Genomic DNA, 40467 nt, shown 5'->3' on the forward strand with positions numbered 1-40467 from the left:
GGCCCGGGCCGCGGTTCGGGCGCGGGCTCGCTGGTCGCGTACGCGTTGGGCGTGACCGATCTCGATCCGCTGCGCTACAACCTGCTGTTCGAACGTTTCCTGAATCCGGAGCGGGTGTCGATGCCCGACTTCGACATCGACTTCTGCCAGCACGGGCGCGACCGCGTAATCCAGTACGTGAAGGAGAAGTACGGCGCGGACGCGGTGTCGCAGATCGCCACGTTCGGCACGATGGCCGCGAAGGCCGCGGTGCGCGACATCGGCCGCGTGCTCGATCTCGGCTACAACTTTACCGATGGCGTGGCGAAGCTGATCCCTTTCAAGCCCGGCAAGCACGTGACGATTGCCGATGCGATGAAGGAAGAGCCGCTCTTGCAGGAGCGCTTCGATAACGAAGACGAAGTGCATCAGCTGCTCGAACTCGCACAGCGCGTGGAAGGCCTGACGCGCAACGTCGGCATGCACGCGGGCGGGGTGCTGATCGCACCGGGCAAGCTGACGGATTTCTGTCCGCTCTACACGCAAGGCGACGACGGCGGCGTGGTGAGCCAGTACGACAAGGACGACGTGGAAGCGGTCGGCCTCGTGAAGTTCGACTTCTTGGGCTTGACGACGCTGACGATCCTCGATTGGGCCGAGCGCTACATCCGCCGGCTCGACCCGTCCAAGGCCGATTGGTCGCTCGCGCAGGTGCCGCTCGACGATCCCGCGTCGTTCTCGATTCTGAAGAAGGCGAATACGGTTGCCGTGTTCCAGCTGGAAAGCCGCGGCATGCAAGGCATGCTCAAGGACGCGCAGCCCGACCGCTTCGAGGACATCATCGCGCTCGTGGCGCTCTATCGCCCGGGTCCGATGGATCTGATCCCGAGCTTTTGCGCGCGTAAGCACGGACGCGAGGTGGTGGAATACCCCGATCCGCGCGTCGAGCCTGTTCTGAAAGAGACCTACGGCATCATGGTCTATCAGGAGCAGGTGATGCAGATGGCGCAGATCATCGGCGGCTACTCGCTCGGCGGTGCGGACTTACTGCGCCGCGCGATGGGCAAGAAAAAGCCCGAGGAAATGGCCAAGCATCGCGAGATCTTCGCCGAAGGTGCGGCCAAGAACGGCCTGACGCGCGAGAAGTCGGACGAGATCTTCGACTTGATGGAGAAGTTCGCGGGCTACGGCTTCAACAAATCGCACGCGGCGGCCTATGCGCTGCTTGCGTACTACACGGCTTGGCTCAAGGCGCACCATCCTGCCGAATTCATGGCGGCCAACATGAGCTTGGCCATGGACGACACCGACAAGGTCAAGATCCTTTACGAGGATTGCAAGACGAACGGCATGGCCGTGCTGCCGCCCGACATCAACCGTTCCGCCTATCGCTTCGAGCCGGTGGCGGAGGCCGACGGCAAGCGCTCGCGCACGATTCGATACGGCCTCGGTGCGGTGAAGGGCAGCGGTCAGAACGCGATCGAGGAGATCTTGCGCGCGCGCGAGGAGGGGCCCTTTGCGGACCTCTTCGATTTCTGCGCGCGCATCGACCGGCGCGTGGTCAATCGGCGGACGGTCGAGGCGCTGATTCGCGCCGGCGCCTTCGATTCGATTCACGCGAACCGCGCGCAATTGATCGCTTCGGTGCCGCTCGCGATGGAAGCGGCCGACCAGGCGAGCGCGAACGCGATGCAAGCGGGCCTATTCGACATGGGCGATGCGCCCTCGCGCGGGCACGAACTCGTCGACGAGCCGGCCTGGAGCGACAAGCGCAAGCTGCAGGAAGAGAAGACCGCGCTCGGCTTCTATTTGTCGGGGCATTTGTTCGATGCCTACAAGGATGAGGTGCGACGCTTCGCGCGGATGAAGCTCGCCGATCTCAAGGAAGGGCGAGATAAGCTCGTCGCGGGCATCATCGCGTCGCTGCGAACGCAGATGACTCAGCGCGGCAAGATGCTGATCGCGCTCGTCGACGACGGTACGGGGCAGTGCGAGGTCACGGTCTTCAACGAGCAGTACGAAGCGAACAAGGCGCTGTTCAAGGAAGACGAGTTGCTCGTCGTGCAAGGGATGGCGCGCAACGATGCATTCACCGGCGGCATCCGGTTCACAGTGGATTCGGTGATGGATCTCGAGCGGGCGCGTAGCCGGTATGCGCAGGCGGTCAAGGTAAAAATGAACGGCAATGCCGACGCGGATGCGCTCAAGCGGGTGCTCGAGGCGCATTTCGCGCCGCGGGAAGCGGCCGCGGAGCCTGCGGCTCAGAACGGGTCGAATCCGAGGTCGGGCCGTGGCGAGGGCGGCAGGCCTCGGCCCGCTCCATCCCCGAGTGGGCTTGCGGTGCAGATTCACTACGCCAATGCGCGCGCGCAAGGCGAAATTCGCCTTGGCGATGGGTGGCGCGTTCGGCCGACGGATGAGCTGATCGCGGACTTGCGCGGAGCGTTCGCGGCTAGCGCGGTCGAGATCGTCTACTGACATGCTGCGCATACTGGTGGTTCGTCTCGATTTCCTCGGCGACATGGTCTGCACGACCGCATTCCTGCACGCGCTCAAGCAACGATGGCCCGAAGCCGAAATTCACGTGCTCGCGAATAAGTACAACCGGGCTGTGCTGGCGCGCAACCCGGACGTCACCACGGTCCACACGTACGTCTACAGCAAGCAATGCGAACGTAACGAGCGTCCGGGCAGGCTCATTGCCCTAATCGACCGGCTGCGGCTCATTGGCCGATTGCGCCGCCTTGCGTTCGATCTCGTGGTCGTGCCCAATGGCGGCGTGCACAAGAACAGCATTCAATTCGCCCGGCAACTGCGCGCGAAAGCATGCCGCTGGCACGACGCCCAAACGGAATTCGACGACCGCAAGCCCGAGCATGTCGCGGGCCGGCCGTTGCGTCACGAAGCGCTCTCCGGTTTTGCGTTGATGCCGGAGCTCGGGCCCGTCGAGCCGCGGGCATTGCGCCTTCGGTTGTTCCCCGACGCGGCGCTCAGGGCTAAATGGCAATCCGAACTCGGGCCGCAGCGTCACCCCCGAGTGGGATTGTTCGTATCGAACAAGGCTGAAGCACGGCGGTGGGACTCGCGCAAATGGCGGGCGCTCGCCGAGGCGCTCGAAGCGTGCGCCGACGTCTTGGTCATCCGCGATCCCAGCGATGCGGGTCTTTTCGAATCATCGATGCCCGGGAATGCGCGAGTGCTTGCACCGCCTACGGTGCCCGATCTCATCGCGGCGACGAGCGCACTCGATCTGGTGGTATCCGCGGACAGCGCGCCGGTCCACTTCGCTTCGGCGCTCGGTATTCCTGTCGTCGCGATGTTCGAGGACCGCCCGGAGAAGTACTTGCGTTGGTATCCGCTTGGCGTGCCGCACGTGCTCCTGCGTGCGGGCCCGACCGTCGACGATATCGGCGTCGAACAAGTGGCGCACGCCACGCGCTCGCTGCTCGACGAACGCGTCGCAGCCTCCTCGGCTTAGGTAAGGGACATGACGCAAAACGTTTCGCCGGCTGCCGTCAAGGCGCGTCTCGTCTTGTCGCGCCCCCCGCGCACGATACTTGTCGTGTGTACCCGCCGCATCGGCGACGTACTGCTCACGACACCGATCGTCCGATCGCTGAAGCTCCGCTGGCCGGACGCGCAGATCGACATGCTCGTGTTTCGGGGCACGGAGGGCGTGCTCGAGCACAACCCGGATCTGCGCCGTGTGATCGGGATTGCGCAACGCGCGCCGCTGCGAGAGCGCTTGCGCTTCATCGCAGGCATTTGGCGTCGCTACGACCTCGCATGCGCGGCGGTAAGCTCGGATCGGCCACGATTTTACTCGTGGTTCGCGGGGAAGAAGCGGATCGGGCTCGTCGATCCCGACCGAATCACGTTGCTCAAGCGCTTCCTGCTTGACGCCATGGCGTTGAACCACCACGAGCGCGTGCACACGGTGGAAAGCAGCGTCGAGCTCGTCAGAGCGCTAGGAATCGAGCCGGTCGCGGAAGTCGTTCCGCCGGGCATCGGCGACGATCCGACGCGCCGGGCCGCGTTCGATGCGCGCTTCGAAGCGGCTCGGGGGCAGCCGCTGGTCGTCCTGCATCCCGCGCCGATGTTCGTCTACAAACGCTGGCGCGTCGACGGTTGGGCCGAGTTGATTCGCTGGTTGCACTCGCTCGGTTTCGCGGTCGCGTTGAGTGGCGGTCCCGCGCAGGCGGAGCGTGAATACGCACAGCGAGTCGCGGCGGCGGCGGGGGAACCCGTGCTCGACTTCGTCGGCCAGCTGTCGCTAGGGGAGAGCGCCGAAATGTACCGGCGGGCGAAGCTCTTTATCGGCCCGGACACCGGTGCGACGCATATCGCGGCCGCCACGGGCACGCCGACGATCGCGCTGTTCGGCCCTTCCGATACGGTCCGGTGGGGGCCCTGGCCGAAAGGCTGGCCCGCCGGTTCGAACCCTTGGCCGCTCGTCGGCTCGGGACGTCGCGGCAACGTCTACTTACTGCAAGGTGAAGGCGCGTGCGTGCCGTGCAAACAAGAAGGCTGCGAGCGGCATGTGGAAAGCACGAGCCAGTGTCTCGAGACTTTGCCCACGAGCCGCGTGGTCGCTGCCGCGGCCGACATGCTTGGTCTGCCGGTGTCGGCGCTGCCGGCCCGGCACACGAATGACGTTGCGGCGGTCATCGATACTTCGGCGCTTGTGCGTCGCCCCGGCGGCTAGCATTCGCTCGAAGAAGGTTGGACGTTGCAGGCCGGCAGCGCGTGGGCGCGCTTACGCGCCGCGCACCGCTTTGCGCGCCGTGCTGCCGCGATAGCCGCACCCCAATATGATCCCGCTCAGCAGCACGAACATGTGGCCTTCCGCAAAGTCGATCAAGAGGGAGTTGGCCAGGCTGCCGAGGGCGAATGCGCCGAGCCAGGCGAGCACCAAGTGACGCATACGGGGCTCGAGTCTCGCGCCGTACCGGCCTATTTGCACGAGCAAATTGAGAAACAGCAAGATGCCGGGTATGCCCAGCTGCACGGCCATCAAAAGGTACTCGTTGTGCGGGTTCAACGTCATGACCCCTTCGGCGCCGGTTTCGCCTCGGGTCAGCTTTTCGAACTCCGCGCCCAGGCCGCCCGCGCCGTAGCCCGTGAACGGGCGCGCCAGGAACAGCTCGAGGCTCTTGCGGTACCACTCCAGACGCAGCCCGGCGGACGTGGCCGAGTCGTGATGGCGATACGCTTGTATTTCGCCGGCGACTTGTTCGATTCGACTGCCGTGCATCGAGCAGGCGACGACGATCAGCGCGCTCGTCGCCGCGAGCGTGGCGAACGCGTAGAGCAGGGCGTGCGGGCGCAGCTTGCCGCGGCTGCTCCATGCGACGCGCGCGGCGACGACGAACGCCAAAAGGATGACGATGATCTGCCCCGTGCGGCCTTGCAGCATGATCAGCACGTTCGCGAGCGAAAGCAGCGCGATGAGCGTGAAGACCACGCGCTTGCGATGGCTCGCCGCTGTTAGGGCGAAATCGGCCGCCTGATAAAACAGCAGCGCCCCAAACAAGCCGTTCGCGATGCGGTTCCGGAACACCAGGGCCTGCGCCGTTGGGTCCGATGCGACATACGAAGGGCCGATCGACGTGAGATGCAAGTAGTTGGTCGTCGAGAGCAACAAAATGATCGATAGCGTGACGAACAGGCTCCACCTGACGATATCGTCCCATTCCGAGTCTTCGAAAGCGACGATCGCGAACGGCAAGATCAGCAACTTGAGGTACTTGCCCATCCAAGCCCACGCCTCGTGCGTCCCAGCCGTGCTATAGGCTGTACTCGCGGCAAGCGCCGCAAGCAGGAGCAGGGCGGCCAGCGCCGCGCCATGACGCCACATGGTGGGGAGCCGGCGCCAGAATTCGGGTGCGCTCAGCAAGGCCAGCGCGAACAGGCTGCAAGCAATATTCGTCAGTGCGGTGGATACCGGCACGCAGCAAAGCGCGGCGACCGCGAAAGCGCGGGCAACCGTGAGTCGGGTGGATGGGCGTGACGCTACCGGCGCCATCGAAAGCTGTTGCAATTCAAGACCTCGTGGAAAACCAACTCATCGCGCGGGGCTCGGACGGGCCTCGCGCGCGGGCGAAAAAACAGCGGGACCGCTCGGCCCCCTTAGCTGAACGAGAACGCGCGCTTCAGGCGCGAGCGCAGCAGCGCGCGTTTCAGCCGGCCCTCGGCGGGAGGTGAAGCGAGTTCGACGCGCCCGTTTGCCGGTTCGCCGCGACGCAGATAGTAACGATCGAACGTCGATTGCGTCATACCCCATTTGTTCAGGAATTGCTTGCGACCGTCGTTCTTGACGATTTTGCCCGTGGATTTTTGCTGAAAATGGTAGACGAGGCTATCGCCCACGCCGAGAAACACGCGGCAACCGGCATCCCACAGCTTCATCGAGAAATCGTTGTCGCTGCTCATTCCGGGGGAAAGCTCGCTGCTGTAGCCGCCTACCTTGTGCCACCAGTCCCGATGCACGAGTGTGGGCGGCCACGTCGCGCCAAGCCAGTCGCTCCTCGCGAGCCGCGGCGCACAAGCGAGCAATTCGTCCTCTCGAAAGGCATCGGCATCGCGGCCCGCGTCGTGCACCACCACACAGGGGTTGCCCGTATCGACCGGCTCGATCATCGTGCCCGAGAGCAAGAATAGATCCGAAGGCATCCCTTCGATGCGCTTGGCAAGCGCTTCATCCCAGCCCGGACAGACGTACATGTCGTCGTTCATGTAGACGACGTAGTCGCGGCTCGCCCGCGCGGCCGCGAGGTTGACGGCATGGCAAATGCCGATGTTGGCGGGCGATGCCGTGTGCTCGATGCCTTGCTCTCGAACCCATTCGAGCGAACCGTCGGCGCCGTCGTTGATATGGACGATGATCTGGTGCGCGTATCGCGAATGGCGCATCAGGCTGCCGACGACGAGCTTGAGATAAGGCAGGTTGTTCCAGGTGGGAATAATGATCGAAAACATCGAATGGAGCGTGCTCGCTTCGGAAGGAGGACTGGCGCGCACGTGCGCCGGAGCGCGACGAACGAACGCGGCGATATTACCATTCGCTCGCCGGGGTCAGGATTTTTGACCGTTGCCCGCCGCCATGGCGAGCTTCAGGAATCGGTAGTAGACCGTTTCCGCATTGAACACGGCAATCATGAATCCGGTGCGTCCGTCCAAGATCCCGCCCCTCAGAAGATACGTTCGAATAAACGCCCAAAGGCCGCGCATGACCGCTTGCGCGAAGCTGCCGCGCTTGCCTGAGGCGAGGCGCGCGCGCGCGCCCGCGCTCGAGTACGCGTCCATCTTGCGCAAGACGGTTTCGAAGTCGTCGTACGAGTAATGGAGCAGGCGGCCCGTCAATTTCTCGACGCGCGCATCGAAAACTAACCTTTCATGCACCAAGTCGTCCGAGAATCGCGCGGCGCCGCGCTTGAACAGACGCGGAATCCAGTCGGGGTACCAACCGCTGTGGCGCACCCACCGTCCGCAAAAGCTGGAAACGCGATCCAGTGCGTAGACGTCCGCGCGCGGGGCCTCGATCGAAGCGCGAATAGACGCCGCGAGTTCCTGGCTGACGACTTCATCCGTGTCGATCGATAGAATCCAATCCGTCTCGAGCGCGGCGACGGCTCGATTTTTTTGCAGGCCGAAACCAGGCCAATCGGGCGCTACGATGACACGCGCTCCATGCGTCCTGGCGATGGGCACCGTGTCGTCCGTGCTGCCCCCGTCGACAACGACGATATCGTCGGCAAAGCTCAGCGCGTCGAGACATTGAGCGATTCGCTCTTGCGCATTCAAGGCGATGATCGCCACCCCGAGCGAAGGGCGTTGGGCGGCAGCGGAAGCAGTGGGCGAGGAAGTCACGGGGGGACGCGGAGCTCGTGAGTCGGCGAATGCGCCAGTATACCGATCGCGGACAGCGCGCCGACTGTTCCAGCCGGCCCAGCAGCTATAATGTGTCGCTTTTGGTCGTCATGCCGCGCGGTATGGGCTTCGGCGTTTTGAAGCGCCGGCGGAACGCATACGAGCGTTGCCGTCAGGGCAAGGCGCGCGAGCAACCTAGGGATCGCCTTGGAAAACCGAGCCACTTTGAGAAAACCGGTCGGCGGCGGGCAAACGTCGACGCCGGCCGTCATGCGCCGTTTGTGGCCTTATCTGAAACCCGTCGTCTGGGTGCTGGTGCTCGCCGTCGTGTCGATGGGCCTGTCCGCCGCCACCGATGCAGGCATTCCGGCGCTCTTGAAGCCGCTGCTCGATCACGGTTTCGGCACGAACGCGAGCACGCACGCGAAATGGTTCGTCCCGCTCGCGGTGATCGGTCTTGCGATCGTGCGCGGCGTTTCGCAATACGCGTCGCAATACCTGCTCTCGTACGTGTCTAATCGCATCTTGCTGCAGCTGCGGCTCGATATGTTCGAGCGCATGATCCATACGAGCGCGACATTCTTTCAACGGGAAACGGCGAGCACGGTCATCAACGCGATCGTGTTCGAAGTCAATCAGATCCTGGGTGTGCTGACGAGCGTGATGGTGACGCTCGTGCGCGATTCCCTGTCGGTGTTCTTCCTGCTCGGCTACTTGTTCTATTTGAATTGGCGCCTGACGCTGATCGTCGCGGTCATTTTGCCCGGCATCGGTTGGCTCGTGAGCAAGATCAATCGCCGGCTGCGCCGGCTCGGCCGCGAGCAGCAGAATCTGACGAACGAACTGTCGTACATCGTCGAGGAAACCGTTGCCGGCTACAAGGTCGTCAAGATCCATAACGGCGAAGCGTATGAAATGAATCGGTTCGCCGCGATGAGCCAGCGCTTGCGCGGCTATGCCATGCGCATGACGGTCGCGGGCGGTCTTGCGCAGCCGCTCACGCAAATTCTCGCTTCGTTCGCGCTCGCCATCGTCATCACGATCGCCGTCGTGCAATCGGCGCACAATCAAACGACGGTCGGCGGTTTCGTGGCGTTCGTCACGTCGATGCTGCTCGTGATCTCGCCGCTCAAGCATCTGATCGACGTGAACCAGCCGCTGCAACGCGGCGTGACGGCGGCCGAGTTCATTCTCGGGCTCATCGACGAGCCGCTCGAGCCGGCGGGCGGCACCCGTCGCTTGGAACACGCGCGCGGCGAAATCCATTTCGGCGAGGTGAGCTTCACCTACGGCGCGACCGATCGTCCTACGCTCGACCGCGTGTCTTTCACGGCCAATCCCGGCGAAATGATCGCGTTGGCGGGCCCTTCCGGCAGCGGCAAAACCACGCTCGTCAATCTGCTGCCGCGCTTCTTCGCGCCGACGGGCGGGCGCATCACGGTCGACGGCGTGCCGATCGAGGAATACGACCTGCACGATTTGCGCAGTCAAATTGCCATGGTCAGCCAGGATGTGGTGCTGTTCAACGACACGATCGCCGCGAACGTCGCCTACGGCGGCACGCCCGATCGAGCACGCGTGCAGGCGGCGCTCGAAGCCGCGAACCTGTGGGACACCGTGCAGGCGATGCCTGAAGGCATGGATACGCTCGTCGGCGGTAACGGCATGCGTCTGTCGGGCGGGCAGCGACAGCGGCTGGCCATTGCACGGGCTATTTATAAGGATGCGCCGATCCTTATCCTCGACGAAGCAACCTCCGCGCTCGATTCCGAATCGGAGCGTCACGTGCAGGCCGCGCTCGAGACGCTGATGAAAGGCCGCACGACGCTCGTCATCGCGCACCGGCTCTCCACGATCGAACGCGCCGACCGCATCCTCGTGATGGAAGCGGGCCGCATCGTCGAGCAAGGCAGCCACGAGGCGCTGCTGCAGCAAAACGGGCTCTACGCCCATCTTCATCGGATTCAATACCAGCAACAGGCAGCTTGAGTGTGCCGGTGACTGGCCCGGTGAAAACTGCCCCAGGCTGTTCTGGCGCACCCGCTGTGCAATCGCGATGATGGTGAGCGTTTCTTCCACCACGCGGCATGGATGCCGCTCGCGATCGCACGAGGCGAGTCATGTACGAAAAGCTGTCGCAGGATCTTCAGAACGTCGAGCTATTGCTGACACGTACGTTGCGTCATGCGGCGGGCACGCTCGCAGCGATTGATCGCCGCCCCGCCGCAGTCGTTCCACCGCCCGCTGCGTCCCTGCCGCTTCCCGAGCACGGCGCGGGCTTCGAAGGCGCTCTGAGCGAATTCGAATCGCGTTGGGCGCCGGGCTTCTCCGGCAGTGCGGGCCCGCGCTATCTGGGCTTCGTGACGGGCGGCGCGACGCCCGCGTCGATCGGCGGCGACTGGCTCACGAGCGTCTACGATCAGAATCCGACGTCCGGCATCGATAGCGCCGCACCCGATCTCGAGCGGGAAACCGTCGATCGCTTGCGGCAGTTGTTTGGCCTTTCAGCGGCGCACCAAGGGGTGTTCGTCAGCGGCGCGACCATGTCCAATTTCGTGGGGCTCGCGATCGCTCGCGAGTCGTTCGGCGAGCAGCGCGGCATCAGCGTGGCGGAGGAGGGGCTTCCGGCGCTGGGCGCCATCCACGTGCTGTCGGGGTCGCCGCATTCGAGTATCTACAAGGCATTGTCGATGCTCGGCATCGGCCGCAAGGCCGTGCGCAAAGTGGCTGTGCTCGAAGGACGCGAGGCGGTCGACGTCGCCGCGCTCGAAGCGGCGCTCGATGAGTTGCAAGGGCAGAACGTCGTCGTCGTGGCGAACGCCGGCACGGTGAACTCGGTCGACTTCGACGACTTGCAGGCTATCGCGGCGTTGAAGTCCCGTTATGCGTTTTGGCTGCACGTCGACGGTGCGTTCGGCGCGTTTGCCGCGCTTTCGCCCGACCATGCGCACCTCGTGGCAGGTCTGGACGCAGCGGATTCGATCTGTGTCGATCTGCACAAATGGCTCAACGTGCCCTACGATTCGGCCGTTCAATTCACGCGCCGGCGCGATTTGCAGGTCCGTGTCTTCCAGAATTCCGCGGCGTATCTGGGCCTTCCGGGCGAGAATCCCGATTTCGTGCATCTGACGCCGGAAAACTCCCGGAGGTTGCGCGCGCTGTCCGCCTGGTTCTCGCTCGCGGCCTACGGACGTGCGGGGCATGCCGAAATCGTCCGGCGCAATGTCCGGATGGCCGGGCGGCTCGGCGAGCGGCTCGCCGGCCACCCGCGCTTCAGGCTGCTGGCGCCGACGCGACTGAACGTCGTCTGCTTCACGCTGGCGGGCGAAGCCACCGAGGCGCGCGTGCAAGCGTACGTGCTGGCCGTGCGCGATCGCGGCGAACTGTTCATTTCTCCGACGGTGTACGCCGGAACGTGGGGCTTGCGCGCGGCGTTCTCGAATTGGCGCACGGACGAGGATGACCTCGAGCGCGCGTTCGCCTCGCTCGTGGCCGCGCTGGACTGAGTCCACCGCGGCGGCGTTTCGTCCGCCGGGCGATGGGTTGGCGCTTACACGCCCCCTGTAACCAGCGGTAGAACGCTCAGATCGGGATGCGTACCGTCGACGATGGTGCGCCCCACATGCATGCCCTCGTCGAGCGCTTCCTCCTCGGTCGCAAAACCGACGTCGCCATCGGCATGGAACGGGACGGCATGGCCCGGCAGCTTAGGATCGGCGCCCGGGTGGCAGACATAGCCGATATAGGTGTAGTCCTCGCGCGTGGGCGGCGGCGTTTCGCCGTCATGGGATCTCACGAGCGGGGCCACGTGCACTTCATAGCCTTCATAGTGGGTCATTTGCCAACGGGCGTCTTCTTCGGACACGTTATTCTCCTTGCGAGCGTCAATGCCGGTGCCTCAGCCGGTCCCAAAGGCGCGTGTTGTCCATCCTCTGAAGCCATCGGGCTTTCTGATGTTCGCGGCGATAGTGCGAGGCGACGATGATCGCCACCGCGGCAAGCAAGATCACGCCGACGACGGCGTCTCCGATCGATTGGGCCATGACGCTCTCCTTGCAAACGGTCCGTGCTAAAAAAATTCTAGGAGATTTCGTCCGGAAACACGTGAAATGCGCGGGTTTTTCGATCGGTGCGACCAAAGCGGCAGACGATGTGACCCGTATTATGAAACCGCGGCGGCGCGATGCGGGGCGAATTTGCAAGATGCATTACAGCGGGCATTACACCTTTTACGCGCTGACACAACTCGTTGTCGAACGCGGCGGTAGACTCGCGCATCTAACGGGCAACAGGAGAAGGATCATGAGGAAGTCGTTCGTTGTCCTAAGCTATGCGCTGGCGGCCGCGGCATTGGCCGGTTCATTGACCGGCTGCGTCGTCGCCCCGGCAGCGCCGGCCTATGGCTACTACGCACCCGGCTATGACTATGGGTACTACTCGCCCGGTTATTACCCCGCTTATCCGGAGTCCTCTATCGGGATCGGAATAGGATTCGGCGGTGGCGGAGGCTGGCACGGCGGGCACGGCTGGCATGGGGACCATGACTGGCACGGAGGCGGCGGCTGGCACGGCCGCCATTGATGCCGGGGCCTTACATCAGCACAATGTCGTACTGCTCTTGGCTCAAATTCGATTCGACTTGCAGCGATACGGGCTTGCCGATGAAGTCGATCAACATGGCCAAATGTTGCGACTCTTCGTCGAGAAACAAATCGATGACTTGCTGTGAAGCCACGACCCGGAACTCGCGCGGGTTGAATTGCCGCGATTCGCGCAGAATCTCGCGCAACACGTCGTAGCAGACCGTCCGTGACGTTTTGACTTGGCCTTTCCCCTCGCAAACAGGGCAGGGTTCGCACAGCACGTGCGCGAGCGATTCGCGCGTGCGCTTGCGTGTCATCTCGACGAGTCCCAGCTGTGAAAACCCGTTGACCGTCGAGCGCGTGCGATCGCGCGCGAGCGCCTTTTTGAGTTCGCCAAGCACGGCGTCGCGATGCTCGGCGTTCTCCATATCGATGAAATCGATGATGATGATGCCGCCGAGATTGCGCAAACGCAGCTGACGCGCGATGGTGTGCGCGGCCTCGAGGTTCGTCTTGAAGATCGTGTCGTCGAAGTTGCGAGCGCCGACATAGCCGCCGGTATTGACGTCGATCGTCGTCATCGCTTCCGTCTGATCGATCATCAGATAGCCGCCCGATTTCAGATCGACGCGGCGCGACAACGCGCGCTGAATTTCCGCTTCGATGTTGTACAGATCGAACAGCGGCCGCTCTCCCGTGTAGTGATGCAGTTTCGAGCTGACGGCGGGCGTGAATTCGGCGGCGAATTCGGTGAGCATTTGAAACGTTTCGCGCGAATCGACCTGGATACGCGATGTCTCGTCGGTGACGAAATCGCGCAGAACGCGCTGCGACAAGTTCAAATCTTGATAAAGCAAACTCGTAGGCGGCATGCGCTGCGCCTGCGCGACGACCGTCGCCCAAGTCTTGCGCAGGTAGGCGACGTCGCTCGCGAGTTCTTCGCTCGTCGCGTCTTCGGCGATCGTGCGCACGATGTAGCCGCCTTTCTCATCGGCCGGCAGCACGGCCGTGAGGCGAGCGCGAATCGCTTCGCGCTCGGCTTCGCTCTCGATCTTCTGCGAAATCCCGATGTGCGGCTCTTGCGGCAGGTACACGAGCGTCCGGCCCGCGATGCTGATCTGCGTCGAAAGCCGCGCGCCCTTGGTGCCGATCGGGTCTTTGATGACCTGCACGGTCAGCGTCTGCCCCTCGAACACGATCTTTTCGATGGGTTGCTGCGTCCCGGCGTGCTCGCCCGCCAAGCGCGGGTGCCAAATATCGGCAACGTGCAGGAATGCTGCGCGCTCGAGGCCGATATCGATGAACGCCGACTGCATGCCAGGCAGCACACGCACGACCTTGCCCAGATAGACGTTGCCCACGCGCCCGCGCGAGAGCGTGCGCTCGACGTGCAGTTCTTGCACGGCGCCTTGCTGGATCAGCGCGACCCGCGTTTCCTGCGGGGTGACATTGATCAGGATTTCTTCGTTCATGGTCGGCTTTCGAATCGCTTCAGAAGTCGACGCGCGCCTGGCGCAGCAGCGCGGCCGTCTCAAATAGGGGCAGACCCATGATACCCGAATAGGATCCGTCGATCCGTTCGATGAACTCGGCGGCGCGCCCTTGGATGCCGTAGGCGCCCGCTTTGCCGAGCGGTTCGCCGGTCATCGCGTAACGCGTCAGCGCCGTGAGCGGCGCTTGCGCGAAGCGCACGCTCGAGCGCGACAAGGCCGGAGGCAGCATCGTGCCGTCGGCATCGACCACGGCGAGCGCCGTCAGCACTTCGTGCTCGCGTCCGGCCAGGCGGGCGAGCATTTGAACGGCGTGCTCGACGTCGTTCGGTTTGCCGAGGATGGCGTCGTCGATCGTCACGGTGGTATCGGCGACCAAAATCGGCGCCGAGCGATAGCCGGCGGCCACGAGTCTCGCGCGGGCGGCCTCGGCCTTCGCCACGCAAACGCGCTGCACGTAGGCATGCGCGGACTCGTCGGCTAGCTCGGCTTCCAAGGCTTCGGCGTCTTCGTCGGGCCGCGGCAGCAGCAGCTCGAAGCGCACCCCAAGCTGCGACAAGAGTTCCTGCCGGCGCGGGCTCTGCGAAGCGAGATAGACGTAAGGGTGAAGCGAAAGGCGGGTACTCGGCTGCGGCATGTGTCGTTCTCGTTAGGCGTAGGCGCCCGCTCACGAGGATGGACGCCGCATCAGACGCGGTGATAGGGGTGATTCTGCGTGATGCTCCACGCGCGGTAAAGCTGTTCCGCGAGCAGGACGCGAACCATGCCGTGCGGAAGCGTCAAGCTCGACACCCGCAGCAAGATCTCCGCGCGCGTTTTGATGTCCGGATCGAGGCCGTCGGCGCCGCCGATCACGAAGGCTACGTCGCGCCCGTCGCGCTGCCAATCGGGCAAAGCGGTGGCGAGCTGCATCGTCGTCCAATCGCGGCCGCGCTCGTCGAGCGCGACGACGCGCGCCGTCTTCGGCAACGCGGCTTCGATGCGTTGGCGTTCGGCGGCCATCACGCTTTGCGCGGAGCGGCCTCCGGTTCTCGGCTCGGGCTTGATCTCGCGCAGCTCGATCCGCAGCTCGGGCGGCATGCGTTTGGCGTACTCGTCGAAGCCGGCCGCGATCCAGTCGGGCATCTTATGGCCTACGGCCAAAATATGCAGTTTCATCGTCAGGCTCGGAGGCTAGGCGACGCGCACGACGCTCGCGGGCTTCATGCCGTCGTCACTTGGCGCTGCTCTTGCGCGCGGGACTCTTGCGGGCCGGGCTCTTACGCGCGGGCTTGGCCGCGGGCGCCGCTGGCTCGATCTCGTCTTCGTCCTCGTCCTCGTCCTCGGGTTCGCTCGGGCGCGCGCCCGAGAACGGGCTCGTGCTCGCCAGCTTCACGCGCACGGGCTTGTCGCCCCAGATTTCCTCGAGGTTGTAGTACTGGCGCAGCGCCGGCTGCAGGATATGGACGATCGCGTCTCCGCAATCGACGAGCACCCATTCGCCGATGTCCTCGCCTTCCGTGCTGATGATCTCGCCGCCGGCTTCCTTCACTTTCTCGCGCACGCTGGAGGCGAGCGCCTTGGTTTGCCGGTTCGAGGTGCCGCTCGCGACGACGACGCGGTCGAACAGCTCCGTCAGGTGAGTCGTGTTGAAGACTCGAATGTCTTGCGCTTTGACGTCTTCGAGACCGTCGATGATGGCGCGTTGCAGTTTGCGAATATCCATGGTTACGGATGGTACAGATGATGTTGAAGAATATAGTCCCAGACGGCCGCGGGAATCGGCTCCGGCGCCGCGGAATCGCCCTGCGCCAGCTTTGCCTTCAGGTGCGCGCGGATGTCGGTGGCCGAAACGTCGAGCGCCAGGGTGTCGTCCACGAGCAGCCGGCCGGCGCTCGTGCGGCGCAGCGTTTGGGCGTCGGCGCGGCGCGGGCCCAGTTCGGCCGCGAGCGCCGGGGACAAGCTCGACAGGTCGAAGCCCGGCCGCGTGGCGGCGCACACGTGCGCAAAATCGAACAGCCGCCGCCAATCGCGCCACGTATCGAGCCGCAGCAGCTGATCGGCGCCGATGAGCAAGGCCAGCGAGGCGTCCGCGCCTTCGCGCGCCCGCCAGCGCGCTAGCGTCTCCACCGTGTACGTCGGGCCCACGTGCTCGATTTCGTCTGTCGCCACCGTGACGGCGACGCCGGGCAGCGCGAGCGAGGCAGCTGCCGCGCGCGTCATCGCCAAACGATGAGACGCCGGCGACACGCCCGACTTCTGATACGGCTGTCCGGCCGGCAACAGCACGAGTTCGGTCAGTTGCAACAGATCGGCAAACCGGTGCGCGAGCGCCAGATGCCCGTTGTGGATCGGATCGAAGGTGCCGCCGAGCAGACCGACGCGGCGCGGCAGCATCGGCCGCTCATCGGGAGCGGGGCGAGACGTGGCGGGGGCAGTCGAATTCAGAGGACGGTCCTTGTCGATCGGTCGGCTCGCATCACACCCAGTCGCGCGGCGTCAGAAAGTCGGTATAGAGCTTCGCTTCGGGCGTGCCGGGCTCGGGCCGCCAGTCGTAGCGCCAGTTCGCGACAGGCGGCATCGACAGCAGGATCGACTCGGTGCGGCCGCCGCTTTGCAGGCCGAAGAGCGTACCTCGGTCGTAGACGAGATTGAATTCGACATAACGGCCGCGTCGATAGCTTTGGAACGTCCGCTCGCGTTCGCCGTAAGGCATCGACTGTCGTTTTTGCAGCAGAGGCAGGTAGGCGTCGACGAAGGCGTCGCCGATTCGCTTCACCATTTCGAACGAGCGCTCGAAGCCGAGTTCGTCGAAATCGTCGAAAAAGACTCCACCCACGCCGCGCGTCTCGCCGCGATGCTTGAGGAAAAAGTAGTCGTCGCACCAGCGCTTGAAGCGCGGATAGAGATCGGCCCCGAAGGGGGCGAGCGCATCGCGGCAAACGCCATGAAAATGGGCCGCGTCTTCCTCGAAGCCGTAGTACGGCGTCAAATCCATGCCGCCGCCGAACCAGAAGATGGGCGCTTCACCTTCCTTGGTCGCCGCAAGCATGCGCACGTTCATGTGCGCGGTGGGGCAGTATGGGTTGCGCGGATGCATGACGAGCGAAACGCCCATCGCTTCGAAACCGCGTCCGGCCAGATGCGGTCGCAGCGCGCTGGCCGACGGCGGCAATTTGTCGCCCGCGACGTCCGAGAAACCGACGCCGCCGCGTTCGATCAACGCGCCGTCCTCGAGAATGCGTGTCACGCCGCCGCCGCGCAGATGCTCGCCGGGCGGGCGCGTCCAGGCGTCGACGCCGAACGGCTTACCGTCGAGCGCGCCGATCGCGTCGGCGATGCGCGTTTGCAGCGACTGCAAGTAGCTGCGCACGGAAGAAACGTCGTAGGTCGTATCAGGCATGGTGTGACGCACGCAATGAGGACGAAAGGCCGGGCCGAGGGCGGCCCGGGGCGTCTGACGGCGGGCGCGCATCGCGCGCCGTAGGTCGTCAGTGCTTGCGATTCAGCGCCCGATAGCCGATATCGCGGCGATACTGCATACCGTCGAAGGAAATCTGATTGATCGCTTCGTAGGCGGCCGACTGCGCACCGCGTACGGAATCGGACAGCCCGACGACGCACAGCACGCGTCCACCCGCGGTCATGAGTTTATCGCCGACGAGGGTCGTGCCGGCATGAAACGTCACCGCCGTGTCGGTCTCGGCCGGGATCCCGTTGATGCGGTCGCCCTTGCGCGGCGCGTCCGGATAGTTGTACGCGGCCAGCACGACGCCGAGCGCAGTGCGTCGGTCCCAGGTGAGCTCGACGGTGTCGAGCGTGCCTGCGATCGCGCTTTCGACCACCTTGGAGAAGTCGCCCTTCAACCGCGCCATGATCGGCTGCGTTTCCGGGTCGCCCATGCGGCAGTTGAATTCGAGCGTCTTCGGATTGCCTTCGGCGTCGATCATGAGGCCCGCATACAGGAAGCCCGTATAGCGGATGCCTTCCTTTTCCATGCCGCGCACGGTAGGCAGGATGATTTCGCGCATCACGCGCGCGTGCAGCTGCGGCGTGACGATGGGCGCGGGCGAGTACGCGCCCATGCCGCCCGTGTTCGGGCCCTGATCTGCGTCGAGCAGGCGCTTGTGATCTTGGCTAGAGGCGAGCGGCAGCACGTGCTTGCCGTCGACCATGACGATGAAGCTCGCTTCCTCGCCCGACAAAAACTCCTCGATGACCACGCGTGCGCCCGCGTCGCCGAGCTTGTTGTCGGCCAGCATCATATCGACGGCCGCGTGCGCTTCGTCGGCTGTCGCGGCGACCACCACGCCTTTGCCGGCGGCCAGGCCGTCGGCTTTGATGACGATCGGTGCGCCTTTGCGCTCGATGTAGGCGTGCGCGGCGCCGGCGTCGGAAAACGTCTCGTACTCGGCCGTCGGAATGCCATGACGCTTCATGAACGCCTTCGCGAAATCCTTGGAGCTTTCGAGCTGCGCCGCTTCCTTCGTCGGCCCGAACACCTTCAGACCGCGCTGACGGAACAAGTTGACGATGCCCGCCGCGAGCGGCGCTTCAGGGCCGACGACCGTCATCGCGACCTGCTCTTTTTCGGCGAAATCGGCGAGCTCGGCCAGATCTGTGATGTCGACGTTGCGCAGGCGTTCGTCCTGCGCAGTCCCGCCGTTGCCGGGCGCGACATAGACGATCTGCACGCGCGGCGATTGCGCGAGCTTCCAAGCGAGCGCGTGTTCGCGGCCACCGGAACCGACGACGAGTAGTTTCATTTGATTCTTCCTAGTCGTCGTTTATTCGTCGGCGATCGACGCATTGGTGTAAACCTCTTGTACGTCGTCGAGGTTTTCGAGCGCGTCGAGGAGCTTTTGCATCTTCACGGCGTCGTCGCCCGTGAATTCGACTTCGGTTTGCGGCTTCATCGTGACTTCGGCGAGTTCGGCCTTGAAGCCGGCTGCTTCGAGCGCTTCCTTCACCTTTGCGAAATCGTTCGGGCCGCACAGCACTTCGATGCTGCCGTCGTCGTTCGTGACGACGTCGTTCGCGCCGGCTTCGAGCGCCGCTTCCATCAGCGTATCCTCTGGCGTGCCGGGGGCGAACAGGAATTGGCCGACGTGATCGAACAGAAACGACACCGAGCCGTCGGTGCCCATGTTGCCGCCGAACTTCGAGAAGGCATGGCGAACTTCGGCCACCGTGCGCGTGCGGTTGTCGGTCATCGTGTCGACGATGACGGCCGCGCCGCCGATGCCATAGCCTTCGTAGCGGATTTCCTCGTAGTTCGCGCCGTCGACGCCGCCCACGCCGCGCTGGATCGCGCGGTTGATGTTGTCCTTGGGCATGTTCGCGTCGTACGCCTTGTCGACGGCCAGACGCAGGCGCGGGTTCGAGTCGACCTCGCCTCCGCCCATGCGGGCCGCGACTTGGATTTCCTTGATGAGGCGCGTCCAGACTTTGCCGCGTTTGGCGTCCGCGGCGGCTTTCTTATGTTTGATGTTGGCCCATTTGGAATGACCAGCCATACGTTTCTCCGTGGCGCGTGCCGACCAGGCACACGCATGATGCGTGTTGTCGATTGCGAAATCGTGTGAACCGTGCGAGTGCTGCCGGCGGCCCTCGTGTCGGGCGGCGTGTCGCGCGTTTCTCCGTGAATGCGGGCCGCGAGCGAGTAGGGGCGGCCGTCCGAGGAGCAGACGGCGATTTTACCACGCCGCGCCGGCCTCCCGGCGCGCGGGCGCGCTAGGCGCCTTGGCCGAGGAGGACGCCGAACGCGTCGGCGGCGAGCGGCTTGCCGAGCAGGAAGCCTTGCATCTCGTCGCAGCGCAGCGCCTTGAGTTTGTCGTGCTGCGACTCCGTTTCGACGCCCTCGGCCACGACGTCCATGCCGAGCGAGTGGGCGAGCGCGATGATCGCGGAGACGATGGCCGTGCCCTCGTCGCTTTGCGCGTCGAGTCCGTCGACGAAAAAGCGGTCGATTTTCAACTGCCGCACGCGAAACCGCTGCAGGTACGCCAAGCTCGAATACCCGGTGCCGAAGTCGTCGATCGCGACCTCGAAGCCGCTGTCCTGAAACGCATGCACCATGTCCGCCGTGCGGCGTACGTCGTGCATGGCCGCCGTTTCGGTGATTTCGAACATCAGCGCATCGCGCGGCGTGTGCTCCTCTTTCAGGATATCGAGGATCTTCGAAAGCAGGTCCGGCTGCGCGAGCTGGCGCGGGGACAGATTGATGGCGATCTTCGTCGGGCGCAGCCCCTGCGCTTGCCAATGCCGGATTTGCCGGCACGCCTCGCGCACCACCCAGTATCCGATCGGGACGATCTGCCCGTTGCGCTCCGCGATCGAGATGAACTCCACCGGCGAGAGCAGCCCCAGTGTCGGATGATTGAGCCGCAGCAAGGCTTCCGCTCCGGCAAGGGCGCCGTTCTTGCCAAAGAACTTGGGCTGGAAATGCAGCGAGAAGTAGTCTTTGTCGAGCGCGTCGCGCATCGCCTGCTGAATCTGCAGCGTTCGCGTGGCCTCTTGGCTCATGTCCGATTCGAAGAAGCGGCACGTGCCGCGTCCGGCGCGTTTGGCCGCGTACATCGCCGCGTCGGCGTTCTTGAGCAGCGTTTCGACGGTGTCGCCGTCGCGCGGGAACAAGGCGATGCCGATGCTCGGCGCGACCAGTAGCGGTTGCGCATCGATCCAGATGCTTTCGTGCATGCGTTCGAGCACGGTTTCAGCCATCCTCCGGGCGTCGTCGGGCGTGCCGAGGCGGCACACGAGCATCACGAACTCGTCGCCGCCCAGGCGCGCCACCGTGTCGCCGGCGCTCGCGCAATCGATGAGGCGCTGCGCGAAAGCCTTGAGCACCTCATCGCCCACGGTGTGGCCGAGCGAATCGTTGATCGTCTTGAAGCCGTCCAGATCCATGAAGAGGACCGCGAATTGCGCATTTTCGCGCTGGCCTCGCTCGATCGCGCGCTCCATGCGTTCAGTGAGCGAGCGGCGATTCGGCAGCTCGGTCAGCGCGTCGAACGCCGCCAAATGCACGATCCGGCCGTTCAGCTGCGACACCGACTGTACGAGGAACGCCGTGCGGGCATCGAAACGCGAGAGCATCAGCGTCACGATCAGAATGGCGAACGTGAAGATCGCGATGGTCGTGCCGAGCCAGCGCAGGTCGACGCCATCCGCGGCGCCGCAAATCGATCCGATCGGAAAGGTCGCCGCGGCGGTGGCCGTGTAGTGCATGCCCGTGATGGCGAGCGCCATGACGAGCGATGCGGCCGCGCGTTTGGCGAGCACGTGCGCTTGGTCTTCCGCGCGCAGCTTGTGCGCGATGAAGAGCGCGGCGCCCGAGGCGACTATCGCGATGGCGATCGAGGCGGCGACGAGCCAAGGGTCGTAGACGATGGCCGGTTGCATGCGCATCGCCGCGTCGCCGGTGTAGTGCATGCCCACGATGCCCAGTCCCATCAGGACGGCGGCGACCGATAGGCGCTTCAATCCGAGCGTTCGATGCGCGATGACGCGCAGCGCGAAATACGACACGAAGATCGCAAGGAGCAGCGAGCCGGCCGTAATCGTGAAGTCGTAGCCGAGCGGAATCGGCAGCGTGAACGCCAGCACGCCGATGAAATGCATCGACCAGATGCCGACCCCCATCGCGCCCGCGCCGCCGGCGAGCCAGGCCTGGCGTTGGCGGCGACGGAGCACTTGAGCGATGCGACCGGAAAGATCGAGCGCCGTGAACGATGCGAGCGTCGCGACTGCGAGAGACAGCCCGACTAGCCAGAAATTGAAAGTGCCGTGCATGTCGGACGTGTTATGGCGTGAATGGTACTCACGTCGTTTATCGGCATATTCGGCGTTTCATTGAGGGGTGCGCGATCTTTTTGTCCGACCAGGGGCGCGCGCGGCAGCCGAACCCCGGCGCTGCATGGCTCCGCAACCGGGCCCCGTTTTTAGTTTTTCGTGCCGAACAATCGGTCGCCGGCATCGCCCAGTCCCGGCACGATATAGGCGTGCTCGTTCAGATGAGAATCGAGCGAGGCAACGTAGAGCTTCACGTTCGGGTGAGCATCCTGGAAAACCTGCACGCCCTCGGGCGCCGCGACGAGCGCGACGAAGGAAATGTGTTCGGCGGCCACGCCGCGCCGCTGCAGGACGTCGACGGCATGGACGGCGGAGTATCCCGTCGCCACCATTGGATCGCAGAGAATGAACGTGCGGTCTTCCAGGTCGGGCAGGCGCACGAGATATTCGACCGGGCGATGCTCGGCGTCGCGATAAACCCCGATATGGCCCACGCGCGCCGACGGAATCAGCTCGAGCAAGCCGTCCGACATGCCGATGCCCGCTCGCAGCACCGGTACGATCGCAAGCTTGCGGCCCGCGATGACGGGCGCGTCGATCTCGACGAGCGGCGTTTCCACGCGGCGCGTCGTGATCGGCAGATCGCGCGTGATCTCGTACCCCATCAGCAGCGTGATCTCGCGCAGCAGCTCGCGAAACGTGCGCGTGGACGTGTCCTTGTCGCGCATATGCGTGAGCTTGTGCTGGATCAGCGGGTGATCGAGGATGAAGAGATTGGGATAGCGGCTATCTTGTTTCATGGCGAGGGCGCGGGCGGGCGCGCATCTGAGGTTGTTCGCGCAAGTTTACCGAAAGAAAGGGACTGCGCCGGTTTTCTCCTCGAGGGCAAGCGCGCTGGGCGCGCTTGCGGCGATTCTTCTACAATCGCCTCCATCGCCACCCATATTGGGGACACACGCATGGATCTTGGAATCGCAGGACGTACCGCGCTCGTGTGCGCGGCCAGCAAGGGACTCGGGCGCGGGTGCGCGCAAGCGCTCGCCGGCGAAGGCGTGAACCTCGTCATCGTCGCGCGCACGCCGGAGACGCTCGAGGCCACGGCGGCCGACATTCGCGCGAAGGCCGGCGTGTCCGTGCGCACCGTCGCTTGCGACATCACCACGCCCGAGGGGCGCGCGGCCGCGCTGGCCGCGTGTCCCTCGCCCGATATTCTGATCAACAACGCCGGCGGTCCGCCCCCGGGCGACTTCCGCCGGCTCACGCACGACGATTGGCTCCGTGCGCTGGAGGCGAACATGCTCACGCCGATCGCTCTGCTGCAGGCGACGATCGACGGCATGATCGAACGGGGCTTCGGCCGCATCGTCAATATCACGAGTTCGTCGGTGAAGGCGCCGATCGACGTGCTCGGCCTGTCGAACGGCGCGCGCTCCGGGCTGACCGGTTTTGTCGCCGGCGTCGCGCGCAAGGTCGCTCAGCACAACGTGACGATCAACAATTTGCTGCCGGGCTTGTTCGACACCGACCGCATCGCGACGACCTTGAAGGCGCAAGCGCAGGCCAACGGAATCAGCATCGACGAAGCACGGCGCGATCGCTCGGCCGGCATTCCCGCACAGAGGCTCGGCCAGCCCGAGGAGTTCGGCAAGGCTTGCGCCTTTCTGTGCAGCGCCCATGCGAGCTACATTACGGGCCAGAATTGGCTCATCGACGGCGGCGCTTATCCCGGCACCTTCTGAGCATGGCGCTTTTAGAGTCGGCAAGATTCGGTCGACGTTTTGTTAGTGGTTCGATTTGGCTTGAACAGGAAGGAGCTGCGCCATGACCCCTCGCGTTGCGCTGATCGCGCACGATCACAAGAAAGACGACATCGTTGCCCTGGCGGGCGAGTACGCGCCAACGCTGCGGCATTGCAACCTGATCGCGACGGGCACGACAGGCGGGCGCATCGCCGACGCGCACGGCTTGCGCGTCGAGCGCATGCTCTCGGGGCCGTATGGCGGCGACTTGCAGATCGGCGCGATGCTCGCCGAGGGCAAGGTCGATCTCGTGATTTTCCTGCGCGACCCGATGACGCCGCAGCCGCACGAACCCGACATCAATGCCCTCGTGCGTGCCTGCGACGTGCACGACGTGCCCTGCGCGACGAACGTCGCCACGGCGCGCATGCTGCTGGACACGCTCAAAATGCGGACCGCCGCGGGCTGAGCGCAGCCGCCGCGGGCTGAGCGCAGCCGCCGCGGCCGCAATAGCTAAATGACCAGAAGCAGTCGAGGGCGGCGGCGCGCCCCGCCCCGCTAAGCGCATCCATCGGACAGATCGAGCCACGGGCTCGTAAAGGAGAGAGGCATGGTGAAGGCGATTCGAATCGAACGCACGGGCGGCCCCGAAGTGATGCAGTGGGTCGACGTCGACGTGGGCGCGCCCGGCGAAGGCCAGGTGCGCATCAAGCAGGAGGCGGTGGGTCTGAACTACATCGACGTCTACTTTCGCACCGGGCACTACCCGCTGCCGCTGCCGGCCGGGCTCGGGATGGAAGCGGCGGGCGTCGTGACCGAGGTGGGCCCGGGCGTGACCCGCTTCGCCGCCGGCGATCGCGTGGCCTACGTCGCGCGCCCGCCCGGCGCGTATGCGCAAGAGCGCGTGCTGCCGGCCGACGTGCTCGTGAAGCTGCCCGACGCGATCGGATTCGACGAGGCGGCTTCCGCGATGTTGCAAGGGTTGACCGCTCAATACCTGCTGCGACGCACGTACCGGGTCGAGCCGGGGCAGACGATTCTCATTCATGCCGCCGCGGGCGGGGTGGGCTTGTTCGTTTGCCAATGGGCCAAAGCGCTCGGCGCCACGGTGATCGGCACGGTCGGCTCGGACGAGAAGGCCGAACTCGCGAAGGCGCACGGCTGCGACTATCCGATCGTCTACACGCGAGAAAACTTCGCCGAGCGCGTCAAGGACATCACGAACGGCGCGCTCGTACCGGTCGTCTACGATTCGATCGGCAAGGACACGTACAAGGGCTCGCTCGACTGCCTCGCGCCGCTCGGCTACTTCGTGAGCTTCGGCAGCGCGTCCGGTGCGCTGCCGCCCATCGAAGCCGCCGAATTGTCGAACCGCGGCTCGTTGTTCTTCACGCGGCCGACGTTGTTCAGCTACATCGCCAAACGCGAATGGCTCGACACGATGGCGGCGGAGCTCTTCGACGTCATCGCGTCGGGCAAGGTGAAGACGAACGTGCGCCAGCGCTACGCGCTCGCGGACGTGGGCGAGGCGCACCGCGCGCTCGAAGCGCGCAAGACGACCGGTTCGACGGTGCTCATTCCCTGATGCGTATCGTCCCGATCTTTCTGTGCGGGCACGCATGAGCGAATCGGCCGCGACCATCGTCCTCATCGAGGACGAGCAGCAGATCCGCCGCTTCGTGCGCGCATCGCTCGAGGCGCAGGGCATGCACGTCTACGATGCGCAAACGGGCCAAGCCGGCTTGACCGAGGCGGCGACGCGCAAGCCCGATCTCGTCATCGTCGATCTGGGCCTGCCCGACACCGACGGCCTCGACGTCATTCGGGAGTTGCGCGCGTGGGCCGACGTGCCGGTCATCGTCTTGTCGGCGCGCACGCAAGAAGTCGAGAAAGTCGCCGCGCTCGACGCCGGGGCCGACGACTATCTAACCAAGCCGTTCGGCGTGCCCGAGCTGCTGGCCCGCATCCGCGCTCATTTGCGGCGGCGCCAGCGCGGCGGGGCGAACGAAGCTTCGCTCGTGCGGTTCGGCGAAGTCAGCGTCGACCTCGCGCAGCGGCGCGTGATGCGGGCGGAAGAAGTCGTTCATTTGACGCCGATCGAATATCGCCTGCTCGTGGCCCTCGTTCGGCACGCCGGCCGCGTGCTCACGCATCGGCAGCTGCTGGCGGAAGTGTGGGGACCCTCTCACGTGGAAAGTCAGCACTATTTGCGCATCTACATGGCGCACTTGCGGCGCAAGCTCGAGCACGACCCCGCCCAGCCGCAGCATATCGTCACTGAAACCGGCATCGGATATCGGCTCGTCGGCGCGCTTTGAGGCATGCGCGCCGGGCCGCTTCACGGCGCCAAAGGTTGGTGTCGCACGCTTTCCACGGCGCGCTGCCGCGAGTTCAACCCTCGCACGTGTCTATAATGGGATAGAAATGCGCACCGCGAGCGTGCGCACGGCGCGGGCGAGCCAGGTGAGGCGGGCGCGCGCGGCCTGAATCGCCGCCACGGCTGGGAGGGGCAATGCTCGACGCACTTTCGCTCGGCGCGGGCCTGTCATGGGCCAGCGGCTTGCGCCTTTATCTGACCGTCTTGCTCGTCGGCGTCTTCGCAAGGCTCGGCATCGTTCATCTGCCCGATACGCTTTCGGCGCTCGCATCGGGCTGGGTGATCGCCACGGCGGCCGTCCTCGCCGTCGTCGAATTCCTCGCCGATCGCATTCCCGCCTTCGATTCGCTCTGGGACGCCATCCATACGTTCATTCGCATTCCCGCCGGCGCGCTGCTTGCCGCCGGTTCGCTCGGCCACGCCGATCCGACCTTGCTCACGGTCGCGGCGCTGGCGGGCGGCGCGCTCGCCGGCTCGGCGCATTTGACCAAGGCGGGAACGCGCGCGCTCATCAACCTCTCGCCCGAGCCATTCTCCAACTGGATCGCCTCTTCGACAGAAGACGTGCTCGTATGCGTCGGCCTTGCGCTCGCGCTGTTCGTCCCGCTCGTCTTCCTCGTGCTGATGGCCGGTTTCTTGGCGTTCGCCGCTTGGGCGCTGCCGCGGCTGTGGCGCGGCGTGCAGGGCGGTTTTCGGGGGATGGCCGCGCACATGGTGTCGCGATTGGGCTCGATCGGAGGCAAGCGCGATTGAGCGAGGTGGCGCCTCCGACCATGCCGCGCCCGCCGGCAAGCCCGATGGAACTCGTGCGGCAGGCTGCGCGCATGACCGCGCGAGACTGGCGCGCGGGCGAGCTGACCATGCTCGTCGTCGCGCTCGTACTGGCCGTCGCGGCGCTCGCCAGCGTCGGCTTTTTGGCCGATCGCCTGCAGCAGGGTCTCGAGCGCGACGCCCGGCGCATGATCGCCGCGGATTTCGTCGTGCGGGCCGACCATCCTGTCGACGGCGCGTTTTTCGACGAAGCGCGCACGCTGGGCCTGCGCACGGCCACGACAGCCATTTTCCCGAGCATGGTGGCGCGCATCGCGCCAAGCGGCGCGGGCGATCAGGGGTTGTCGAATGCGCGGCTGGCCGCTGTCAAAGCGGTCTCGGCAACCTATCCCCTGCGCGGCGCCTTGCGAATCGCATCGGGCGTCGATGCGCCCGACCGGCACGCCGATAGTATTCCCGCCAAGGGGACCGTTTGGGTCGATGCGCAATTGCTGGAGACGCTGCACGCGCGTGTCGGCGATGTCGTGCAGCTCGGCGATCGACGGTTCACGATCGGCGCGGTGATCACGCGCGAACTCGATCGCGGGTTCGCCTTCGTCAACTTCTCCCCGCGCGTCATGGTGCGCGCTGACGAGCTCGGTTCGACGGGGCTCATCGGCTATGGCAGCCGCGTGACGTATCGCCTGCTCGTAGCCGGCGACGATGCCGCCGTGGCGCGGTTCGCTTCGTTCGCGCATGAGCGGGTCGACGGCGGCAAGCTGCGCGGGGTGGCGCTCGAATCGCTGAGCGACGGGCAGCCTCAGGTGCGCGAAACGCTCGACCGCGCGGACCATTTTCTGCGGCTCGTTGCATTGCTGACGGCGCTGCTCGCGGCCGTGGCGATCGCGATGGCCGCGCATCGGTACACCCGGCGGCATCTCGACGGTTGCGCCGTCATGCGTTGCCTAGGGCTCGGCGAGCGCGAGCTGCGCGTGCTGGTCACGCTCGAATTCGCTTTTGTCGGATTGACCGGAGGGACACTCGGCATCGCGCTCGGGTATGCGGGGCATTTCGCGCTGCTGGCGTGGCTCGGGCAACTGATTGCCGTCGCGCTGCCGCAGCCTAGCGTGCTGCCGGCGCTCGAAGGAATCGGCGCCGGGCTCGTGCTGCTGTTCGGCTTCGCGCTGCCGCCGCTTTTGCCGCTCACGCGCGTGCCGCCGATCCGCGTGTTGCGAAGAGAATGGGACGGACAGGCGCGCGCCGCCTGGTGGGCCTACGCCATAGGCATCGCCTTGTTCGCGGCGCTGCTCGTGCTGGCGGCCGGGGAGGTTCGGCTAGGCGGGATCGTCGCGGGCGGCTTTGCGCTGGGGCTCGTCGTTTTCGCCGTTGCGGCCCGCTCGGCGTTGTGGCTATGCGTGCGGGTGGCCCGCAGCGAGGGCGGGCGGCGCGTGTCGGCCTCGGTCGGCTGGCGCTACGCCTTGGCGTCTCTCGAACGGCGCGGATGGGCCAGCGCGTTGCAAATCACGGCGCTCGCCATCGGCCTCATGTGCCTGTTGCTCATTGCGATGACGCGCGACGATCTCGTCGCCGGGTGGCGCAAATCCACGCCGCCCGATGCGCCCAACGAATTTTTGATCGACATCCAGCCCGACGAGCGTCAAGCCGTCGTCGACTATCTGCGCGCGCACGGCATTGCGGACGTGACGCTCGAGCCGATGGTGCGCGGCCGGCTCATATCCATCGACGGCAAGCGCGTGGTGCCGCAATCGTATAAGAACGACGACGCGCGACGCCTCGTCGATCGGGAATTCAATCTGTCGTACCGAAGCGCACTACCCGAGGACAATCGCGTGGTGGCGGGGCAATGGTACGGCGGCGCGACGCGCCCCGAGATCTCGATCGAAGCGGGCCTGGCCAAGCTCATTGGCGTGAAGGTGGGCGACGTGCTGCGGTTCGACGTGACGGGGATGAGCGTCGATGCGCCCGTCACGAGCGTGCGCAAGCTCGATTGGGGCACGTTCAAGGTCAACTTCTTCGTGCTGATGCCGCCGGCCGCGCTGGAGGGCTTTCCGGCGACATTCATTACGAGCTTTCACCTTCCCGCGCAGCGCCGGGCGGTGCTCGACGGTTTGATAGCCGCACACCCGAACGTCACGGCGATCGACACGACGCCTATCCTCGCTCAAGTCCAGCACGTCCTCGACCAAGTGATCGGCGCGGTTCAGTTCCTCTTCGCGTTCACGCTCGCTGCCGGTTTGCTCGTGCTTTACGCCGCGCTCGCCGGCACGCGCGACGAGCGCGTGCGAGAATCGGCCCTGTTGCGCGCGCTCGGCGCCTCGCATCGCCAGGTGCGTTCGGTGCACGCGGCGGAGTTCGCTGTCGTCGGCGCGCTTGCCGGCCTAATGGCCGCGGTGGGTGCGCAGGCGCTCGGTATCGTATTGGCGACGCGCGTGTTCGACTTTCACCTGGATGTCGACCCGTGGCTGTTGCCGGCCGGGATTGCGGCCGGCGTCGCGTGCGCGGGCGTCGGCGGCTGGCTCAGCTTGCGGCGCGTGCTGCGGCGCCCGGCGGCGCAGTCGTTGCGAGACGCCTGAAGCGCCGAGCGCAAGCGCGCGTATTTTTCGTTTTTTGCAGACGTATTCGATTAACCGTATGACCGATTCGACCAACGACGACGCGCAGGCCCAGCAGCCGAGCGCGTTCGACCTCGTGGGCGGCGAGGCTCGCGTGCGCGAACTCGTCGACCGCTTCTACGACTTGATGGATCTCGAGCCCGAGTTCGCCGGCATTCGCGCGCTGCACCCGGCCACGCTCGAGAGCTCGCGCGACAAGCTGTTCTGGTTCCTGTGCGGCTGGCTTGGCGGCCCTGATCATTACATCGAACGCTTCGGACACCCTCGCCTGCGCGCGCGGCATTTGCCGTTCGCGATCGCCTCGTCGGAGCGCGACCAGTGGGTGCGCTGCATGGCATGGGCGATGCAAGACGTGGGGCTGCCGCAGACGCTTCGCGAGCGCCTCGTCACGTCGTTTTTCGATACGGCCGACTGGATGCGCAACCGGCCCGGTTGATCGACCGGTACGGCGCCGCAGCGAATTCGCGCGGCTCGACCTGTACGCGCGGCGCGAGCGTTTTCAAAATGACGATTGGCGGCGCCCCGCCTGACCGACCGAAAAAGGAACCCGCTCGATGACCACGCAAGCGCTTTTCCGTGAAGACGCCTACCTGACACGCTGCGAGGCGACCGTGACCGCGGTCGCCCCGGAAGGCATTTTGCTCGATCGAACGGTGTTCTACCCGCTGGGCGGCGGCCAGGCGGGCGACACGGGGGCGTTGACGCTGACCGACGGCACGCGCATCGCGATCGCCGATACGCGCAAGGCGAAGTTCGAAGGGGCGAGCCCGGACGATGCGCTGCATGTGCCGGCCATGGGGCAAGAAGCGCAGCTTGCGCGGCTGCAGCCCGGCGCGGGCGTCGTCGCTGAAATCGATTGGACGCGCCGCTATCGGCACATGCGGCTGCATACGGCGACGCACCTGATCTGCGCCGCGCTGCCGTATGCGGTCGACGGTTGCAGCATCACGCCCGACTACGCCCGCATCGACCTCGTCACGACCGAGCCGATCGAGCGCGAGTTCGTCCAATCGCGGTTGGCGGAACTGGTTGCCGGCGGGCATCGCGTGTCGACCGACTGGATCACCGATGAAGAAATGGCGGCGCGTCCCGAACTCGTCCGAACGATGAGCGTGAAGCCGCCGGTGGGCTTCGGCCGTGTGCGGCTGCTTCGCATCGAAAACGTCGACCTCCAGCCGTGCGGCGGCACCCACGTGGCCAACACCTCCGAGATCGGTGGGCTGCGCGTGGCGAAGATCGAAAAGAAAACGGCGCGTACCCGCCGGCTCGTATTGGAATTGACATGAACACGCTTCTCGATCCGGTGGCCCGCGCCGTCCTGGATTTTTGGTTCGGCGAACCGGGCTCCCCCGCCTATGGCCAAGCCTCCGAGTCCTGGTTCAAGCGCGACGACGCGTTCGACGCCTCGATCCACGAACGCTTCGGGGCGACGCTGGCCGCTGCGCGACGCGGCGAGTGCGACGATTGGCAAAGCACGCCCCTGGGCGCACTCGCACTCATCATCGTGCTCGATCAGTTCTCGCGCAATACGTGCCGTGGGCGCCCGGACGCCTTCGCCGCCGACGCCAAAGCTTTGGAGGTCGCCCGCCGCCTCGTCGCCGCCCACGCCGATCGCGAACTGCCCACGCCGGAACATCGCGTGTTCGCTTATTTGCCGTTCGAGCATGCGGAATCGCTCGACGCACAGCGCGAGTCGGTGCGCTTGTTCGAGGCGCACGCGCGCGAAACGGGGCAAACGGGTAAGGGCAGCTACGTCGACTACGCACATCGGCACGCCGCGGTCATCGAGCGATTCGGGCGCTTCCCGCATCGAAATGCGGCGCTGGGGCGAGCGTCGACCGAAGAAGAAATCGCTTTCCTGCAAGAGCCCGGATCTTCGTTTTGACCCAGCCGTTGGCGCCTTGGACGCCCTGGCGTCGCGGCGCCGAAGTAACGGGGGACGGGGACGGGCGCGTGCCCACGACGGGTCGAGGCGCGCGGCGCGCCCGATAAATCGCGAATCAGCGGCCGGCGCTCACATCGAGCAATGCGCCGTTCACATACGAGGCGGCGTCGCTGAGCAGCCAGACGATGGCTCGCGCCACCTCCTCGGCTTTGCCGGGCCGGCCCAGGGGCGTTTGCGCGCCGAGGACGGCCGCCCGCTCGGGCCGTCCGCCGCTGGCATGGATGTCGGTTTCGATGAGGCCAGGCCGTACCGCATTGACGCGTATGCCGCGTGGGCCGAGTTCCTTGGCCAAGCCGATCGTCATCGTATCGACGGCGCCCTTGGATCCGGCGTAGTCGACGTACTCGTTCGGCGAACCGAGCCGCGAGGCGGCCGAGGATACGTTGACGATGGCGCCGCCGCGGCCGCCGCGATCGGTGGACATGCGTCGGGCGGCTTCGCGCGCGCAGAGGTAGGCGCCGAGGACATTGACGTCGAACATGCGCTTGAGCCGCGCCGCGTCCATTTGCGCGAGCGGCATCGACGGCGCAACGATTCCCGCGTTGTTGACGAGCGCATCGACGCGGCCGCAGGCGGCGTCCAGCGTATCGAACATGGAGAGGACAGCTGCTTCGTCCGCCACGTCGCCCGGCAGCAGGAAGGCCCGACCGCCGGCCCGTTCGACTTCGCCCGCCGTCAGCTGCGCCGCGGCGCGATCGCTTACGTAGTTCACGCCGACCGCCGCGCCTTGCTCGCCGAGCATGACGGCCGTGGCGCGGCCAATTCCGCGGCTCGCGCCGGTAATGAGAACGACGCGCGGTTCAATGCTCATCGGGCGGACTCCGGCAATTCGATACGTTGGTCGGGGCGTGCGGCGCACGCCTGCGGCAAGCCGTTCAGACGGCTTCGCGCTGCGTGGCCCACTTGTCGAGGCCGGGCGGATGGTAGGCGCGCAGTTTGCCGAGCAGCGAGCGTGCGTCGGCATCGATCTGCAGCATATCGAGATACGCTTTTTGCATGAAACCTTCGCGCACCGTGTGCTCGAGCATGGCGGTGAGCGGCGCGTAGTAGCCGCCGATGTCGTACAGCCCGATCGCCTTCTTGTGATACCCGAGCTGCGCCCAGGTGAAGACCTCGAACAATTCCTCGAGCGTGCCGGCGCCGCCGGGCAGGGCGACGAAGGCATCGGACAGATCGGCCATCATGCGTTTGCGGTGATGCATATCGGGTACGACGTGCAGCTCGGTCAGCCCCTTGTGGCCCACTTCCTTGTCGACGAGCAGTTCCGGGATGACGCCGACGACGCGGCCGCCCGCGGCGAGCACTTCGTCGGCGATGACGCCCATGAGCCCCACGCGCCCGCCGCCGTAGACGAGCGAACAGCCGGCGTCGACGAGGGCGCGGCCGAATGCTTGCGCCGCCTGCGCGTATTCAGGCTTGGCGCCCATCGACGAGCCGCAGTAAACGCAAACCGATTTCATTCGAGTTCCTTGGCGCTGCCGCCCCGGCCGCCTAGATCGCGCGGGGGCAAGTAATCGTGGAATTCGCGCTTGGGCAGCTTGCCCGAAACGAGATCGTCGAACAGCTGGCGCGATCGGCCGCGCAGATACGGCGCCATGATCGAGATGACGTGCACGCTCACCTGATGCAGCTCCTCGCGGATCGCCCCCTGATCGTTGTACTTGCGCGGGTTCATCACGAATTGGTACGACAGCCAGTACGTGGCGATCACCCCCATGTTCGTGGCGATGACCTGGATTTCCTCGGGCGTGGCCACCATCTCCTCGTCGGCGACGAGCAGTTCGCACATCTGCTTCGCGAAGCGAACCTTGTGGCTGATGATCTGCTTGAAGTGCATCTCGAGCGTGCGGTTGCGCGCGAGCAAATCGTTCAAATCGCGATAGAGGAACCGATAGGTCCACATGAACTCGGCCATGTATTGCAGGTACGACCAGGTTTCGTCGATGGTCGGACGATGGTCTTCCGGAAACCGCAGACGCTTTTCGATCGCTTGCTCGAACTGCGCAAAGATGCTGTTGATGATGTCGTCTTTGTTGCGGAAGTGGTAGTAGAGATTGCCTGGGCTGATCTCCATTTCCTCCGCGATCGTCGTGGTGGTCACGTTCGGTTCGCCGATCTCGTTGAATAGCTTCAACGAGAGCTCGAGAATCCGTTCGCGGGTGCGGCGGGGAGTTTTGGCTTCCATGTCGTCCGGCCCTGTGCTGCCGGGCACGCTTGGCGCTCGCGCGACGCTGCGTTCAAGGGCCCGGCTAGGTTGGTATCTTGCACTGCGTCGGGCGATTATAAACCGGTCGTTCTGTTCCCCGAACACCCGGTTAGGTTTTACTCGGCGGGATGAACTCGGCGTCAGGTTCCGACCCAGCGCACGACGATGGGCCCGACGATGAGGGCCCAGGTGAGCACGCAGGCGGACAGCGCGACCGTGACGGCCGCACTGCCGAGATCCTTCGCACGGCGGGACAGCTCGTGGCGTTCGAGCGAGATGCGGTCGATCGCCGCCTCGACGCTCGAATTGAGCAGTTCGACGATCAGCACGAGCAACACGGAGCCGATCAAAAGGACGTGCGAGACGGCGTCGACGGGCACTAGCGCGCCGCATGGCACGAGGATCGCGGCCAGCGTCAGCTCTTGGCGAAACGCGCTTTCTTCTTGAATCGCGACGCGAAAGCCCGCGATCGAGTTCTTCAGCGCATGCCAGGCCCGCGTGAGACCGCGATTGCCCTTGTAGGGGTTGAACGGCAGCGGTGCGAGCGGATCGTCGGGCGACAGCGGCTCGTGGGGATCGGGTCCGCCGTCGGTTTGGGCATGCTCGTGCGTCACGAGCGGTTCGTCGCGTTTCATGCAGCGGCGTTTTCGGCGCGCGTCAGCGGTTTCAGATGGGCGGCGAACTGCTCGGAAGCGGCTTGCCACGAGAAGCGCTCGGCCCAGGCGCGCGCGTGGGCGCGATCGATCTTGAGCGCGTCAAGGCACGCCTCGCGCAAATCTTCGTTCATCGCGCCGGCGTCGCCGTCGGCCAGCACGTCGATCGGTCCGGTCACGGGATAGGCCGCTACGGGCGTGCCGCACGCGAGCGCTTCGAGCAGTACGAGGCCGAACGTGTCGGTCCGGCTCGGAAAGACGAACACATCGGCAGCCGCGTACACCTTCGCCAGCTCCGCTTGGCTCAGCACCCCGAGGTAGTTGGCCTCGGGATAGCGCGATTTGAGTTCGGCCAGTGCCGGGCCTTCGCCCGCCACCCATTTCGAGCCCGGCAAGTCGAGCTTCAGAAACGCTTCTACATTTTTCTCGATGGCGACGCGGCCCACGTAAAGAAAGATCGGCCGGGCCGTATTGAGCACCTTCGATTCCATCGGATGAAAGATGTCGAGGTCGACGCCTCGCGTCCACAGGACGACGTTGTCGAAGCCGTGCTTTTCGAGATCGCTTTTCACGACAGGCGTAGGCGCCATGACGGCGAGCGAGCGGCCGTGGAACCAGCGTAGAAAGCGATAGGTGGCCGACGTCGGAATGCCGAAGCGGGCCTGTACGTACTCGGGAAAGCGCGTGTGGTATGCCGTCGTGAACGGGAGCCCGTGACGCAGCGCATAGGCTCGCGCGGCGATTCCAAGCGGGCCTTCGGTCGCGATGTGCAGCGCGTCGGGCGCGAACTCGTCGATGCGGGCATGGACGCGGCGGCGCGGCATCAGCGACAGGCGAATTTCGGGATACGTTGGGCACGGGATCGTGCGAAATTCGAGCGGCGTCAAGAGTTCCACACGGTGGCCAAGCGCCGTCAGTTCACGCGTCGTGTTCTTCAAAGTACGTACGACGCCGTTGACCTGCGGTTCCCAGGCGTCGGTGACGATCATGATTTTCATGCGGTCGGTTCCGGTTCGCTGAAGTGGGGCTAGGCCGTTGCCTTGGCTTTGCGCGGTTGGGCCGCCGGCGAGCGCATGACGGTCCAGTAGACCACCTTGAGTTCGCCGTCGAGCGTTTCGACGAGCGCGGACAGGCTTTCGACCCAGTCGCCGTCGTTGCAATAGAGCAGGCCGTCGACATCGCGGATCTCGGCCTTGTGAATGTGGCCGCAGACGACGCCGTCGCACCCGCGGCGGCGCGCTTCCTCGACCATCACATGCTCGAACGAGGAGATGAAGTTGACGGCGTTCTTCACCTGGTGCTTCAGATATTGCGAGAGCGACCAGTAGTGAAGGCCGAACCGGTTGCGCAGGCGGTTGAACCAGCGGTTCAGGATCAAGATGCCCGTATAGGCGGTGTCGCCGAGATAGGCGAGCCACTTGGCGTGCTGAATGACCCCGTCGAACAGATCGCCGTGGACGATCCACAGGCGCTTGCCGGACAACGTCGTGTGAAACGCTTCGCCGCGCACGTGAATATCGCCGAACGCCAGGTCGCAAAATTGCCGCGCGCCCTCGTCATGGTTGCCGGGGATGTAGATGACCTGCGTGCCTTTGCGCGCCTTGCGCAGAATCTTTTGCACGACGTCGTTGTGCGCTTGCGGCCAGTACCAGCCCTTCTTCAACTGCCAGCCGTCGATGATGTCGCCGACGAGATACAAGTATTCGGATTCGTTGTGCCGCAGAAAATCCAACAAGTACGGCGCTTGGCAGCCGCTCGATCCGAGGTGGATGTCCGAGAGCCAGATCGTGCGGTAGCGCAGCGGATCGCCGACGCCGTCGTCGTGCTCGCGGCGGGCCGAATCGAGCGAGGTCGTATCGGCCGGCGGCGCCGATGCGCCGCTCGGCGCGGCGGGTTGAAAGGGGACGGATTCGACGCTTGCGCCGAGTTGCCTAAGGAGGGAAGTCGCGGACGTTTTGCGGTCCATGGCTTCTCGCGTCGAGTTGTACATGGCCCCATTGCGCCATGCGCCCGTGACTGCCACATGACAGTCACGAGAAGTTCTTATTACCGTTATTTAGGGTGGTATCGACAGGCAAGCGCGCCCGGTCGATGCGAGGCCGATCAGCTGCGTTCGGCGACGACGATGCGCGTGCCGGCGAGACGGTCGTGCGGAAACTGGCGGGCGGGATCGAGCCGGGCCGCGGCGGCCCACAGCGCGAACCAGGCGGCCGCGGCCGCGAGGGTGACGGGCACCGACAGGTGCAGGAGCGGATGCATGGCGAGCGGCGGCAAGAACCAGAGCCAAGCCGCGACATAGCGCGCGAGCGCTCGGGCGGGGCGTGGCGGCAGGCCGTTTTGCGCGGCGACGAGCTTGAGCCGCCAGGTCTTCATCGGCAACGTCTGGCCGCCGCGCGTCCAACACCAGACGAAATAGGCGCCGACGACGAGCGCGACCCAGGCGGCCAGCCAGTTGTGGTGAGTCAGCCCGTTGCGTTGCTGCGTCAGCGTGCTGAAGAGATAGCCCGCCAAGAAGACGATGCCGAACAGGAGCACGCTTTCGTAGACGAGCGCGGCCAGGCGGCGGCGAATCGTGGGGGGCGAAGGGCGCGCGTTGGCGGTCGAGTCGTCGGTACGCATAAGCCCTGGCTCTTTATGCGCCGCGGAAAATTGACGGGGCGTCCGACGGCGACATCGGCGTTGGCGGGACCGGCACGGTGGTGTTGACGGGGCCGGAGGCGCCCGCGGGCGAGGACGCCGACGCCGCGCTGGCGGGGCCCGGCGCCGAAGCGACCGACGCGCCGCTCGCGGGCGGCGGGTTTACGAGGCGGTTCAAACCGCGGATCTCGCTGCGCTCACCCGAAGGCGGCGCGCTGACGATCGTCGGCCGACGCTTGCGCTCGGCGGCGGCCAGCTTGGCCTTCTGCTCGGGCGAGAGCTGCTGATAGGCCTGCCAGGCATTTTTGCGCGCCTGGGGCGGCAATGCCTTCGACACTTGATAGTTTTCGCGCGCGACGCGCCGCTGATCGGGGGTCATGCCGACCCATTCGGACATACGCTCATGCAGGCGCTTTTGCGCTTCGGGCGACATTTTCGCGAAACGCGCCGCGATCTTGATCCATTTTCGCTTGCGTTCATCGCTGAAGGTGTCCCATTCGGCGGCGAAAGGCGCGAGCGCCGCGTGCTGCTCGGCGCTCAGGTGCGACCACGACAGGGGGTTGGTGTCGACGACAAGCGGCGGAAACTCGACCGACAGCGGCGCTTGAGAGGAGGGCGCGGCGCCGTGCACGCTCGCCGCCAGCGGCGCGGGCGCTTGTTTGAAGAACCGAGGATACGTGGCCGCGAACGCAACGGCGCTTGCGATTGCACACCCGAACAGAACGGCCAACCCGCGCTTGTAGCTCACCCCGTCATTCTCCCGCTTGCCTCAGCGCGCACGCGACAGGTACGCGTTGAACCCGTGGTCGAGGTACGCGTTGAGCGGCAAGTCGTCGTTCAGCATGGCTGCATCGATGTCGGCGAGTTCGGCGGCGCGCTGCAGGTTTTCCCAGTAAGCGATGACGGTGATTCCGCCGACGAGTGCGACGACGGGCCACACGCGCAGCAAGCGCCCAAGCGGCGACAAACGGCGCGTTTCGCGACGCGGTGCGTCGAGCGGGGCGCCAGCGGGCGCGAGCACCGGCACGAAGGCCGGCGCGGCGACGGTTTCCGGCTTCTTACGCGCGAGCGCGAGGCGGCGCGCGCCGGCAAGCCGGTCGAGCGTCGTGGCGGGCAAGCCGGCTGCGCTTTCGTCGAGTGCGCGACGGATCTTGCCCGCGAACTCGAATTCTTTATCGGGAGCGGAGCTCATAGCGTGATTCCTTTGGCCTTGAGCGCGGCCGCCAGCGTGTGCGTCGCTCGCGAGCAGTGCGTCTTGACGCTACCCTCGGAGCACCCCATCGCGGCGGCGGTCTCGGCGACATCCATATCTTCCCAATAACGCATGAGAAACGCCTCCCGTTGACGCGCCGGCAATTTTTGGATTTCTCCGTCGATCAGCGCCAGGATCTGCTCGCGCTCGAGCTGTTGCTCGCTGCTTTGTCCGGCGCTCGAGCCCTCGTCGGCTTCAATCGTCTCGAGCGGGTCGAATTCCTCGTCGTCGCCGCTGCCGAGCGACGAAAACAGGCTGACCCAAGTATTGCGCACCTTCTGACGACGAAAATAATCGTGCGTCACATTCTGCAAGATACGCTGAAAAAGAAGAGGAAGCTCGGCTGCCGGACGGTCGCCGTATTTTTCGGCGAGCTTGATCATCGCGTCCTGAACGATGTCGAGGGCGGCGTCGTCGTCACGCACGGCGTAGACGGTGTGCTTGAACGCGCGCCTTTCGACGCCCGCCAGAAAATCGGCGAGTTCCTTGTCTGATGCCATCCGAGGGGCGGCGCAAGTCGTCTGCCGGCGCCGTAATCGATTGAAAAATGTCGTAAAACCCGCGGATGCTAGCAAACTTTCGCGATAGTCGCGATGCCTCCCGTGCACGTTGTCGCTTGGCGCGTGGTTTTTGCGCGCAAAACGACGAGTTCGCGCGTTCCCCGCATGCGGCGTCGCAACAAATTTTGCTTGACCAAAACGCGCGTAACGGCTATGGTCTGCGGTTCGCAATATAAGTGACTTGTCTCTTTTGAGGCGAGCCCATGAAGCTCGCCCGTCAAAGTGGACGCGCCGCTTGAACCCGAGCCACAAGCCCGGCAGAGAGCACCCGATCAATTTTTTGCCGAAAATTCGAAAGGTTGAATGATGAACATGCCCAGCGCGGAATTCTCCACGTCGGATACCACCCCTCCTCATGAAGCGGACTCGATCGGCGCCACCGTGCTCATGCGCGCATTGGCCGACGAAGGCGTCGAGGTGCTCTGGGGCTATCCGGGTGGCGCGGTACTGTATATCTACGACGAACTCTACAAGCAGGACAAAGTCCAGCACGTGCTCGTGCGCCACGAACAGGCCGCCGTGCATGCCGCGGACGCCTATTCGCGCTCCACGGGCAAGGTCGGCGTCTGTCTCGTCACGTCCGGCCCTGGCGTGACGAATGCCGTGACCGGCATCGCCACGGCTTACATGGATTCCATTCCGATGGTGATCATCAGCGGACAGGTGCCCACCGCCGCGATCGGTCAGGACGCCTTCCAAGAATGCGACACCGTCGGCATCACGCGTCCGTGCGTGAAGCACAACTTCCTCGTGAAGGACGTGCGCGAGCTCGCCTCGACCGTCAAGAAAGCGTTCTACATCGCGCGCACGGGACGTCCGGGCCCGGTGCTGATCGATATCCCGAAGGACATCTCCAAGACGCCGTGCCAGTACGAGCCCGTCAAAACGGTTGCGCTGCGCTCGTACAACCCGGTGACCAAAGGCCATTCGGGGCAGATCCGCAAGGCTGTCTCGCTGCTGCTGTCGGCCAAGCGTCCGTACATCTACACGGGCGGCGGCATCATCCTCGCCGATGCCTCGCGTGAACTGAATCAATTCGCCGATCTGCTCGGCTACCCCGTGACGAACACGTTGATGGGGCTGGGCGGCTACCGCGCGAGCGACAAGAAATTCCTCGGCATGCTCGGCATGCACGGCACGTACGAAGCCAACATGGCGATGCAGAACTGCGATGTGCTGATTGCGATCGGCGCGCGCTTCGACGATCGCGTGATCGGCGATCCGCAGCATTTCTCGTCGCGCCCGCGCAAGATCATCCACATCGACATCGACCCTTCGTCGATCAGCAAGCGCGTGAAGGTCGACATTCCGATCGTCGGCGACGTCAAGGAAGTGCTCAAGGAGCTCATCGAGCAGCTGCAGCACGCCGAGCACGGCCCCGATACCGAGGCGCTGCGCGAATGGTGGAAGGACATCGAAGGCTGGCGCGCGAAGGATTGCCTCAAGTACGACCGCAAGAGCGAGATCATCAAGCCGCAGTACGTCGTCGAAAAGCTCTGGGAGCTGACCGACGGCAATGCGTTCGTTTGCTCCGACGTCGGGCAGCACCAGATGTGGGCCGCGCAGTTCTACCGCTTCGACAAGCCGCGGCGCTGGGTCAACTCGGGCGGTCTCGGCACGATGGGCTTCGGCTTGCCGGCGGCCATGGGCGTGAAGATGGCGCACCCCGATTCCGAGGTCGTCTGCATCACGGGCGAGGGCTCGATCCAGATGTGCATTCAGGAGTTGTCGACCTGCAAGCAGTACGACACGCCCATCAAGATCATCTCGCTGAACAACCGCTATCTGGGCATGGTGCGCCAGTGGCAGCAGATCGAATACAGCAAGCGCTACTCCCATTCGTACATGGACGCGCTGCCCGATTTCGTGAAGCTCGCCGAGGCATACGGCCACGTCGGCATTCGCGTTGAAAAAACGGCCGATGTCGAGCCCGCGCTGAAGGAAGCGCTGCGCTTGAAAGATCGCACCGTGTTTCTCGATTTCCAGACCGATCCGACCGAAAACGTCTGGCCGATGGTTCA

Annotated in this window: 41 protein-coding genes; 16 read left to right on the forward strand and 25 right to left on the reverse strand. The window is 65.0% G+C overall.

Features of this window, described 5'->3' with window-relative positions; translation table 11 throughout:
* From dnaE to ACTHNR_RS07985, 3 genes are all read left to right on the forward strand, one after another.
* Positions 1-2457, forward strand: a 2457-nt coding sequence (dnaE, locus tag ACTHNR_RS07975; protein WP_440547034.1) for a DNA polymerase III subunit alpha, incomplete at its 5' end; no start/stop codon positions are given.
* A 1-nt stretch (position 2458) separates the two neighbouring features.
* Complete coding sequence (locus ACTHNR_RS07980; protein ID WP_440547035.1) at positions 2459-3457, forward strand: glycosyltransferase family 9 protein; 999 nt, start codon at positions 2459-2461, stop codon at positions 3455-3457.
* Positions 3458-3466: 9 nt separating this feature from the next.
* Positions 3467-4684: a glycosyltransferase family 9 protein gene (locus ACTHNR_RS07985; RefSeq protein ID WP_440547036.1), complete on the forward strand. Its 1218-nt coding sequence runs from the start codon at positions 3467-3469 to the stop codon at positions 4682-4684.
* Positions 4685-4735: 51 nt separating this feature from the next.
* Here ACTHNR_RS07985 and ACTHNR_RS07990 read toward each other — a convergent pair whose 3' ends face one another.
* The 3 genes from ACTHNR_RS07990 to ACTHNR_RS08000 form a co-directional block, all read right to left on the reverse strand.
* Positions 4736-6004, reverse strand: a complete 1269-nt coding sequence (locus tag ACTHNR_RS07990) for an O-antigen ligase family protein (protein ID WP_440547073.1) — start codon at positions 6002-6004, stop codon at positions 4736-4738.
* Between the two features lie 104 nt (positions 6005-6108).
* Positions 6109-6957, reverse strand: a complete 849-nt coding sequence (locus tag ACTHNR_RS07995; protein WP_440547037.1) for a glycosyltransferase family 2 protein — start codon at positions 6955-6957, stop codon at positions 6109-6111.
* A 96-nt stretch (positions 6958-7053) separates the two neighbouring features.
* The gene (locus ACTHNR_RS08000) at positions 7054-7848 is read right to left on the reverse strand and encodes a glycosyltransferase family 2 protein (protein ID WP_440547038.1); all 795 of its coding nucleotides are present in this window, start codon (positions 7846-7848) and stop codon (positions 7054-7056) included.
* A gap of 207 nt (positions 7849-8055) precedes the next feature.
* Here ACTHNR_RS08000 and msbA point away from each other — a divergent pair, with 207 nt between their 5' ends.
* Together msbA and ACTHNR_RS08010 are read left to right on the forward strand one after the other, a co-directional pair.
* Positions 8056-9837: a lipid A export permease/ATP-binding protein MsbA gene (gene msbA, locus ACTHNR_RS08005; protein WP_440547039.1), complete on the forward strand. Its 1782-nt coding sequence runs from the start codon at positions 8056-8058 to the stop codon at positions 9835-9837.
* 131 nt (positions 9838-9968) lie between these two features.
* Positions 9969-11354, forward strand: coding sequence for a pyridoxal phosphate-dependent decarboxylase family protein (locus ACTHNR_RS08010; RefSeq protein WP_440547040.1), 1386 nt, complete (start codon positions 9969-9971; stop codon positions 11352-11354).
* Positions 11355-11398: 44 nt separating this feature from the next.
* On the opposite strand, the gene ACTHNR_RS08015 is transcribed toward ACTHNR_RS08010, so the two are convergent.
* Together ACTHNR_RS08015 and ACTHNR_RS08020 are read right to left on the reverse strand one after the other, a co-directional pair.
* Complete coding sequence (locus ACTHNR_RS08015; RefSeq protein ID WP_440547041.1) at positions 11399-11713, reverse strand: hypothetical protein; 315 nt, start codon at positions 11711-11713, stop codon at positions 11399-11401.
* Positions 11714-11732: 19 nt separating this feature from the next.
* Complete coding sequence (locus tag ACTHNR_RS08020; protein ID WP_440547042.1) at positions 11733-11891, reverse strand: hypothetical protein; 159 nt, start codon at positions 11889-11891, stop codon at positions 11733-11735.
* A gap of 259 nt (positions 11892-12150) precedes the next feature.
* Here ACTHNR_RS08020 and ACTHNR_RS08025 point away from each other — a divergent pair, with 259 nt between their 5' ends.
* Positions 12151-12429, forward strand: a complete 279-nt coding sequence (locus ACTHNR_RS08025) for a hypothetical protein (protein WP_440547043.1) — start codon at positions 12151-12153, stop codon at positions 12427-12429.
* A 10-nt stretch (positions 12430-12439) separates the two neighbouring features.
* Here the strand turns inward: ACTHNR_RS08025 and rng are convergent, their stop codons facing one another.
* From rng to upp, 10 genes are all read right to left on the reverse strand, one after another.
* Positions 12440-13903, reverse strand: a complete 1464-nt coding sequence (rng, locus tag ACTHNR_RS08030) for a ribonuclease G (RefSeq protein ID WP_440547044.1) — start codon at positions 13901-13903, stop codon at positions 12440-12442.
* 19 nt (positions 13904-13922) lie between these two features.
* Positions 13923-14558 (reverse strand): Maf family protein, encoded by a 636-nt coding sequence (locus ACTHNR_RS08035; RefSeq protein WP_440547045.1) that lies wholly within the window; start codon positions 14556-14558, stop codon positions 13923-13925.
* A 50-nt stretch (positions 14559-14608) separates the two neighbouring features.
* Positions 14609-15079: a 23S rRNA (pseudouridine(1915)-N(3))-methyltransferase RlmH gene (rlmH, locus tag ACTHNR_RS08040; RefSeq protein ID WP_440547046.1), complete on the reverse strand. Its 471-nt coding sequence runs from the start codon at positions 15077-15079 to the stop codon at positions 14609-14611.
* A gap of 55 nt (positions 15080-15134) precedes the next feature.
* Complete coding sequence (gene rsfS, locus ACTHNR_RS08045; protein ID WP_440547047.1) at positions 15135-15626, reverse strand: ribosome silencing factor; 492 nt, start codon at positions 15624-15626, stop codon at positions 15135-15137.
* A gap of 2 nt (positions 15627-15628) precedes the next feature.
* Entirely contained in the window at positions 15629-16297 is a 669-nt protein-coding gene (locus tag ACTHNR_RS08050; protein WP_440547048.1) for a nicotinate-nucleotide adenylyltransferase, read from the reverse strand.
* Between the two features lie 82 nt (positions 16298-16379).
* On the reverse strand, positions 16380-17303 hold the full coding sequence (gene hemF / locus ACTHNR_RS08055; RefSeq protein ID WP_440547049.1) for an oxygen-dependent coproporphyrinogen oxidase: 924 nt from the start codon (positions 17301-17303) through the stop codon (positions 16380-16382).
* Positions 17304-17391: 88 nt separating this feature from the next.
* The gene (purD, locus tag ACTHNR_RS08060) at positions 17392-18666 is read right to left on the reverse strand and encodes a phosphoribosylamine--glycine ligase (RefSeq protein WP_440547050.1); all 1275 of its coding nucleotides are present in this window, start codon (positions 18664-18666) and stop codon (positions 17392-17394) included.
* Between the two features lie 21 nt (positions 18667-18687).
* The gene (locus ACTHNR_RS08065; protein ID WP_440547051.1) at positions 18688-19416 is read right to left on the reverse strand and encodes a YebC/PmpR family DNA-binding transcriptional regulator; all 729 of its coding nucleotides are present in this window, start codon (positions 19414-19416) and stop codon (positions 18688-18690) included.
* A 217-nt stretch (positions 19417-19633) separates the two neighbouring features.
* The gene (locus ACTHNR_RS08070) at positions 19634-21694 is read right to left on the reverse strand and encodes a putative bifunctional diguanylate cyclase/phosphodiesterase (RefSeq protein WP_440547052.1); all 2061 of its coding nucleotides are present in this window, start codon (positions 21692-21694) and stop codon (positions 19634-19636) included.
* A gap of 149 nt (positions 21695-21843) precedes the next feature.
* Complete coding sequence (gene upp, locus ACTHNR_RS08075) at positions 21844-22494, reverse strand: uracil phosphoribosyltransferase (RefSeq protein ID WP_440547053.1); 651 nt, start codon at positions 22492-22494, stop codon at positions 21844-21846.
* A 159-nt stretch (positions 22495-22653) separates the two neighbouring features.
* On the opposite strand from upp, the gene ACTHNR_RS08080 reads away from it, so the two are divergent.
* From ACTHNR_RS08080 to ACTHNR_RS08120, 9 genes are all read left to right on the forward strand, one after another.
* Positions 22654-23433 (forward strand): SDR family oxidoreductase, encoded by a 780-nt coding sequence (locus ACTHNR_RS08080; RefSeq protein ID WP_440547054.1) that lies wholly within the window; start codon positions 22654-22656, stop codon positions 23431-23433.
* Positions 23434-23515: 82 nt separating this feature from the next.
* The gene (locus ACTHNR_RS08085) at positions 23516-23902 is read left to right on the forward strand and encodes a methylglyoxal synthase (RefSeq protein WP_440547055.1); all 387 of its coding nucleotides are present in this window, start codon (positions 23516-23518) and stop codon (positions 23900-23902) included.
* Between the two features lie 141 nt (positions 23903-24043).
* Positions 24044-25018, forward strand: coding sequence for a quinone oxidoreductase family protein (locus ACTHNR_RS08090; protein ID WP_440547056.1), 975 nt, complete (start codon positions 24044-24046; stop codon positions 25016-25018).
* Between the two features lie 34 nt (positions 25019-25052).
* Complete coding sequence (gene kdpE, locus ACTHNR_RS08095) at positions 25053-25751, forward strand: two-component system response regulator KdpE (RefSeq protein ID WP_440547057.1); 699 nt, start codon at positions 25053-25055, stop codon at positions 25749-25751.
* A gap of 194 nt (positions 25752-25945) precedes the next feature.
* A complete protein-coding gene (locus tag ACTHNR_RS08100) occupies positions 25946-26563 on the forward strand; it encodes a DUF4126 domain-containing protein (protein ID WP_440547058.1) in 618 nt (205 codons plus the stop codon).
* A 20-nt stretch (positions 26564-26583) separates the two neighbouring features.
* Entirely contained in the window at positions 26584-29154 is a 2571-nt protein-coding gene (locus ACTHNR_RS08105; protein ID WP_440547059.1) for an ABC transporter permease, read from the forward strand.
* Between the two features lie 58 nt (positions 29155-29212).
* The gene (locus ACTHNR_RS08110) at positions 29213-29629 is read left to right on the forward strand and encodes a group II truncated hemoglobin (protein ID WP_440547060.1); all 417 of its coding nucleotides are present in this window, start codon (positions 29213-29215) and stop codon (positions 29627-29629) included.
* Between the two features lie 118 nt (positions 29630-29747).
* On the forward strand, positions 29748-30479 hold the full coding sequence (locus ACTHNR_RS08115) for an alanyl-tRNA editing protein (RefSeq protein ID WP_440547061.1): 732 nt from the start codon (positions 29748-29750) through the stop codon (positions 30477-30479).
* A complete protein-coding gene (locus ACTHNR_RS08120) occupies positions 30476-31078 on the forward strand; it encodes a DUF924 family protein (RefSeq protein ID WP_440547062.1) in 603 nt (200 codons plus the stop codon). Before ACTHNR_RS08115 ends, ACTHNR_RS08120 begins: the two co-directional genes overlap by 4 nt.
* 115 nt (positions 31079-31193) lie before the next feature.
* On the opposite strand, the gene ACTHNR_RS08125 is transcribed toward ACTHNR_RS08120, so the two are convergent.
* The 10 genes from ACTHNR_RS08125 to ACTHNR_RS08170 form a co-directional block, all read right to left on the reverse strand.
* Positions 31194-31949 carry an SDR family oxidoreductase gene (locus ACTHNR_RS08125; protein WP_440547063.1) on the reverse strand — a complete coding sequence of 252 codons (756 nt, stop codon included), beginning with the start codon at positions 31947-31949 and terminating at the stop codon, positions 31194-31196.
* 64 nt (positions 31950-32013) lie between these two features.
* Positions 32014-32598 carry a TIGR00730 family Rossman fold protein gene (locus ACTHNR_RS08130; RefSeq protein WP_440547064.1) on the reverse strand — a complete coding sequence of 195 codons (585 nt, stop codon included), beginning with the start codon at positions 32596-32598 and terminating at the stop codon, positions 32014-32016.
* Entirely contained in the window at positions 32595-33323 is a 729-nt protein-coding gene (locus ACTHNR_RS08135) for a TetR/AcrR family transcriptional regulator (protein ID WP_440547065.1), read from the reverse strand. The genes ACTHNR_RS08130 and ACTHNR_RS08135 overlap by 4 nt, the downstream gene beginning before the upstream one ends.
* 161 nt (positions 33324-33484) lie before the next feature.
* Positions 33485-34048: a diacylglycerol kinase gene (locus tag ACTHNR_RS08140; protein WP_440547066.1), complete on the reverse strand. Its 564-nt coding sequence runs from the start codon at positions 34046-34048 to the stop codon at positions 33485-33487.
* Entirely contained in the window at positions 33976-34995 is a 1020-nt protein-coding gene (locus ACTHNR_RS08145) for a glycosyltransferase family 4 protein (protein WP_440547067.1), read from the reverse strand. The genes ACTHNR_RS08140 and ACTHNR_RS08145 overlap by 73 nt, the downstream gene beginning before the upstream one ends.
* Positions 34996-35024: 29 nt before the next feature.
* Complete coding sequence (locus tag ACTHNR_RS08150; protein ID WP_440547068.1) at positions 35025-35963, reverse strand: UDP-2,3-diacylglucosamine diphosphatase; 939 nt, start codon at positions 35961-35963, stop codon at positions 35025-35027.
* A 137-nt stretch (positions 35964-36100) separates the two neighbouring features.
* Positions 36101-36616, reverse strand: a complete 516-nt coding sequence (locus ACTHNR_RS08155; protein WP_440547069.1) for an RDD family protein — start codon at positions 36614-36616, stop codon at positions 36101-36103.
* 13 nt (positions 36617-36629) lie between these two features.
* Positions 36630-37382, reverse strand: coding sequence for a DUF3106 domain-containing protein (locus ACTHNR_RS08160; protein WP_440547070.1), 753 nt, complete (start codon positions 37380-37382; stop codon positions 36630-36632).
* 21 nt (positions 37383-37403) lie between these two features.
* Positions 37404-37826: a DUF3619 family protein gene (locus ACTHNR_RS08165; protein WP_440547071.1), complete on the reverse strand. Its 423-nt coding sequence runs from the start codon at positions 37824-37826 to the stop codon at positions 37404-37406.
* Positions 37823-38386 (reverse strand): RNA polymerase sigma factor, encoded by a 564-nt coding sequence (locus ACTHNR_RS08170; RefSeq protein ID WP_440547074.1) that lies wholly within the window; start codon positions 38384-38386, stop codon positions 37823-37825. The genes ACTHNR_RS08165 and ACTHNR_RS08170 overlap by 4 nt, the downstream gene beginning before the upstream one ends.
* Before the next feature lie 366 nt (positions 38387-38752).
* Between ACTHNR_RS08170 and ACTHNR_RS08175 the strand changes: the two genes are divergently transcribed.
* A partial coding sequence (locus tag ACTHNR_RS08175) for an acetolactate synthase 3 catalytic subunit (RefSeq protein WP_440547072.1) occupies positions 38753-40467 on the forward strand: 1715 nt, incomplete at its 3' end.

Source organism: Trinickia sp. (assembly GCF_051954495.1).
GTDB lineage: Bacteria > Pseudomonadota > Gammaproteobacteria > Burkholderiales > Burkholderiaceae > Trinickia.

Bases quoted from the DNA above. Each gene is read 5' to 3' on its own strand.
- rng (WP_440547044.1), bottom strand. From the start codon at position 13,903: ATGAACGAAGAAATCCTGATCAATGTCACCCCGCAGGAAACGCGGGTC.
- ACTHNR_RS07985 (WP_440547036.1), top strand. From the start codon at position 3,467: ATGACGCAAAACGTTTCGCCGGCTGCCGTCAAGGCGCGTCTCGTCTTG.
- ACTHNR_RS08115 (WP_440547061.1), top strand. From the start codon at position 29,748: ATGACCACGCAAGCGCTTTTCCGTGAAGACGCCTACCTGACACGCTGC.
- ACTHNR_RS08065 (WP_440547051.1), bottom strand. From the start codon at position 19,416: ATGGCTGGTCATTCCAAATGGGCCAACATCAAACATAAGAAAGCCGCC.
- ACTHNR_RS07990 (WP_440547073.1), bottom strand. From the start codon at position 6,004: ATGGCGCCGGTAGCGTCACGCCCATCCACCCGACTCACGGTTGCCCGC.
- ACTHNR_RS08020 (WP_440547042.1), bottom strand. From the start codon at position 11,891: ATGGCCCAATCGATCGGAGACGCCGTCGTCGGCGTGATCTTGCTTGCC.
- ACTHNR_RS08125 (WP_440547063.1), bottom strand. From the start codon at position 31,949: ATGAGCATTGAACCGCGCGTCGTTCTCATTACCGGCGCGAGCCGCGGA.
- ACTHNR_RS08050 (WP_440547048.1), bottom strand. From the start codon at position 16,297: ATGCTGCCGCGCCGCGTCGGTCTGCTCGGCGGCACCTTCGATCCGATC.
- ACTHNR_RS08135 (WP_440547065.1), bottom strand. From the start codon at position 33,323: ATGGAAGCCAAAACTCCCCGCCGCACCCGCGAACGGATTCTCGAGCTC.
- ACTHNR_RS08090 (WP_440547056.1), top strand. From the start codon at position 24,044: ATGGTGAAGGCGATTCGAATCGAACGCACGGGCGGCCCCGAAGTGATG.
- ACTHNR_RS08010 (WP_440547040.1), top strand. From the start codon at position 9,969: ATGTACGAAAAGCTGTCGCAGGATCTTCAGAACGTCGAGCTATTGCTG.
- rsfS (WP_440547047.1), bottom strand. From the start codon at position 15,626: ATGGATATTCGCAAACTGCAACGCGCCATCATCGACGGTCTCGAAGAC.
- purD (WP_440547050.1), bottom strand. From the start codon at position 18,666: ATGAAACTACTCGTCGTCGGTTCCGGTGGCCGCGAACACGCGCTCGCT.
- ACTHNR_RS07995 (WP_440547037.1), bottom strand. From the start codon at position 6,957: ATGTTTTCGATCATTATTCCCACCTGGAACAACCTGCCTTATCTCAAG.
- ACTHNR_RS07980 (WP_440547035.1), top strand. From the start codon at position 2,459: ATGCTGCGCATACTGGTGGTTCGTCTCGATTTCCTCGGCGACATGGTC.
- ACTHNR_RS08105 (WP_440547059.1), top strand. From the start codon at position 26,584: ATGCCGCGCCCGCCGGCAAGCCCGATGGAACTCGTGCGGCAGGCTGCG.
- upp (WP_440547053.1), bottom strand. From the start codon at position 22,494: ATGAAACAAGATAGCCGCTATCCCAATCTCTTCATCCTCGATCACCCG.
- ACTHNR_RS08170 (WP_440547074.1), bottom strand. From the start codon at position 38,386: ATGGCATCAGACAAGGAACTCGCCGATTTTCTGGCGGGCGTCGAAAGG.
- ACTHNR_RS08130 (WP_440547064.1), bottom strand. From the start codon at position 32,598: ATGAAATCGGTTTGCGTTTACTGCGGCTCGTCGATGGGCGCCAAGCCT.
- ACTHNR_RS08085 (WP_440547055.1), top strand. From the start codon at position 23,516: ATGACCCCTCGCGTTGCGCTGATCGCGCACGATCACAAGAAAGACGAC.
- ACTHNR_RS08145 (WP_440547067.1), bottom strand. From the start codon at position 34,995: ATGAAAATCATGATCGTCACCGACGCCTGGGAACCGCAGGTCAACGGC.
- ACTHNR_RS08150 (WP_440547068.1), bottom strand. From the start codon at position 35,963: ATGGACCGCAAAACGTCCGCGACTTCCCTCCTTAGGCAACTCGGCGCA.
- ACTHNR_RS08165 (WP_440547071.1), bottom strand. From the start codon at position 37,826: ATGAGCTCCGCTCCCGATAAAGAATTCGAGTTCGCGGGCAAGATCCGT.
- hemF (WP_440547049.1), bottom strand. From the start codon at position 17,303: ATGCCTGATACGACCTACGACGTTTCTTCCGTGCGCAGCTACTTGCAG.
- ACTHNR_RS08025 (WP_440547043.1), top strand. From the start codon at position 12,151: ATGAGGAAGTCGTTCGTTGTCCTAAGCTATGCGCTGGCGGCCGCGGCA.
- ACTHNR_RS08120 (WP_440547062.1), top strand. From the start codon at position 30,476: ATGAACACGCTTCTCGATCCGGTGGCCCGCGCCGTCCTGGATTTTTGG.
- ACTHNR_RS08035 (WP_440547045.1), bottom strand. From the start codon at position 14,558: ATGCCGCAGCCGAGTACCCGCCTTTCGCTTCACCCTTACGTCTATCTC.
- ACTHNR_RS08155 (WP_440547069.1), bottom strand. From the start codon at position 36,616: ATGCGTACCGACGACTCGACCGCCAACGCGCGCCCTTCGCCCCCCACG.
- ACTHNR_RS08100 (WP_440547058.1), top strand. From the start codon at position 25,946: ATGCTCGACGCACTTTCGCTCGGCGCGGGCCTGTCATGGGCCAGCGGC.
- kdpE (WP_440547057.1), top strand. From the start codon at position 25,053: ATGAGCGAATCGGCCGCGACCATCGTCCTCATCGAGGACGAGCAGCAG.
- ACTHNR_RS08110 (WP_440547060.1), top strand. From the start codon at position 29,213: ATGACCGATTCGACCAACGACGACGCGCAGGCCCAGCAGCCGAGCGCG.
- ACTHNR_RS08070 (WP_440547052.1), bottom strand. From the start codon at position 21,694: ATGCACGGCACTTTCAATTTCTGGCTAGTCGGGCTGTCTCTCGCAGTC.
- ACTHNR_RS08080 (WP_440547054.1), top strand. From the start codon at position 22,654: ATGGATCTTGGAATCGCAGGACGTACCGCGCTCGTGTGCGCGGCCAGC.
- rlmH (WP_440547046.1), bottom strand. From the start codon at position 15,079: ATGAAACTGCATATTTTGGCCGTAGGCCATAAGATGCCCGACTGGATC.